We start from the raw sequence: 57110 nt of genomic DNA, 5'->3' as shown, positions 1-57110 counted from the left end.
ATCTCGGCCAGCACCCTCACCAGATGCGCGACGTCGCTGCGGGTATTGTTGATGTTGGACTGGAACAACACAGAATTGCGCGATGTCTTGTTGATCTGGATGTTGTAGTCGTTGGCCAGGATGCCCTTGAACTGCGTACCGTCGTAGCCGGCGGTGCCGCAGACCAACGTCATCCGGGTCGGGTCGAGGCAGAACTCGTCGTCGTCCAGGCTCTTCAGGACGCTCGCCCAGTTCATGCCTGTTGCGAGATAGTCGGTGAAGCCGCTCTGGCGATATTGCGCCGGCACCATCGCGTCCGCACCGAGAATCCGGAAGTATTTCGAGATCAGCGGATTGCTGTTGACCGCTTTGCGGATCGCGAACGCAATTTCGATCGCGTTGGCGACGAGACCGTAGCCCTCAAGCTCCATCTGGCGCCGCGAGACATCGAGGCTGGCGATGAGCTGCTGGTTCGGGCTGGTCGACGCGTGCGTGAACACCGCCTCCTTGAACTGCTGCTCGACGGTGTGGAATTCGACGTCCTTGACCGACAGCATCGAGCCCTGCCGGATCGCCGACATCGACTTGTGGGTCGAGTTGGTCTGGTAGACGCGCAGGCGGATCTGACGCGGATCCGGGATCAGACGAGTCTTGAGCAGCACCTCGTCCGAGGGGGTCTTGCCGAGGTCGGCCTGCTGCTTCTCGTAAGCCGCGACCGATTTCGGATCATGCATCCAGGTCTCGATCTCGTTGGCGGCGCCCATCGCGGTCCGTCGCCGCAGGAACGGAGAGAAGCGCGCGAAGCCGAACCAGGCTTCGTCCCACAGGAAGATCAAATCCGGCTTGATCGCGAGACATTCCTCCATCACCCGGCGGGTGTTGTAGATGTGGCCGTCGAAGGTGCAGTTGGTCAGGTCAAGCATCTTGACGCGGTCCAGGCGGCCGTCGGCTCTGGCATTCAGCAGGGCCTGCTTGATGGTCTTCAGCGGCACCGCGCCATACATCGAATATTCGGTCATCGGGAACGCTTCGACGTAGATGGGCTGAGCACCGGCCAGAACCATGCCGTAATGGTGCGACTTGTGGCAGTTACGATCCACGATCGCGATGTCGCCTGGCCCGAGCAGCGCCTGCACCGCCATCTTGTTGGATGTCGAGGTGCCGTTGGTCACGAAGAACACGCGATCGGCGCCGAGCGCGCGTGCCGCCTTATCTTGCGCTCTCTTGATGGTGCCCGTCGGCTCCAGCAAACTGTCGAGACCGCCGGTGGTCGCGCTGCTCTCGGCCAGGAACAGGTTCAGCCCGTAGAATTCGCCCATATCGCGGATCCAGTCCGACCTGAAGACAGATTTGCCGCGAGCGATCGGTAGCGCATGAAACGTCCCGATCGGGCGTTGCGCGTATTTCTTGAGATTGTCGAAGAACGGTGTGTCGAAGCGATCCTGGATCCCTTCGAGGATGGAGAGATGCAGCTCGAGGAGCTCTTCGATGGAGTAAAATATCCGCCGAACCACATTGGCTTCGGGGTTCCCCGCCATTGCCTCCACGTCGCGATTCGACATCAGGTAGATGTCGAGCTCGGGACGTACCCGCTTGATGACGTGCGCCAGCCGGAGCGCGGACGCGTCCGCCTCGTCATTGATGCCCGCGGCGGCGGTCATGGTGCGGAGTATCGGCGCATCGTGGCGCGAGCGCAGGCCGAACCCTTCGTTGATGACGACGGCGGCGATATTGGGGTTGAGCATCGTCGCGCAGAAGGCGTCTTCAAGACTACCGACGATCACCGGCTCATAGACGAAAGAATCGACCGGACGGCGCAACTTGCGCCATTCGGCGGCGAGCGCCGGCCAATGGTTGGACGAAAGGCCGGTGACGATCAGTGTCTCGAAATAGGGTCGATGGCCCTCATGCGATCCGAAAGTTGACGGCACAAGCTCGGGCGCATCACCGTTGCCGTCGTCCTTGGCATTCCAGTCGCCGGCAAGCTGGCGGAAAGATCTCGTCATCAACGCCTGCGTGATGCGCGTCGCGAGAGCAAGTGAACCCGCCGCATCCCCGGCCGAGGCCGCTTCCCGCAAAGCCGCCATCAACTGCAGCCCCGGATAGCCGTGAAACTCCTCTATCACGGAGAGATCCGCCAGCGCCGCATCGTACTTCGTGCGGTCACCGCCGCGCGCCCATGCCTTCGCTGCCTCCACCAGATCGCGCCAATCATCCGCCCGTCCGCCGGGCCCGGAAATGAACTGATCGATGCGCTTTTCTGCAGCCTTGGCGTCCTTGGGCATGTCTCTCTCCGGATCTTTTTGCGACGTCTCCGCCGGAGATCGTGATGCCCGCGCACCTCGGTCCATTGATCCAAGTCAAGGGTCGCGCCTCTTGAAGAGACCTGGAGTAATTTGCGGTGCGACATCGTCCAAGGCGCTGCCGCGTGACGGATCGAGGACGATGGTGAGATCGCATCAGAGACGACCGCCAATAAGTCGGGCGGATCCTATGGATTGGGATCAGATGATTGTCCGGCCATGCTTTCCCCGAGTACGCTGCCGACCGAACGAAGCCACGCCCCGCTGTCAGTCTTTTCCGCCAGTCCTTCAGCCCGCAGAAGATCGCGCAATTGCGCGTGCGCGCCAACGATGCGGAAGGTGATATTTCGGGAGGCGAGTTCGTCATAGAGATCATGCAACATGCGCGCGCCGGCCAGATCGATGTAGGGCGATGCCGACAGATCGCAGACAACCAGCTTGACGCCGACCGATAGCGGCAAGGTGCCTAACACTGTTTCCAGGATCGTTTCAGCATTGATGTAGAGCAGCGAGGCTTCGGGTCGAAACGCGATGATGCCGACCAGGGGCTCGACGCCTTCATGCCTCGCATTGTCGGAATAACGGCCGGTGCCGGGCAGCCGGCCGAGGAATGCGACATTCGGACGCGAGGCCCGCGCCAGCAGCAGCACGATCGATGCGACAGCCGCGAGCAGGACGCCTTGTAATATCCCCAGGAGCAGCACCGACACCAACGCGATTGCCGCAGCATAGAAGTCGATGCGGCTGACTTGCCACATCCGCACCAGCGCTCGGATGTCCACCAGCCTGTAGACGGCCGCAAAAACGATTGCGGCAAGTACTGCCTTGGGCAGATTCGTCAAGAGCCCCGTGAAGAACAGCAGGCATAGCGCGAGCGTCGCCGAGCAGATCACCAGGGCCAGCGGCGTGCGCGCTCCGGCATTGTCGTTGACGGCAGATTGCGACAACCCGCCGGCCACGGGATAGCCGTGGCCGAACGCGGTGACGAGGTTCGCCGCGCCGAGCCCCAAGAACTCCTGCCGGACATCGAGGGTATAGCCGTGCTTGGCAGCAAAGCTGCGGGCGGCGGAGACGCCTTCGATATAGGCCAGCAGCACGCATCCCGCAGCCAGCGGGAACAGTTCGTCCGGCTCCAATAGACCAAAGCTGGGTAATCCAAACGCCGGCAATCCCTCCGGAATTTTGCCGGTCACCGGCACGCCAAGCGACGGAAAACCAAGCAGTGTCGCCAGCATGATCGACAACGCCATGATCGTGAGCCCGACCGGCCTTCCCGGCAGCCGCCGTTCTCCCACCAGCAGGAACAAGAGCGCAATGGCTCCGATCGCCAGAACCAGCCAATTGATGCCGCCGAGCTGGCCGGCGAGCTTGATGGCGCGGTCGAAGAAATTGTGACCGCCTCCGGGGACGCCGAACAGGCTCGGCAACTGGCTCATCACGATGGTAAGTCCCGCGCCGGCCTTGAAGCCGACCAGGATACTGTCGCTCACCAGGCGGACGAGAACGCTGAGCTTGAACAACCAGGCAATCAGACAAAGCAGCGCCACTGCGCATGCGGCCAGGCTCGCGATCTCGGCGTATTTCGCCGCGTCTCCGCCGGCAAGTGCTCCGACAGTGGCCGCAATCATCAGTGAGATCGCGGAAGTCGGACCAATTGCAAGCTGGCGCGACGACCCGAGCAACGCGTAGCCGATGCCTCCGAGCATGTAGCCGTAGATGCCGATTTGGGGCGGTAGGCCCGCCAGCGTGGCATAGGCCAGCGACACCGGAATGGCGTAAGCCGCAAGCGTGATGCCGGCGATGGCGTCCGAACGCAGCCAGGCGCGGTGATACTGCGCCAGCCAGGTTGCGGGCGGAAACAGGAAGATCCAGTGCCATTTCCACCCGGAAGACATCAGAGCCTGCCCTCCTCGCTTGAGGCTTCGCAGAGCAACAGCACGACCAGCAGTGCGATCACGGGGAGACCGAGCGCCAGATTCGGGATTTGCTTGGTCGCGAAGGCGCCCACAGCCGCCCCGAGACCAAAGGAGACACATAGGGTGGCAAAAATGCCGGGGGGACGGAGCGCCCCATCGCCAGCGGCCGCAGTGAACAGGCCTTCAATTGCCTGCCGCATGTTACCCGTGATCATGACGGAGCTGTAGACCACGCCCTCCACCCTCGTGAAGACGGCGCTCTGCACGGCGGCGACGAATGAAATGCCAAGCGTTCCCGCAAGATCCGGCAAGCGATTGTGTAGGACGGCGATAGCGACCAGCAGGAGGATTTCGATCAGCGTGCTGATCGCGCTAGCGCGCTTTCCGGTTACCCGGCGCAGCCATGACGCGACGACGATACCAACCGCGAACGCAAGGATCGGTGGGACGAAGTGGAGCGCTTTCGTCCAGTCGCCGATCGAGCCATAGACCCACAGCAGCACGAGATTTGCCGTCTGGGCATTGGCCATCACGCCGTGGATGATCCACGTATAGGCGTCGAGATAGCCGCCCGCGAAGGCCAGCAGCAGCGCGATTGGCACCGTTTCGTCGCGGCGTATCGACGAAGCAACGGCGGTATCCATCGTGCTCATGTCCCCACGTCAAGTCCTGCGGCTCAACAGGGAGCGGCTTAACCCCGGCAGGGGTTGATCTGAATCAAGCATCGCCGGATTTGACGAACCAGATTTAGCGCAAATCGCTGGAGGGCCTGCACCATGAGCACGGTCAGATGGATCATCTCCGCCGCGCCGGAAATCTTTCTGCTGCTGTCGGTCGCGCTCGGCACCATTCTTGGCCGCGTCCGGATTCACGGTTTTTCGATCGGTACCACCGCGTGCACGCTCATCGTTGCCGTCCTGATCGGGCAGCTCGGCACCTTCACGTTTCCCTCCCTGTTGAGGGTCATTCTCTTCAGCCTGTTCGTGTTCACGATCGGCTACCGGTCGGGGCCCGAGTTCTTTGCCTCGCTGAGCATCCGGACCCTGGCTCAGGTCGCCCTCGCGCTCGTGCTTGGTGGCACCGGCCTCGTCATCGTTCTCATATTCGCCCATGTATTCGCGCTCGGTCCCGGCACCGCTTCCGGTCTTGCTGCGGGAGCCCTGACACAGTCGTCGGTCATCGGCACCGCGTCTGGGGCACTATCCCAGCTCGGACTGGCCAAAGAGGTGCTGCAGCAGCAGGACGCCAATATCGCCGCCGGGTACGCCGTCACCTACGTGCTCGGCTATATCCTCACGCTCCTGTACGTGCCGTTCGTCGCGCCGAAATTGATGCGGATCGATTTGAAAGCGGAAGCTGCAAAGCTCGAGGCGGAGCTGTCGGGTGGCAACCCGCCACAGACCGAAAATCTGCATTATCGAAAGTTCCAGGCGCGCGCGTACCGGGTGTCGGCAGCGGCGGGCCGGACCGTCGGCGCCGTCGAAGACCAGATCGGCAGCCGCAGCGTGATCGAGCGGATCGTGCGCCAGGGCGCTGACGTCGAACCGCATCGCGACACCGTTCTTGAAGCGAACGACGACATCGTTATCGCAGGCCGCACCGCCGCCATTGTCGCTGCAAAGCCGATTGTTGGCACAGAAATCGACGCCGACGAGATCCTGAAGGCTCTTCCAGGCAACGTGGTCGACGTCCTCGTCGACAATCGCAAGCTCCATGGCCGCTCCGTCAAGGACATGGCTGAACGCGTCGGCGACGCCGCGCGCGGCGTGTTCCTGCGCACCCTGACGCGGATGGGACGCGAGGTCCCGTTGAGTGCGGACACCCGCGTCTATGTCGGTGATGTCATGACGCTGGTCGGCAGCACCCGCAACATCGAGCGCGCCGCCTCGCAGGTTGGACAGATCCTGAGCTCCGAAGACCGCACCGACATCGCATTCCTTGCCGCAGGCATTGCCATAGGTCTGCTCGCCGGCCTCGCGAGCGTCAAGATCGGTTCAGTGCCTCTGACTCTGGGCGGCGGCGGCGGTGCCTTGATAGCGGGACTTTTCTGCGGCTGGCTGCGCTCGCGGCGGCCGACGATGGGCGCGATGCCGCCTGCAGCGCAGCAGACGCTGAGCGATCTCGGTCTTGGCGGCTTCATCGCCGCGATCGGGCTCGGGAACGGCCATGCGGCCTGGGTCGCGATCCAGTCGCACGGCATGCTGCTGGTCGGCATGGGCCTGGTCGTCACGCTGGTACCGCTGATCGTGACGACCCTGTTTGCCCATCGCGTGCTCCGCATGAACCCGGTCATCATTTGCGGCGCGCTGGCCGGCGCCATGACTGTCGACGCCGCGGTGACCGGGGCCTGCGAAGTTGCAGAAAGCCAGACGCCGGTGCTCGGCGTGGCCGTGCCTTACGCTGTTGGCAACGTCGTCCTGACCGTGCTTGGACCGATCATCGTGGCCAGCACTTTCGCCGGTTGAAGGAGGCGCGCGTGAATCTCCGCCATGCTTCAACAGCGACCTATCTGGCAGGAGCGCTGAGCATCTTGGCCTGCTTTCTTGCCCCTGTACGCGCCGACGACAATGCTCGGATCCAGGAAGAGGTCTGGGCCCTGCCGCTCCCGCTGCCGATGTTCGCCTATGTGGTGCGGCCGGTCGGCGACGGCCCCTTCCCGCTGGCGATCATGAACCATGGCGTGTCGCTCAAAGCGGTCGACCGAAGCTTTTTCCCGCTGGTGGAATTCCGCAATGCCGCGAAGTGGTTCGCCAGCCGCGGCTATTTCGTCGTAGCGCCGGTCGGAACCGGCTACGGCGCGGCCGCCATCGATATTCCCGAGCACGGTCTTTACGGGCCCTTCTTCTCCAAGGTCGGAAGCTGCACCAATCCGAACTTCCACGACGCCGGGCGTGCGGTGGCACAAGTCGATCTCTGGATCATCGACTACATGGTGGCCGAGAAGCGCGTTCTGCCGAAGGACGTGATCGTCATCGGACAGTCCGCAGGCGGCTGGGCTTCCATTGCGCTCTCGAGCGCAAACCCTCCGCAGGTCAAGGCGATCATCACCTTCGCCGCAGGACGCGGCGGCCGCGTCGATGGCAAACCCAATAACAATTGCGCACCGGACAAGCTGGTCGAAGCGACCGCCGATTTCGGCCGGACGTCGCGGGTGCCAATGCTGTGGTTCTATATCGAGAACGACACGTTCTTCGGCCCTGCCCTATCGAAGCGCATGCATGAGGCCTTCACCGCGGCCGGCGGCAGGGCCGAATATCATCTGATGCCGCCCTTCGGCGGCGAAGGACATTTCTTCATCGGCTCGCCCGACACGATCCCGATGTGGTCACCGCTCGTCGAACGATTTCTTGACGCGCAGAAATAGCCGCAGAGGCTGGCGTGGAGGTAGAACATGATTGACGCAACATCAATACCTTCGCCGGGCGGTACGCTCGTCTGGCTATCGATGTTGTTCGCGGCGGCTCTTGCCGGACCAGCTTCGGCGCAGAATGCAGTCGCGCCCAAGCCGGCTCCAGAGGCAAAGTCCGCCGAAATCGCGCCTCGCGGACAGCGCGAAGCCAAGGACATCACCTATGGCGAGTGGCGGAAGCTTTGCGTCAAGCCCGGCGGTGCGCCGACGCTGTGTCGGACCTCGATCACCGGCAAGTTTGCAACGGGCCAGATGGCGGTGCGCGTGGACCTGATCGAGCGCGACGGCGACCGCACTGCCCGGCTGCAAGTGTTTGTCCCCGTCGGGATGTATCTGCAACGGCCTGCCAAGCTGACCGTCGATCAGGGAAATTCCAGATCATTGCCCTACACCTGGTGCCTGACCAATACCTGTATCGCCGCAGACGCCGCCGATCCCAGGTTCATCGAGGACATGGAAGCCGGCAAGACTCTGGTGCTCGAGGTCACCGATTCCAACCTTCTGTCTCTGACGACATCGTTGCCGCTGGCACAGTTCGGCTCGGCTCACAACGGCGCGCCCGCACAGACTCTGGAGCAGGACATCGAGGAGTGAGCAGCGGCGGCTTCAGCCATGCTCGGCGCAGGCGCGTTCAATGGAGTCGATGAGTGCGCTTGCTGCAAAGGGCTTGGCCAGATAGGCGGCGCACCCGGACTGAATCGCGGCAGCCTGATTTGCCTGGCAGTCGTTGCCGGTAATATAGATGATCGGGACACTGGCACACTCGCTCGCGAGCCTGCCGCGGAGTGAGATACCCGACTCTCCGTTCAGATTGATATCCAGAACGATGCAGCACGCCTCTTCGATGCAGCCATAACGAAGCAGCGCAGCGGCGGAATCAAAGGCAACAGCATCAAAGCCGTGCTTTCGAAGCAGCCGCTCCAAGCTCCGGCGCATTGATAAATCATCATCCACGACGTAAATCGGCTTACGTGCAAACAATGGGCCCGTCTTTCTGATTGGAAACCTGGCACTCGCGTCGCAACGACGCTACGCGGCAAAGGTTCCTGCGCTAATCCGACGGCTAACGACGCCGGTATGTAGGCGGCCCAGGGCGAATTATGTCAATAACATTTCATATTGTCCCATCGTACAGGTCTGATCGCAGACCTGACGAAGCGCACGAAAACCGGCCTGCGTCACACCTTTGCCGAATCCAGAAGGCCGAGCCGCTCGGCAGCGGACACCAGTTCGGCAAACGATAGTACCTGCATCTTTGTCATCACTTGGTGGCGGTGCGCCTTCACCGTTCGTTCGGTCGTTCCAAGCTCGTAGGCGATCTGCTTGTTGATCTTCCCGCGCACGATGAGGTCGAAGACCTGTCGCTCGCGTCGCGATAGAGACCTCAAGCGAGAACGAAGCGGATCGAGCTTGCTCTGTTGGCTCCGCGCCACCTCCTGTTGAGCCATTGCCCGCTCAATCGCATCGATCAACTGTTCCGACGACACCGGTTTGGTCAGAAAATCCTCCGCGCCGGCCTTGATCGCACGGACCGTTGTCGCGGTATCCGCATGCCCGGTCAGAAAGACGATGGGCAGCGGCGAATGGCATTGGACGAGCGAGGCTTGCAACTCCGGCCCGCTCAGGCCCGGAAGCTGCACATCGAGCAAGATACATCCCGGATGGTCGGCCCCTGGCGGATCATCCAGCAGCTGCTGGGCAGACGCGTAGGTCACAACTTCATACCCAGCCAGTTTGAGCCGACGCTGAATCGCCATCCGAAAGGATGCGTCGTCGTCCACGACATATACGAAGCCGGACAAGTTTTTTCCCCTCGATGGGTACTTCAAATGCAGAAAGACCAGACGTGCCGTTGATGCCTAAGCAAAGCAGCCCAATTGGGATGCTGCAATCGGGAACGAAGCGTCCGTTTTCGGCATATTGCCGCACCATCTGACAGACACTCTGACGGGTTCTCAGTCAGCGCATCGAACCCCTCCTGTACCTTGGTACAATGCACCTACAGACAATGGTTGAAAACCCCAATTATCGCCTAAACAACCTTCGCGGGAAGCGGATTTTCGGCGGCTCCTTATTCCCGCGATGGAAATACCGCGTCACCATCAGTTCGGGAGTTGGCCATGTTCGTTCGCACCGCTGCCGACGCCTCCTCGCGGCTTCATTCGCTCCGCGAGCTAGGGTTAAACACCGATTCAAACCCGATCATCAGTTTAAACGAGTTTACCTATAAGAAGGGCTCCGAAGTCTACGGCGAAAAGGAGCCCGCAGAGTACGTCTATCAGGTGAAGAACGGCGCTGTGCGGAGCTACAAGCTGCTGTCGGACGGCCGCCGCCAGATCGGCGCATTTCATCTTGCGGGCGATATCTTCGGGCTGGAAAACGGCAGTGCGCACAGGTTCACGACGGAAGCGATCGTCGATACCACGGTTCGCCTGGTGAGGCGCCAAAGTCTCGAGCTGGTCGCGCAGGACGACGCCGTGGTGGCTCGCAACCTGCTGAGCATGACCACGACCAACCTTCAGCATGCGGAAGACCACATGCTGCTGCTCGGCCGCAAGACGTCGCTGGAGCGGGTCGCAGCCTTCCTGATCGAGATGGACAAGCGGCTGACAGCCGCCGGGATCATGGCGCTGCCGATGTCGCGGCGCGATATCGCCGACTATCTCGGATTAACGCTGGAAACCGTCTCCCGCGCATTATCGCGGTTGCATGAACTTGGTATCCTCGGCTTCGTCGGAAATACCCAGCGCCAGATCGTGCTGCTGGACCGGCTGAAGCTCGCTAGCCTCGATCTCCAGAACTAGACTTAGGCGCCGCAATCGCCGCGAGATGTTCAACCGTCTTGCGCAGGACCTCGAAAAGAACCGCGGTCGACCAACCAAACATCAGGATGCCGTTCATGGCGGTCATAGGTCCGGTCAGCCGCCAGCCCGCCACGGGCGTGATGTCCCCATAGCCGAGCGTGGTGTAGTTCACGAAGGTGAAATATAGCAGATCGCTTCCCGGAGGCGCCGCGCCGACCGCCGCATAGGCGAGCGCCCAAATGAGAACCTCGACGACGTGCGCGACCATCAAAATGACAGCAGTGATGACCATCACGGCCATCAGGTGCGACCGGGGCCGCGCCGTATGCTTCAATCCGGCGGTACGGGCGATGTCGATGGCCGCAACGGTCACCAGCGCGTGAATCATGATGTTGATCACGCTGATCAAGGTACCGAGCAGGAATTGAACCGCCAATACGCACTCCTGGTGCCGACATCGAAGAAGCCGTCCGATCCCGCAAGCGCCGACCACGGGACCCCGTTGACGCTTGACCGCAACCCCGATCAAGGGGAACCGATCACGACGCCCCCTTTGATGCTGTCGAGCCGCTGTTCATTAGCAGCGCCAACGTGTGTCTCGCGATCATAAGATCCACGTCGGACGGCAAGACGTAAACCGGAATGCGGCTCGCGGCAGACGATATCAACTGCGATTGCCGCGCGTTCTGCGCCACATCAAGCTTGACACCGAGCCATGCGAGCCGCTCCGCCACGCGCAAACGGATCGACGCGGAGCTTTCGCCGATCCCGGCGGTGAAGACGAACGCATCGAGCCCCTGCAACGCAGCTGCGAGCATACCAGCGTTAAGGCTGACCCAGTGAACGAAATAGTCGATCGCAAATTTCGCGTTGACGTCTTTACTTGCCTCGAGCTGACGCATATCGCAGCTGAGGCCCGAGAGGCCGTTCAGCCCGCAATCTCCCTGGAGAAGCTCCTGCACTCTGGATGCTGCCATTCCCTTCTCCGAAATGAGATAAAGCACAACTCCCGCGTCGATCTGCCCTGGTCGCGCTTCCATCGGCAGTTCGTCAATCGCGGTGAAGCCCATGGTGCTTTCGACGCTCCGCCCTCCATCGAGCGCGCACATTGATGCCCCGCTCTCGAGATGCGCGACGATCACGCGTCCCATCGCGATTTCCGGCGCAACCCTCAGCAAGGTCTTCGCGATGTATTCGTAGGAAAGGCCATGAAATCCATAGCGCGGTACGCCCTCTGCATGAAGCCCACGAGGGATCGCGTCGTGGTCGGCCACCGCAGCATGTGTTCGATGAAATGCGGTCTCGAAGCAGGCGACCTGCGGAAGCGTCGGGAAGTCAGCCAGGATCGCTCGAATGGGCGCCAGATTGTGCGGTAGATGAAGCGGCGCCAACGCCGTCAGTCCTTCCAGGCGAGCCAGCATCCCCTGATCAATCAGGACCGGCCGGTCATGCTCCGCACCGCCGTGAACGACGCGGTGCCCGACAGCGATGGGGCTGATATGAAGCTCATCCCGCAACCAGGCGCCTGCAATGTTCAGTGCGGCCGGAATATCCCGCACTGCTTCGATCGGATAGGCGCGATTGGCAAGCGGATCGCCACCGGCACTGCTCGCCTGCAGTCGCGGGCAACGTCCGATCCCGTCGATCCGCCCCTTGATCTGCTGCCGTAGGCTTCCTTCTCCTTCGACCGAATAAATACGGAATCTGAGGTGGGAAGAGCCGGCATTGATGACAAGAATGGTATCCATGGCGCTCACGTCGCACTCGTTGGAGCATGCCGAAGTCCTGCATCAATACCGGCGGCCACAGCAAGGGGACCAGGCGGGCCAGATATTTCCACCACGTTCCGACCTCGTTGTCGTATCGCTTTGCCTGAAAGGCTCAGTCGAATTGATATGCGTCAACGCTCGATCGCCAGTTTCGCCGGCACAGCACGTTCGGTACGAATCCAGGCCACCGTCAGCTCCCAGACCACAGATAGAATGATAGGTCCGATGAAGAGGCCGATGATCCCATGGAAGAGGGTTCCTCCGATCACCCCGATCAGGATCACGAGCGCCGGCGTGGTCAGGCCGCGGCCCATGACAAGCGGTTTCAGGATATTGTCGAGCACCGACACGATCACGAGAAACACCGTCAGCAGGAGCGCGATCGGAAATTCCTTGTCGGTCCAGATCCAGATGATAACCGGCAGGATGACGATGGTCCCGCCGATCTGCACGATCGACAGCAACAGCACCACGAAGGCAAGAAGGCCCGCGCTGGCGATGCCGGCGAGCTTGAAACCTATTCCCGCCAGCAAGGCTTGGATGATAGCAACGCCGATCACGCCTTGAGCCACCGCACGGATCGTGGCTCCCGCCAAGTCCAGAAAATGCTCGCTTTGGTCCGGCACGATGCGCGACAGAAAGCTGCGCCCTGCGGCCACGAGCTGAGGTCCATACGGAAACAGCACGCCGGCCACCGCCACCGACAGCAGAAACTTGACCGTTCCCACACCGGCATTGCCGGCAAACCCAAGCAAGGTGGTCGCGAATGGCTTCAAATAGGGCACGACCGCGCGCAAGAGCGACCGGAGGTTGGTCGTCGCCTGATCCCAGAGATCGAAGAGCTGAGGCCCGATGACTGGCCACTCCTTGAGCGACTGCGGCGGCGAAGGCACATGCAATTCACCGGCCGTCACCTGGGCGGCAAGATCGGTGATCCCGTCGACCGCGCCCATGCCCAGCCAGGTCGCCGGTCCGATCACCACAGCCAGGTTGACGAGCGTGAGAATCGTCGCCGCAAGCTTCGGCCGCCCACCGAGAATGTCGCTGAGGCGCCGAAAAACCGGGTTCAGCGCAGCAGCAAGCACGACACTCCAGGCCAATATGGGGATGAATGGACGGACCAGGAGGAGCGCCCAGACGAGCAGCAGCCCGAGCAATCCGAGCCGGATCAAAAGCTGGATGATCTCGTCTCCAGAGAATATCTGACGGAGTGTTTTCACGGACGCGCCTTCAGTCATGCCGCGCATGCTGAGGCGAACTAGCCCCTGCTCTCACGCCGCACGCTTGATCCAGATCAAGCGTCGAGCCTCTTCTAGGGCTGTGGTCCGGTCTAGGGCTGCGGTCCGGAGAGAGTCAGCTCACGCTCGGCCCGAAATACGTTGCCGTAGAGACTCGCTATCCATTGCCGGCCTCGAGACGTCACGTTGAGATAACGTATCGCCGGTTGGATCTGGGGAGCTACGTTACTCCAATAGAATTGTGGATATTTGTAAACGATGTCCGCTGGCGTCGCGTAGCCCAAGGTCTTGTTGAGTCCGATCTCCTCGAACTCGTAGAACAGCGCGTTGGACTTCTTCAGATAGTTGGGATCGCCGAGCTGACCGATGAGATCGGCGGCCCGCAACAGCAATCCCTCCTCTTCAATGAGGCTGTCATTCGAAGACATCGTGTAAGGAAACCGGGTATATTCGATCGCCCGAGCGACCCGATCGGCATCCACCTGCTCGACGGAATCCAACCGTTCCAGCACGAACAGTTTCGACCGATCGACATGGTATGGCGCGAGAGCCGCATCGGACGATCCTCGCGGCAGACGAACCGTGTTGCCGGTGACGTCCGCGATGAACAGATCGTCCTCATCGCCCTGAACGACGCCGCGGACGTATCCGATGTCGTGGGCAAGGCACGCCAGAATGAAATTCGCATAGTCGTTTGCCGTGGTGGGCCGGAGCAGCGCGCGGCCTGTCAGGATATCGTGCCCGGCAAGGGTCACGAGCAACGTATGCTCGATGTTGTGATAGAGAGCATCGCTGTTGCCGATGCACTCCATCGTGAGCTTGGCTGCAAATGGAAGCAATTCGGTCAGGCCGGCATGCGAGGCGCCGAACCGGTCCTTGGTTTCCGTCGTCAGAAACGCGCCCAGAGCTTGCGACACCAGTTCCGGAACTGTGATCATCAGGCCGCTCCACTATGCAAGTGTCGACGATATGCAGATCGAGCCGTTGCGATTAATGTTCGCTATATTCACAGGTTCTTCAAGCCCGCCGCGCTCTGCGACCTAAGGACGATCCATCTGGTGCCGCGCCTCGGGCAAGCGGGCCCGTGACCGGCCGGAGCCGCTCACGGCCTCCAAGCTCGCTCGTTGATTCAAATCAAGGCCAAGCCGGTAACGACCGCAAACATTTCATGTGCGCGGTCGTGCCGCCGGCGTGACGGAATTCTTCTCTCGCCGGTCAGTCGAGATTTAAACCAGTGGAGGATATGATGAGGTTCATCAAAGGAGCATTTCCAGCAATTCTTACTGTCGCGACCACCATGATTTCTGTAGCCGGAAGCGAAGCAGCGCCCTTGCCGACCAACGTCGGCGCCATGAGAGCCACGCTCGATAATGACGTGGTGAAAGTGCGCTACGGAGGCTGGGGTTATCGCGGCGGATGGGGCGGAGGCTACCGCGGAGCGGGATTGGGCTATCGTGGTTTGGGCTATCGCGGCGCCGGATATGGCTACAGAGGTTACGGATATCGAGGCTACCGTGGCTGGGGCGCCGGCGCGGTGGTTGCGGGCGCTGTCGTGGGTGGCGCGATCGCAAGCTCCGGCTACTATGGTGCATATCCCTCCTACGGCGGCGGATACTCCTCTTACGGCGGAGGATACGGCTATGAATATTGTCCGCCCAGTGCCTACAGCGCCTACGGTAGCTATGGCGGTTATGGCGGTTATGGCGGCTACTATGCGAGGCGGAGCTACTATTCCGGCTGGTAGATCTGCCCCGGATTTTCCAGAGCACGCGCTCTTGGTGCCCGGGCTCGTCTTCGCGAGTCCTAAATGCGCCAACGCGGCCGTATATTGCCAATATGTGGACTAGCCCGCGCATTGCGTCGCAAGACCGGGCGTCGTCTGGGAGTGCGTCCCGTCGCGCACGCTGCCGCACGAGAAGCAGTGCGGTCCGGCGCTCCGACCAACCGCGGCGGTCCGGTCGATCGCGCCGGCAGACGCTGACTGGCTTGCGCGATGAGACCACAAAAATGAGGGCCGACATGACTGCCGGCCCCCTGAAGACATCAGACCGGGAGAGTTCAGTACCTCGCGACGACCGGGTTGGCCCCTCCGAAGCGGTAGTTGAAGCGCACGGTGAGCATATCCACGTCCTGGGTGATCCGGTCGTTTACAAAAGCGGCAAGGCGCGGATCGGCGGCCGTGAACGAATTATTCCGATGCCCCATGAACAGATGGTCGTATTCGAGCCCCACCGACCAGTTCGGGGTGAAGCCATACTCGTATCCGACACCAATGACACCACCCCAGCGGGTTGCGCTTTGCGCCGCGAGCTCGGCGCCGGACGCAGTATCAAGCACGCTGAGACGATTGTCTGTTACCGCAGCGCCACCCTTCACGTAGAACAGTGACGCATTCCAGGCGTAGCCGATCTGGCCGGTGAAGAGGCCGATGGCGCTCGTTTTGGCGCGCGTGGAGAGCGCCGGATTGAACAGGCTGACGCGCTGGTTGCTGAGATCCGCCCAATCGCCCTGAGCCTCCAGACCAAACACCCACTGGCTGGCCTGCCAGCGATAACCGAGCTGGCCACCGATGACACCACCGGAACGATCGCGGCAGCCAGAGGCGACGGCGACTCCAGCCGCGTCAAGGAAATCGACGCAGTTGTGGTTCTGCGCCCAGCCACCATTGCCGCCGATGTAGAACCCCGTCCAATTGTAGATCGGAATGATCGGTGCCGGTGGAGGCGCCTTTACGGCCATATCGGCAGCCATGGCGGTCCCCGCCGTGCACAGCGCCACCAGACCAACGGTTGCTAGTAGAAGTCTTTTCATCATGCTCTCTCCTTGCCGGCCGCTTTTGATTGCCCGATCGGCGGCTTGTTGCACTGCAATCATCCCCCAACTTCCAGCTGAAACTCTACGGGCGACGCCACAAACTCCACGTGCCATAATGGCAACACTCAAGACATTTCGACGCGACATCGGCATGAGCACCAAGACATGCTGCCTATTTCTCCGGGTCGCGCTTGGCATCGTGGCCGGCAACCTCGTCGCCTCGGTCTTGCTCTATCCAGGACGGGATATCGCTCGAGGGAATCAGCCGTCGCGGCAAAAAGGGATTGAGCGTGCCTGCAAACACGATCAATCCCTCATTGAACTTCGCTCGCGCGAAAGCCCGCGCCTCGGCTTCGCTCTCGAATGTGCGTGTCTCCCGTGGACTTCGCCGCTTCGGCAAGGTCCCACGCTTGTGCACCTCGAATGTTACGTACCAGGTCTGCGGCATCCGCCAGCTTCCGGATCGCGATCAAGCAGACATCTGCCGGCGAACGATAATCGGTGAGGTCATGTCGGCGTCCTAATTGCGCCGCTCTTCACGGCGCTCCGTGCGCCCTGTATGCCTTTCCTGACGGCGTTCAGTCCGGCCCGCGCGCCGTTCCTGACGCCGCTCGTGGCGGGCTCCGCGCCTCTCCTGGCGTCGCTGCATGCCGATCGTCTGCGCCGGCGCTTCTGCTCCGAACAGGAACGTTCCGGAGGTCGCCAATCCGAGTACCGCGGCCCATCCGAGCAACGAAAGAGCCCGGCGACGATCGGTTCGCTCAGACCTCGACGTTTCACTCATGTCAGTTACTCCCGATCTTCAAGGACGTTTGATTGGGCAATGCCTCGACGTGCACTCGTTGATAGTATCAATGGCGGGCGCCCCACCCCGAAGATGCGACGATAGGAGACGCTCACCAAACCTGGTTGCCGAACCAGCCGTATTGCGGCGGCCGCGCGACGAGCCGGATATTTTTTTCGATGTGCCTCCTCGCACTTTTGTTTTGGCGCTGCGGCTTCACATCCGCCTTTGTCGACGGACGCGCTGGTGGTCGTTCGGCATCGGGGGCTCCTAGCTGAGCAAAGGCCTCGCGAGCGCGCCTCTGTGAGACGTCGGCGCCGGGCAGGATACCAAGCTCGACCCTGGCGATGTCGGTTGCGACAATCGTCGGCAGGCTAGTGTCGAGAACGACCCGCTCGGGTAATTTCCAATCGGAATGGATGCGGATGGTCGCGGAGCGCGCAGCTCCACCGTGGATGGCGGGCCGATCCGGCACCAGTGCGTCCACAACAAAGAGCATCGCGAGCAACGTACTGCCGACATAGAGCAGATATCGTGAGATGGGCATTGTCGGCGCCATTGCCGCCGCAGATCTTCGCCGGGCAAGCAACGGGCCACGGCGGCAGAATTGGCGAAGCAATGCAACCTGCATGGCATGGCTGCCTAAATCGAGCCGCCGCTTCTGCCGCGGCGCGCCCCTGGTGAAGCACTTGCTGAGGCATGGCGGCGCTTCGTCGGTAAGCGCACGCACGCTGCAGCAGGCGAATATTCACCGCGTCCGAACGCGGCTTCGCTTGAGCCAGATCAACGAATTGAACTATCGCAACACGGCCTCGCATAGTATCGCACGGCTTAGTCAGTGGCTGTGACCTGCCCCTTGGTACAATGACCGGAAGGGCAATTGCAGAGGTGTGGCACGCAACGCAGAATTCTCACCGGGTACATCGAGCTTCTGGCAGGGAGGGCCGATGATGAGTCAATTCGAGCTGAGTTCGCGCGCAGCACTTTGCCGGCAGCTTGCAAGCCAGGATCCGGCAAACCAAACGGTCTGGATGGCCGAGGCAAGAAGCTGGTCACGGCTGGCCGCCGAGATGCTTCCTGATGAGCACCAATTGAAAGGCGGCATCACCGCCCGGTTATTCTTCGCCTTCAACAAATTGGTCGCGGCGCAACACGAGCCTGCGAACCAAACGGCAGAAATGATGAAGAGTAGATCCAAACGCGTCATGCCGCCTCGGAGCTTGTCACCGACTGCCTGACGCATTCCAGCGAGAAGCGTTCGCACGATTGCATACATGGCTCAAGTATGAAGAGAGCCGGTGCACCACGTGACAGCATGCTTTCCGATGCGATCCGGCGGGCTGCACTCGTCGGACGTCAAAGCGTCGTCATCCAGATTCCCTTAACTCGATCTGAACTTGACCCGGTAAAATCGAAGACGAAGCAAATGCGATTTGTTGAATCCCTTGATCTAAAGCAAGCCGCCGCCCTGGTGCTGCGTTGGTGTGGTGGCGTTGAAGTTCATTTTTGGAGAACGTCCATGAAGTCGATAAGCGCAAGGAAGATTGCCGTTGCCGTCGCCGCGCTCGTATGCGGCACGACGCTGTCCATCGGCTGGACCGATCAAGGCGGAGTTTCGCTGGGGCTCGACAAGGCGCAAGCGACGACGAGGTTGTACGTCACTCCCTATTATCGCGGACACTACTACACGAATGACGGTCTGCCCTGGTACGCCGTGCGAGCCTATTACTTCGGCGGACCGTGGAGCTATGGCTATAGCGGCTGGACCGACTATGCGGCGCGCAACGGCATCGGTTGCGTCCCAGGCTCGTTGGTGAAGGGCGGCGATGGCATCATGTACGTGTGCCAATAGAGCTTGATGATGGCGCGATGGGCGGCGCCCATTAAGCCGCCTGTCGCGCTAATCTGAGCTCAGGAGATCGACGGCTGAGGGGGAGGATACCGTGACCTATGTTCTGGTCGTCATCAGCTGGCTCGGCGTCGCGAATGGCGCCGTCATATCGACACAAGAATTTTCAAGCGCAGAGCGTTGCGAAGCAGCCCGGACGGCGCTGATGGAATACGCGAAAGCGCGCAGCAGCGACGAGACACTGAGGCCGCTCTGCATACAGAAGTAAAAACGAGGCGAAAAGGGTGACGCATGTACCCGAACCCGACTGAATCGTTCTGGTGGTTCGCCTTCGGTTACCAGCTTACGATTTCGACGGTTCCTTGATCTTGATCAATGGTCCGAGCCCCAGTCCATGGAGCGTCCAAATTCACTCTCACAGGCGGAGACTATTATGAAGCTTGGTTTGGTCACAAAATTATCACTCGCAGTTGCCGTGGTCGCCCTCGGAGTGTCCGGCTCGATGGACTGGTCGGTGGACGAAGGCCTTTCGCTCTCGCTCGGCCGGGCTGAAGCACGGGTCGGGCGGCCCTTGACGCCCGTATCAGTCGCCGGCGTAGCACGGCGCACCACCAGGCGCGCGGTCGTCGGCGGCGCAGCAGTTGGTGCAGCCGCTGTCGGTACGGGATGTGTCCGCGTTCTGGTCAATGGCAGCTACGTCTGCCGCTGATAGCCGTCGCAGCCGGCTCTGAACATCGTATCCTGCCGGACGATTTTTCTGCAGCATGTACTGTTCAGGTTTCGGAGCGCGATGGACGTTGCCACATGCGAGCGGCGATGCACCGAACAAATCCTCGTCGGGCCACTGGGAGATTTTTCAGTCTCCCAGCGGCCCTTTGGCGTCCCCGTCGCTTCCCTTCAGCAACTCGTATTTGATCCGCCGCATGCGTGCCTGGGCTTCGAGCGGCTTGCAATAGGCGGTTGACGCTGCGAGCAGATCGATGGTGGCGAGAAATGCATAGCGCGACGCCGTCGGCTTGAGCGCGTCGGGCGCTTCCGGCACGTGCACGCCGAGCGCAATATCGGCGATCGAGGCCAGCCTGCTTTGCGGCTTGGTAATTGCGACGACCAAGGCGCCGTATTGCTTGGCGATACTGGCTGCCTCGATCACCGCGTTCGCTGCACCGGTGGTCGAGATGGCAACGACGACATCATCCCGTCCGAGGGTCGCGGCGATCATCCGCATCAAGCTCGGATCGGAGGCATGCGAGACGGCAACCCCAAGACGAAAGAACCGGTTCTGAACCTCCGCCGCCGCAAGAGTGGAACCGCCCCCAACCCCGAACGCGGCAAGCTTCGAACAGCGCGAGATAGCTTCGGCAGCCCTCTCGATGTCTTCCTTGCGAAGTCCTTCCTCGGCGGCGGCAATTGCACGGCGAATTTCCTGAAACACCGACCGCCAGAGCGCGGGGCGCGCCAGATCGGTCCCGACATGCGGGGGAAGCTCAACGTAAATCCGCCCGACCGCCATTGCTTGAGCCAGCCTCACCTTGAGGTCGCGGACGCCCCGACAACCGACGGAGCGGCTGAACCGGGTTACCGTCGGCTCGCTGACGCGCGCCCGACGGGCCAACTCGGAATTGCTGGCGTGAACGGCAAACTCCATATCGGCCAGCAGCACCGTGGCAACGCGTTGCTCCGAGGGGCTGAGGCTTGGAGCGCTTTGCCTGATGAGGGAGATGATGTCGCCGGCCACGACATTGTCGTCGCCCGACGGCTTCGAGATCGCTGTACCAACGGCTCTCGCCGGATGATTTCGCTTTGCACGCGCCATTGCCCGCCCTTCCCCAGGTCAGATCAACCTGCGCCCTTGGCAAGAAGCTGCCGTAAGAAACCTTCAGCATCGACCAAACGTATATCGGCATGCCCCATCAAGAACAGCATTTTCCGCTTGATAATTGCCAAATTGTGTATGTAACTTTCGAACAACCAATAGCGTGCCATCAGCGCAACAGCTGAAAGGCACATCCCCTGCACCGGGAAGCAGGCGGTTCAACAAGGCGGGAGGGCGATCATGAGATACGGTCCAAGTGTCTTGATGCGTGGCGTCATGGGGCTGGCCACTGCGTCGTTTTTGATTGCGCAGGCCAATGCCGCCACCCTGCTCCGCGAAGCCACCATCGGAGAACCGCCGCCGCTCGATGTCATGCTGACGACAGCCGACGTCGCATCGGTCATCGGCCGCCACATCTTCGAGACCCTGTATGCCCTGGACTCGACCTATACGCCGCGTCCGATGCTGGCCGAGAGCGATCGCACGGAAGACGGCGGTCGGACCATCGTCATCAAGCTCCGCGAAGGTGTCCTCTTCCACAACGGCAAGGAGATGACCGCCAAGGACGTGGTCGCCTCGATGACGCGATGGGGCAGTTTCGGTGCGCGTGGCAAGCTCCTGATGGCGGCGGCTACCTCGGTCGAGGCGACCGGAAAGTATGAAGTCACGCTGAAATTGTCCGCGCCGAACGGCGCCTGGAAGGCTCTCATTGCGGACGTCAATGGCGGCCTTGCGATCTATCCGGAAGACATAGCCGCCAAAGCGGGAAACCGGCCGATCGAGCAAAAGGACTATATCGGCACCGGACCCTACAAGTTCGTGGAGTGGCGGCCGAACCGCTATGTCGAGGTGGAGAGGTTCGAGGGCTACAAGCCAGTCAAGGAAAAGGGGGACGGCTTCGCTGGCGCCCGCGTTGCGAGCTTCGACAAGATCCGGTTCATTCCGGTGCCTGACGTCGGCACGCGCGTGAGCGGCGTGCAGGCGGGCGACTACGACTACGCGGAAATGATCTCCGGCGATCTGTACGAGTCCCTGAGCAAAGATCCATCGGTTCAGGTGCAGCGTACCAACGCGCCGATCTTCGGCCTTTTCTTCATGAACTCGAAGCAGGGAATCCTGAAGGACAATTACAAGCTCCGCCGCGCCATCCAGACCGCGCTGGACAAGTCGCAGGCATTGCGCGTCGCCTTCGGTCCCAAGGACCTGTGGAATGCCGAAGGATCGATCTTTCCCAACGGCACACCCTGGTACTCGACCGAAGGCGCCTCCAATTACAGTGCGCACGATCCGAAGAAGGCCAAGGAGCTCGCAAAGGAGGCGGACTACACGGGGACGCCGATCCGCCTGCTGGTCTCGACGAACTACCAGGCACACTATGATGAAGCCTCTGTCTTCACCCGCCAGCTGGCCGACGCCGGCATCAATGTTCAGATGATGGTCGTCGATTGGGCGACCCTTCTGAAGATGCGCGGCCAGCCGGAACAGTGGGACATCTTCGTCACCCACCATTCCTTCGCGCCCGACCCGCTGCTGCTCACGTTCCTGAATGCGAGCTATCCCGGCTGGTGGGACAGCCCCGAGATCGGCTCGCTTCGGGCAGAGTTGATCAACACGACCGATCCAGCTGCGCGCAAGTCGACATGGGACAAGATCCAGTCGCTGATCTATGAGCAGGTACCGGTGATGAAAGTAGGCGATGCCTACACCTATGACATTGCGTCTCCCAAGCTCAAGGGGCTCAATCCCAACGGTCCCGTGTTCTGGAATGTGTCGACGAAATAAGGACGGACAATGAGGCCGCGAGGACTGTCGAGCGCCGGCGCCGGCGCGCATCGTTGCCGCTGACCAGGCGCCCAATCACATGTGGTCTTACGCATTCAAGCGCGCAGGAACGACGGCGGTGACGCTGCTGGCAGCGTCCATCATCATCTTCGCGTTCATCCATATCGTGCCGGGTGACCCGATCTATGTTCTGCTCGGTGACACCGCGACGCCCGACCAGATCGACGCCTTGCGACACCAGCTCGGTCTCGACCAGCCGATCATCCTGCAATATCTCACTTGGGCCGGCCATGTGCTCGAGGGCGATCTCGGGCGGTCGATCTTCTTCCAGGCGCCCGTGCTGTCGGTGATTGCCGATGGCGCCGAGACCAGCATCTTGCTCGCCACCATGACGATGATCTGGGTTGCGGTCATCGGCGTGCCGATCGGCATGATTGCGGCGGTCCGGCACGGCACGTGGCTCGACCAGGGATTGTCCGGTGGGGCGATGCTGATGGCCTCGATACCCACGTTCTGGGTCGGGCTCTATCTGATCCTGATCTTTGCCGCCTGGCTCGGCTGGTTTCCGAGCTCCGGTTATCCGTCGATCTTCGAAGGCGGTGTCGTCAATCTCCGCTATCTCGTCCTGCCCAGCCTGGCGCTTGCGGCTCCGAATGCCGCTTTGATCCTGCGGCTGACGCGCGCCAGCATGCTCGACGTCTCCCGGGAGGACTACGTGCGCACGGCGCGTGCAAAGGGAATTAGGCCGTGGCAGGTCGTGCGTCGTCACATCTGGCGTAATGCACTGCTGGCGGTCGTCTCGGCCTTCGGCTTCACCTTCGCCGCACTGTTGTCCGAAGCGGTGGTGACCGAAACCGTCTTTGCCCTGCCCGGCATCGGCCGCCTCGTCGTTCAGTCGATCCTTCGTCGAGACTACCCTGTGATCCAGGGCGTCATCCTAGTTATTGTCGTGGTTTATCTCCTGATCAATCTGATCGTCGATCTGAGCTATCGTCTGCTCGATCCGCGGGTTGAACTTCAATGAGCAGCAACAGCGTGATTTTGTGGCTCAAGCCGTTCATCGCCCGTCCGATCGCGCTGGCCGGGCTCGGGGTCCTTCTGGCGACCGTGCTCGCCGCGATCTTCGCACCCTGGCTGTCGCCTTACGATCCGTATGCCATCGATCCCCTGATCCGCCTGACGCCCCCGAACGTGACCCACTGGTTCGGCACCGACCAATTCGGCCGGGATACCCTGTCGCGCACCATTCATTCAGCACGCATGGCACTTCTGATCGGCTCGGGCGTGGTCGTCTTCGCTCTCGCGACCGGCGTTCCGGCCGGCGTACTTTCCGCTCTGTTCCCGCGGCTGGGTCACCTGCTGATGCGCATGGTCGACGTGCTGATGGCCTTCCCGACTCTGCTTCTCGCACTTGGCCTGATTGTCATCTTGAGCCCGAGTGTGGCCACCGTCATCCTGGCCATCGGGATCGGCTACATGACGACGACGACCCGGATCGTCTACGGACTGACACTGCGCTTGCGCGCGGAAACCTATGTCGAGGCGTCGCGCAGCATGGGCGCCGGAGCGGCATGGCTCATCAGTCGGCACATCTTGCCGAACCTGGTCTCACCACTTCTCGTGCAGGCCAGCTTCGTCTTCGCGTTCGCGCAGCTCGGCGCGGCTTCACTCGATTTCCTGGGCCTCGGCGCCCCGCCGGACATTCCGAGCTGGGGCAATATGCTGGCGGAATCGCGGACCTTCATCACGCGCGCTCCGTGGCTGCTCTTCTTTCCGGGCATGATGATCGTGGCGACGGCGTTTTCTCTGAACCTGGTCGGCGATGCATTGCGCGATCGACTTGATCCGCGATTCCGTCAGGTCTTTGGTGAGAAGGGTTAGGCCGTGCTGACAGTTTGCGACCTTACGGTGTCAGTGGGGCCGGAAACCTCGCCGGTCGACATCGTCGCGGGCGTGTCCTTCGGCTTGGCCAAGGGCGAGATCCTTGGCCTCGTCGGCGAGTCCGGTTGCGGAAAGAGCATGACCTCGCTTGCGGTCATGGGATTGCTGCCGCAGCCCGGTCCCCGGGTTCGCGCCGGGCGGGTCCTGTTGGAGGGCTGCGACGTAACGCAGCTGCAGCCCTGGCAACGTGTCGAAGCGGGCCACGGCCGCATGGCAATGATCTTTCAGGAGCCGATGACCTCACTCAACCCTGTTCGTCGGATCGGCGATCAGATCGCCGAAGCCGTGCGCGTGCATGAGGGAATTTCGGGCGCGGCGGCGCTGGTCCGTGCGCGCGAACTGCTCGAACTGGTACGTATGCCCGACCCCAAAATGCAGCTGTCCGCGTATCCGCATCAGTTGTCCGGAGGCCAACGCCAGCGGGTCATGATCGCGATTGCGCTGGCCTGCAGGCCACAGGTGCTGGTCGCCGATGAACCGACCACCGCGCTCGATGTCACCATACAGGTTCAGATTCTCGGGCTCTTGCGCGAGCTCTGCAATCGGCTGGATATGGCGATATTGTTCATCACCCACGACATGGGAGTCATTGCGCAGCTCGCCGATCGCGTCGCTGTCATGTACGCCGGCCGGATCGTGGAAACCGCTTCAGTCGGTGCGCTGTTCGGCGCACCGCGTCATCATTACACCCGCGGATTGATGGATTGCATGCCGTCGCGAAACTCCGGCGCGCGCCGGCTGCCAACCATTTCTGGTCAGCCGCCGCTGCCAGGTACGGTCGCTGCCGGCTGCGTGTTTGCCTTGCGTTGCGCAGCGGTGCGCGATGAGTGCCGCGTGGCGCCCCCTCCCCGCCTGGAGGCCTCCCAAGGACACGAGGTGCTCTGCGCATTTCCGCTGGCCGGCGGGGGGCTACCATGAGCGGCAATGTCATCCTCGACGTCCGGGACATGATGGTCTCGTTCAGTGCCAGGCGAGCCGGTCGGAAATACCGGGTGCAGGCGGTGGATGGTGTATCGCTGTCGCTGGCCGAAGGCGAGGTCCTCGGGATCGTGGGCGAATCCGGCTGCGGCAAGACCACGCTAGGCCGAACCCTCGTCGGGCTGGTCCAGCCCGACAGCGGCAACATCAATTTGAAGGGAACCGAATTGATCGGAGCCGGCCGCTCCGGCCTGCGCGAGATGCGTCTGAACGTCCGGATGGTTTTCCAGGACCCCAATGCATCGCTCAACCCGCGGCGCGCAATTGGAGATTCGGTGGCGGAGGCGGCCGACATCAGCGGCATCTTCAAGAGCCGCGCCGAGCGCAGCGCGGCCATAGCCGCCACCTTGACGGCCGTCGGGTTGAACCCGTCTTTCGCCGCTCGCTACCCTTACGAACTGAGTGGCGGGCAACGGCAACGGGTCGGAATCGCGCGCGCCATTCTTCCCACGCCGTCCATCATCGTCGCCGACGAGCCGGTCTCGGCCCTCGACGTTTCCGTGCAGGCGCAAGTGCTCAACCTGATGATGGATCTGCGTGACCAATTGAGACTGTCGATGCTCTTCATCTCGCACGACCTTGGCGTGATCGGGCAGATCAGCAGCCGCGTTGCTGTCATGTATATGGGCCGGATCGTGGAGCAGGCCGGGACGCGGACGGTCCTGGATCATCCGCTCCACCCCTATACGCGCGCGTTGGTGGCGGCAATTCCGAAGCCCGATCCATCGGAACGGATCCAGGGCGCGATCGAAATGGGTGAACCGCCAAGCCTCTTCACGCGACCGCACGGCTGTGCATATGCGCCCCGCTGTCCTATGGCGAGCGATCGCTGTCTCGTCGATGTGCCACAACTTCGATCTGTCGGTGCGGACGGTCGGACGATCGCCTGCCACAACGTATAACCAGCGAGTGCCGCGCGCGGCGAAATCACGCAACGCCTACGATTGATTTCTCCTCTATTCGAGCGATCCCTTCACACGGCGGCAGTCCGCGACCGCCATGCGGCTGGCGGGTGCAAATTCGGGAAGCCTGACGCCTGTTGCACTGCGATGTTAATCGCGACGCAGCATTCAAAATGAGACTGCCCGTTAAGCCGCGCGCGGCTCCGGCACGTGCGCTGCATCGGAGTTCAGTTAGCCTCCATTTCAAGAACCGTTGGCCTTGTCCGAACGCCGCACCGCGCGGCGGGCGCGTCCAGGCGCGGTGAAAAACAGTGACAAGAACGCCCAGGGAGCAGAGCAAATGTTGAAAGGCAGTCTAGGACTGATCGCGTTGAGCAGCCTGTTACTTTCGGGCACCGCCTTCGCACAGGAGAAGATCAAGGTCGGCGTCACCGCGACGCTCGAAGGCACCTACACCGTGCTCGGCGAGGACGGCATCCGCGGCTTCCAGACGGCCCTCAACGTCCTCGGAAAGAAGGTCGGCGACAAGGAACTCGAATTTGTCATCGCCTCGACCGACGCGACGCCGGACTCCGCCGTACGAGCCGTGCGCAAGCTGATCGAGCAGGACAAGGTACAGATCCTGCTGTCGCCGCTCTCTGGCGACGAAGGCATCGCGGTCAAAAATTTTGCAAAGACCCATCCCGAACTCACTTTCATCAATGCCGCCTCCGGTGCCCAGGAAACGACCTATGTCGATCCGGCTCCGAACTTTTTCCGCTACAACATGGACGGCGCGCAGTGGCAGGTGGGCCTCGGCAAATACGCTTATGACCAAAAGAAGTATCGCAAGATCGCGACCGTCGGCGAAGACTACTCCTTCATCTATACGCAGGTGTTCGGCCTCGTGCTCGAGTTCTGCGGTGCTGGCGGACAGGTCACCAACCGGCAATGGGTGCCGCTTGGCACAAAGGACTTTGCCTCGGTTATCGCCGCACTGCCCGACGACGTCGACGCAATCTATCTCGGCCTCGGCGGCGCCGACGCCGTCAACTTCCTGAACCAATACCAGCAGGCCGGCGGCAAGGCGCATCTGATGGGCGGCTCGATCATGATCGACCAGACCATCCTGTCGTCCAAGGGAAACGCCAAGAATGCCCTGATCGGCACGCTGGCCGCGAGCGGCCAGGCCGACACCTGGGAGAACCCGAGTTGGCAGAAGTTCGTGAAGGACTATCAGGACGCCTTTCCGCCCAACAAGCGCTTCCCGAGCCCATCGCTGCTCGCCACCAACTACTACGGCTCCACCATGGCGCTCATCCTGGCGCTGCGTCAGGTCAACGGAGATCTCTCCAACAATCAGGCCAAGTACAAGGAGGCGCTTGCCAAGATCGAACTCGACGCACCCAACGGCAAGATCAAGCTGGACTCCAACCGCCAGGCGATCGGCACCAACTTCGTCACCGAGGTCGTCGACGACGGCAAGGGCGCGCTGTTCTCAAAGGTCGTGAACGTGATCCCGAACGTCAACCAAACGCTGGGCTACGATCCCGCGGTGTTCGCCAAAATCGGTTTACCGAGCCGCACAGTACCGGAATGTAAGAAATACTGACCTAGTCTCGTTCGCGAACGATGACCGGCCGGGGAGAGATTTGCCAGAAGCGCGACACGTGCGCCCTTGCATTCTCTCCTCGGTTGTTGAACGCTACCAAAAAATACCAAGAGCTTTTGGGAGGAGAGGCATGAGCCGGGCGCTCGCCGTCTTCCACGGCCGCTTTGGTCGGGCGACGGTCTATCAGTTGAACCGCCCTTTCAACATCCACGCACATCGCGAAGGTCATTTGATCTTCCATGTCGGCGGGCGTTCCGCATGCATCGATGTCAGCGACGGACGCTACGAGCTCACCGAAGATTCCGTCGTCGCGGTCAATCCGTGGGAGCCGCATAATTTCCTGCCGTCCGATCTCGACGGCGGTGCCGTTTTCTTCGTGCTCTACGTCAATGCGGAGTGGTTTGCGCCCGATGCGCCCGGCGCCGATCGCCTGCGCTTCGGCCGCACCCAGTTCACGCGGTCCGTTGCGCTGGACAAGCATATCAGGCACGCAGCCGCCCTCGTGTGCGGCGCTCCCTCGCTCAACAGCCTCGATGGCGAGCTGAGAAGCCTGATCGACATCTGTTATGACGAAAGCTGGCAACAGGCGGCGACCGCGCGCGATCCGCGCACAAACGGTTCCATCACTGATTTTCGCGTGCGCAAGTGCATCAAGATGATGTCGGAGAGTCCTGGCGCCGAGATCGAGCTCGACACCATCGCGCGCGAATCCGGCCTGTCGCGGCCGCATTTCTACCGGCTCTTCCGCACCCAGACCGGCGTCACGCCACACCTCTATCTCAACACGCTGATGATGGAGCAGGCGCTGGAGGCGCTGGTGGCGAGCGAAGCGCCGATCGCTGATATCGGCTTCGATCTCGGCTTCTCGTCGCAGAGCGGATTCACCCGCTTCTTCGCCGCCAATGTCGGCATGGCGCCGACCGATTATCGCCGCGCGGCCAAGGTTTTGCGCGCCTGACCGCACGCGAAAAGATACTCACGATCAAACACCTCCCTTACAGCCGCATTAGGATGCGCCAAACGCGATCCCGAAAAGAGGATCACGCGCAATAGGGAGCGCACGTTCATGGCAGGGCTTGCGGCCGGCAACGGTCTGCGTGCCTCTCCGCCCCGCTTGCGGGGTGAGAGATGGGGTGACGTGAAGACGGAGCGGCGATCATGACCCGCTTTGTCGAGCGCCATCCTGCCTGGGCACTGATTGTCATCATCGTGATTGCGGTGGCGCTTTGGCTGGTTTTCGCAGTGTGGCCGCAGGGCGTCGAAGATGCGTTCGGCCGCAAGCGGGTCTTCCTCAACGCCCTCTTCAACGGCATCACGCTCGGCGGTCTCTATTTCCTCGTCGCCAGCGGTTTCACGCTGATCTTCGGCCTGATGCGCAACGTCAACCTCGCGCACGGTTCGCTCTATTTGTTCGGCGGCTATGTCGGCTATGCCATCAGCGCCGCTACCGGTTCATGGGTCCTCAGCTTCATCGTCGCTTTCGTCCTGACGGCACTGGTCGGCGTCCTGCTCCAGGTCCTCGTCTTCCGCCGTATGGAAGGCCAGGACCTGCGCCAGACCATGGTGACCATCGGACTCTCGATCGTGTTCGCCGATCTGATGCTGTGGGCCTGCGGCGGCGATTTCTATCAGATCCAGACCCCGAACTGGCTGATCGGACCTGTAGAGCTGCCGCTGGTCACCGCGATCAAATCCTCAGGCGAGCCGGTCTATCTCCGCTATCCCCTGGTTCGACTCGTGATCTTCGCCGCCTCCGTCGTGATCGGCATGGCGATGTGGCTGGCGCTCAACCGCACGCGCATCGGCATGATCATCCGCGCCGGCGTCGACGATCGCGACATCTTGGCTGCGACCGGGGTACGGATCCAACTCGTTTTCGTGGTGGTGTTTGCGCTCGGCGCCGGCCTCGCCGGCGTCGCTGGCGTCGTCGGCGGAACCTTCCAGTCGCTCTCGCCAGGCGAAGATATCCGCTTCCTGCTCGCCTCCCTCGTCGTCGTGATCGTCGGTGGGATGGGCTCGATTCCTGGGGCTGCCCTGGGCGCGCTCATCATTGGCCTCGCCGAACAGCTCGGCTCGGTCTACATCCCGACCTACGCCATCGTGGTGACCTTCCTGATCATGGTTCTGGTGCTGGCAATTCGGCCGCAGGGCCTGTTGGCGAGGCGCTGACATGTCCCTCGCTCACGACGCCCGCGTCCCGGTTCGTCCCGCCACTGCGGTGCAGCGCTCCAGATTGCGCGGATGGCCGGACATCGACAATCCGGCGGCCTGGGCCGTCGCCGCCATTCTCCTGATCATGCCCCTGATCGCCAACGGCTTCTTCCTGATCGAGATCTTTGCGACCACGCTGATCCTCGGAACCATGGCGCTGAGTCTGATGTTTCTTGCCGGCTATGGCGGCATGGTCAGCCTGATGCAGCTCACCATCGCGGGTTTCTCCGCCTATATGGTCGCGGTGTTTGGCGTCAGCGGCAACGCCAATATCAGCCTGGGCTGGCCGTGGTGGCTTGCGGTCCCGATGGCGCTTGCGCTCGCGACCATCTTCGGCACGCTCGGCGGCGCGCTGGCGGTGCGCACCGAGGGCATCTACACCATCATGATCACGCTCGCGATCGGCGCGGCGTTCTATTATTTCACCAACCAGAACTGGGCGATTTTCAACGGCCATACTGGCATCAATACCGTTGCCACGCCGCATTTCTGGGGCGTCAACTGGCGCGCCGACATTCCGTTCTATTATATCGTCCTCGCGGTAGCCGCGCTGTGCTACTTCGCCGTCGACTACATCTCCCGCGCGCCATTCGGCCTCGCGCTGCAAGGCGTACGCGACAATCCCCGCCGCATGGCGGCGCTCGGCTTCAACGTCAATGCGCATCGCGTCGCGGCCTACGTCTTCGCGTCCTTCGTCGCGGCGCTCGCAGGGGTACTCCAGGTCTGGAATTACGGGCAGATTTCGCCGGGATCCGTGAGCGTCGGAGCCTGCATCGATATTCTCATCATCGCAGTCGTCGGCGGCATCACGCGCCCCATCGGACCCTTTATCGGCGCGCTGATCTTCGTGCTGCTGCGCACTTTCGCACTCGATTTCCTGGTCAAGCTGGGGCTCGACGGCAACCGCTTTCGGCTCCTGATCGGCCTCGGCTTCCTCGCCATCGTGTTCTGGTCCTCGGACGGCGTCATCGGGCTCTGGCAGAGCTGGCGCCGCCGCCAACGCTCCGGCGCGGCAAGTTCAAGCGGACGACGTGGCCGAGAATCTGGCCAAAGATCCAGTCAAGGATCCAACCATGGATAGCGTCGCACAACGCCTCTCTGTCGTGGGCGCCGGCGCGGCGCTGGAGCTGCGCGGCGTGACACGTCTGTTCGGCGCGCTGGCGGCACTCACCGACATCACCATTACCGTCCGCCCCGGCGAACGGCGCGCCGTGCTTGGCTCCAACGGCGCCGGCAAGACCACGCTGTTCAACTGCATCACCGGCGACTTCCCACCTTCTTCCGGCACCATCCGCTTCTTCGGCGAGGACGTCACGCACTTCCCGCCCTATGAGCGCATCCGCCGCGGCCTGCGCCGGACTTACCAGATCTCCGCGCTGTTTCCCGGCCTTACCGTCCAGGACAATGTCTACCTCGCCTGCCGTGGCGTCTCACGGGGGCGCTTCTCGTTTCTCCGCCCCGGTCAAAACGATGCGTTGATGCACGCAGCCGAAAATCTCGTGCGGGCCGTCCATCTCTCGGGCGTGAAGGATCAGCGCGTTGCCGAACTCGCGCATGGCCAGCAGCGCCAGCTCGAGATCGCACTTGCGCTTGCCGGCGCACCGCGATTCGTCCTGTTCGATGAACCGGCCGCGGGACTGTCGCCGACCGAGCGTGCCGAGCTGATCGAGATATTGACCTCCCTGCCCGCGCATATCGGCTACATCATCATCGAGCACGACATGGACGTGGCCCTGCGCGTCGTCGAGAGCGTCACGATGATGCACAACGGGCGGATCTTCAAGGAAGGCCGTCCGCAGGAGATCGAGTCCGATCCCGAAGTGCAGGAGCTTTACCTCGGAGGCGGCCATGAATGAGGTCCGCCGTACCGCCGCCGCGCTCGAAGTCCGCGGCCTGGACGTCTATTACGGCCATTCGCATGCGTTGCAGGGCGTGGACCTGACGCTCGAGGCCGGCGTGTTCTCGGTCGTCGGCCGCAACGGCATGGGCAAGACCACGCTGTGCAAGGCCATCATGGGGCTGGTGCCGGTCAGCGGCGGCTCGATCCGCATCCGCGGCGATGACATCACCCGGCAGCCGCCTGCCCACATAGCCCGACTCGGCGTCGGCTACGTTCCGCAGGGACGGCGGCTGTGGCGTTCACTCAGCGTCGACGAGCATCTGCGGCTTGCCGCCGGCTTGCGCCGCGGCGCCTGGACGGTCGAGCGCATCTACAAGACGTTTCCGCGGTTGGCCGAGCGCAAGGATCACGGCGGCGGCCAGCTCTCCGGCGGCGAGCAACAGATGCTCGCGATCTCGCGCGCGTTGCTCACCAACCCGCGGCTCCTGATCATGGACGAGCCCACCGAGGGGCTCGCGCCCGTCATCGTGGCCCAGGTCGAGGAGATGCTGCTACGGCTTGGCGAGGACGGCGACATGTCCGTGCTCGTGATCGAGCAGAATATCGGGGTGGCGACCGCCGTGTCGGGCAACGTCGCGATCATGGTCAACGGCCGCGTCAACCGCATCATCGATTCGGTGCGGCTTGCCGCCGATCGCGAGCTGCAGCAGCGCCTGCTCGGTGTCGGAATGCACGCCGGACTCGAGCTCGACCTCGACGTGCCGCCGGCGGATACGGAAGCGAAACCTTCTCCGCCGCAAACGCGGCCGGGCGGCGCGATCCGCATCTACATCTCCAACCCGACGCCGCCGACTCGCTGGTCGCAACCGGTGCCGATCGCCCGCATCGAGGCCGCGGCCCGCACGTTCTCGACACAGGTGATGCGTCTCGACGAGACGGCACGGCGACGGCGCGAACCGGTTGCGACGCAAACGCAGGGCCCTCCGGTCGTGCTCGTCGTCGGTACGCTCGACACCAAGGGCACGGAGCTCCACTTCATCCGCGACATCATCGCTGGGACAGGCCTGCGAACCCGATTGGTCGATGTCTCCACCAGCGGCAGACACGCGGCCAGCGACGTCTCCGCCCAGGAGATCGCCTTGAACCATGGTCGCGGCGGATCGGCGGTATTCGGACCCGACCGCGGCGCCGCCGTCACCGCGATGGCCGAGGCCTTCAGCAGCTGGCTGCGGCGCCAGAGCAATGTTGCCGGCGTGATTTCGGCGGGCGGCTCGGGCGCAGCGTCACTGGTCGCGCCCGGTATGCGGACCCTTCCTGTCGGGGTGCCGAAACTTATCATCTCGTCCGTCGCCTCCGGTGACGTCGGGCCCTATGTCGGCCCCGCGGACATCACCATGATGCATTCGGTCGCCGACGTGCAGGGCCTCAACTCGATCTCGCGCGCCGTGCTGGCCAACGGCGCCAACGCGCTCGCCGGCATGGTCAAGGCGCGCCTGGATCAGCATGCACGAAAGGATCGCGACGACAGCGGATTGCCGTCGGTCGGCATCACCATGTTCGGTGTCACCACGCCGGCGGTGCAGAAGATCGCGGCCGACTTGCGCGAGGATTTCGAGTGCCTCGTCTTCCACGCCACCGGCGTCGGCGGACGCTCAATGGAGAAGCTCGTCGATTCCGGGCAGGTCGCAGGCGTCATCGACCTCACGACCACGGAGGTCGGGGACCTCCTGATGGGTGGCGTGTTCCCGGCCACCGACGACCGCTTTGGCGCCATCATCCGCAGCCGGGTGCCTTATGTCGGCTCGGCGGGCGCGCTGGACATGGTGAATTTCGGCGCTCCTGAGACGATCCCGGAGCGCTACCGCGGCAGGAAATTCCACGTCCACAACCCGCAGGTCACACTGATGCGGACCACGGCGGAGGAGAACGAGCGCATGGGGCACTGGATCGCCGATCGACTCAACCGGATGGACGGGCCGGTGCGCTTCTTCCTGCCCGAGGGCGGCGTCTCCGCGCTCGACGCGCGAGGACAGCCATTCTGGGATCCGGATGCCGATGCGGCGCTGTTCCGCACGCTGGAGCGCAACGTGCGGCAGACCGCCAACCGTCAGCTTATCCGCGTTCCCAAGAACATCAATGACCCCGAGTTCGCCTCCACCATTGTCAGCGCGTTCCGAACATTGTTCGGCCGCATTGGGGCGCGCCGGAGACTAGCGAGGTGACCGATGGCACGGTTTGAACGCGCTGCACTGTTGAAGCGCTTCCGCGACATGGCAAGGCGCCGCGAGCCGATCGTCGGCGGCGGCGCCGGCACCGGCCTTTCGGCCAAATGCGAGGAGGCTGGCGGTGTCGACCTCATCGTCATCTACAATTCCGGCCGCTACCGCATGGCTGGCCGAGGCTCACTCGCGGGATTGATGGCTTACGGCGACGCCAACGCCATCGTGCTGGAGATGGCGGGCGAAGTGCTGCCCGTCGTCTCCAGGACGCCAGTGCTCGCCGGCGTCAATGGCACGGATCCGTTCCGCGACATGGATCTTTTCCTGGACCAATTGAAAGCGCTCGGCTTCGCCGGCGTGCAGAACTTTCCGACCGTCGGCCTTATCGACGGCGTGTTCCGCGCCAATCTCGAAGAGACCGGCATGTCCTATGCGCTCGAGATCGACATGATCGCAAAGGCGCGCGAGAAGGACCTGCTGACGACGCCCTACGTCTTTAGCGAGAAGGAAGCTGCCGCGATGGCGATCGCGGGCGCGGATATCATCGTCTGTCATCTGGGCCTGACGACCGGGGGCACCATCGGCGCGCAGACAGCGCTCAAGCTGACGGATTGCCCAGCGCACATCGACACCTGGGCCTCTGCCGCACTCGGCGTCAATCCGGACATTCTGGTGCTCGCTCATGGCGGACCGATCTCCGATCCGGACGATGCCGATTTCATCATGAGGAACACACGCAATTGCCACGGCTTCTACGGCGCCTCCTCGATGGAACGGCTTCCGGTCGAGCGGGCACTGACGGATCAGGTTCGCAAATTCAAGACTATCGGCGCGCGATAACGCCGAAAGGTCGAGGGAGAGAAACATGTCAGGGACTCTGGTCGGTGAATTGATCCTCTGGCTGATCGTCGCCGTCGTGGTGATCGTGGTCGGCGTCTACATCGTGAACTGGCTCTATCACCGCTCGTCCAAGGAGACCTCATTCGTCCGGACCGGCCTGCTCGGCGAGCGCGTCGTGATCAACGGCGGCGCCTTCGTGCTGCCGTTCATCCACGACTACACGCCGGTCAACATGAACGTGCAGCCGATGGGCATCGTTCGCTCCCGCCAGGACGCCGTAATCACCCGTGACCGCATGCGCGTCGACATCGAGGCCGATTTTTATGTCCGCGTGCAGGCGACCCGCGAAGCCGTGTCTATCGCGGCCGCCACGCTCGGCCGCCGCACCATGGAGCCCGAACAGCTCCACGCCCTCCTCGCCGGCAAATTCATCTCCGCCATTCGTTCCGTTGCCTCGGAGATGACCCTCGAGCAGATGCACGAACAGCGCGGCGAGTACGTCGCCCGCCTCAAGGCAAACGCGGCAGAGGCCCTCGCCCAGAACGGACTCGAGCTGGAGTCAGTCGCGATCACCGATCTGGACCAGACCGATCTCGAATTCTTCAACCCCTCGAACCGCTTCGACGCCGAAGGTCTGACCCGCCTGATGGAGGACATCGAGGCCAAGCGCAAGCTGCGCAACGACATCGAGCAAGATTCGATGATCAAGATCCGCTCTCGCAACCTGGAGGCCGAGCGGCAGGCTCTCGAGATCGAACGCGAAAGCGAGACGGCGCGCCTCGAACAGGAACGTGACATCGAGATGCGCCGCGCCCTGCAACGCACCGAGGTCGCGCGCGAGCGGGCCCTGCGCGAGACCGAAGCCGAGCAGGCGCAGATTTCCGCCCGTGAAACCATCGAGAAGGCCCGCATCGCCAACGATCAGGCGATCGCCGAGGCCCGCATCGCCTCGGAGCGTGAGACCCGTCAGCGGGAGATCGAGCGCACCCGCACCATCGAGGAGAAGGAGCTGCTCGCACGGGAGGAAATCGAGAAGACCCGGATCGCCAACCAGCGTTCGATCGATACCAGCCGCATCGCCTCCGAGCGCGAGGTGCGCCAGCGCGAAATCGAGCGGATGCAGACCATCGAGGAAGCTGAGATCACCGCCCGCGAGGCGATCGAGAAAGCGCGTATCCAGCAGGACCGCGTCGTGACGGACGCCCGCATCGCCAACGAAGAGGAGACCCGGCGCCGCGAGATCGACCGGACGCGCGCCGTGGACGAAGCCGAGATCGCTGCCCGCGAGACGACCGAAAAGGCCCGCATCGCCCAGACCATGATTGTCAATGTCGAGCGCATCGCATCCGATGAGCGCACCCGTGCGCTGGAGATCCAGCAGGTGCGTAACATCCAGGAAGCCGAGATTGAGGCGCAGCGTGCGGTCGAGGCGGCGCGTATCGACCGCGAGCATAGGCTCGCCGTCGAGCGCATCGCGGTCGAGCAGAATACCCGGCAGTTGGAGATCGAACGCAATCAGACGCTGGAAGTCGCAGAGGTCACGGCACGCGAGGCCACGGAAGCTGCCCGCATCACCCAACAAGAACGCGTTCGGTCGCTGGAAATCGCCCGCAACCGCGCCGTCGAGGAAGCCGACATCGCCTCACGCGAAGCCATCGAAGCCGCGCGGATCGCGCAGGAGAAGTCTGTTGCAGCCGAGCGTATTCAGGCGGAGCGTGACACACGCGCGCTCGAGATCGAGCGCACAGCCGTGCTCGAGGCGGCCGAGCTGAAGCGGCGCGACACCATCGAGCGGCAGCGCATCGGCGTCGATCTCGCGCTCGAAACCGAGCGCATCACGTCCTCCAGGAAGCGCGAAGTCCTCAACATCGAGCACAAGAAGGCGATCGAGATCGCGGATGAGGACCGGGTCATCGCGCTCTCGACCAAGAAGTCCGAGCGCATCGACGCCGACCGCCAGGTCAGGCAGGCCGAGATTGTCGCGCGCAAGGAGGTCGAGACCACGGACGTCTCGCGCGAGCATGCGCTGGAGGCGGCGCGAATCGAACGTCGCCGTTCGATCGAACAGCTCGAAGTCGCTCGCGTCCAGTCGCTGCAGGAAGCCGAAATTGCCGCGCGTGAAGAGGTCGAGCGCTCCCGCATTGCCTCCGATCGCGGCCTCGACGAGGCCCGCATCGGCCGCGAGCGCGAGCTGCGCAAGCTTGAAATCAATCGTGAGAAGGAGGTCGAGACCGTTCTGATGGAGAAGGCGATTGCCATCCACCTGAAGTCGTTGGAGGAATCCGCGGCCAAGACCTCGGCCGAGGAGGCGCGGGTGCATGCCACTGAGGCTACCGAGCGCGTCATTACCGCGCGCGAGAGCGAGATCGCGAAGCGTCGCAAGACCGTGGAGATCCTGATCGCCGAGAAGCAGGCCGAGGAGACGCGAATTGCCGCGGAAGCGGAACGGATCCGCGCCGCGGTCGAGGCCGAGGCGCAGCGTATGCTCAACGAGGCCGAGAACGTGCTGACGGACCAGGCGCGCTACTCGCTGTTCCGTAGAAAGCTGCTCGACCGCATCGAGGGCATCGTCCGTGAGAGCGTCAAGCCGATGGAGAAGATCGAGGGCATCCGCATCCTCCAGGTCGACGGCCTCAACGGCAACGGCCATGGCGGCAATGGCGGCCGGAGCGCGACCGACGAGGTGATCGACTCGGCGCTGCGCTATCGCGTCCAGGCGCCGCTGATCGACTCGCTTCTTGCGGACATCGGCGTCGAAGGCGGCAGCCTCGCCAAGATGCCAGGCCTGATCCGAGAAGCTCGCGACATGCAGGGCATCAAGGACTCCGCGCGCAAGGGCGGCGGCGGCGGCGAGAAGCCGACCGCTGCGCCCTCGCCTTCGTCCGACGGCGAGCCGACCGCCGAGCGCAGCCCTCGGAAGAAGAGCTGAGGTCGCCCCATGGCCCGGGTCTATGTCTCAACCGTCGTCAACGCACGCAACGATCGCGTCTGGGCGCGGGTACGCGACTTCAACGGTCTGCCGAACTGGCATCCCGCGATTGCGGAAAGCCGCATCGAGGGCGGCGAGCCATCCGACAAGATCGGCTGCGTCAGGGATTTTCGCCTGCGCAACGGCGATCGTATCCGGGAAAAGCTGCTCGGCCTGTCCGATTACGACATGTTCTGCACCTATTCGATCCTCGAATCCCCGATGGGGGTCGAGGACTACGTCGCGACGCTTCGGCTGACGCCGGTCACGGATGGCGACCAGACCTTCATGGAATGGACCGCCGAGTTCGACTGCGCACCCGAGCGGGAGGCGGAGCTCGTCGCGAATATCGGCGGCGGCGTGTTCCAGGGCGGCTTCGACGCCCTCAAGCGCCAGTTCGGAGGCTGAGCGCCGTGCCGCATATCGTCAAGAGCACGATCCTGGATGCGCCGACCGGCTCCGTGTGGGCCGTGCTGCGCGACTTCAACGGGCACGATCGCTGGCATCCGGCGGTCGCGACCTCCACGATCGAGCGCGCGCAGGCTTCGGACAAGATCGGTTGTGTCAGGCGCTTCAAGCTGCAGGACGGCTCGGAGCTGCGCGAGCAATTGCTGATGCTGTCGGATCTGGAGCAGACCTTCAGCTATTGCCTGCTCGATACGCCGGTCCCGATGTTCAACTACGTGGCCCACGTCCGCCTGCTGCCCGTCACGGACGGCGACCGCACCTTCTGGCACTGGGAATCCCGCTTCTCGACACGGCCGGGGGACAAGGACCGGATCACCCACATGGTCGCGGAAGACATCTACCAGGCGGGATTCGACGCGATCCGCCGGCACCTCAAGGAGGCTGTGTCAACATGACTGTGACGGTGAAGACCTTCACGAGTTCGAGCGAGGCCGCCGCTGCGCTGTCGTCCGATCGCAACGCGCGCTATCTCGGCGGCGGCACGCTGGTGATGCGTGCACTGAACGAAGGCGACATCTCGATCTCAACCGTCGTGCGCGCCAATGACCAAGCCTTGACGCGGATCGACCCCTCCGGCCCACGGATCACGCTGGGTGCTGGCGTGACTTTCGCCAGGATTCTGGCCGAGCGCGACCTCGCTTTCCTGCACGCCCCTGCCCGCTCGATCGGCGGTCCGGCAGTGCGCAACATGGGTACGGTGGGCGGCAATCTGTTCGCGCCCAACCCCTATGGCGATTTCACCGTCGCCATGCTTGCGCTCGATGCCACCGTAGCCCTGCAAGGCGGCTTTGGATCGCGCGACATTCCAATTGAGGAGTTCTTGCAGTCACGTGAAAGGCAGGCGGGTGCGCTCGTGCTGTCGGTGTCGTGCACGCGACCGACCAACGCGGAGGCTTTTCGCTACCGCAAGATCGCACGGATCAAGCCCAAAGGGGGCGCGGTCATCACGCTCGCCGCGCATCTGCCTATCAGTGGCGGACGGATCGCCGGGGCGCGAATTGCATTGGGATCGATGGCGCCGACGCAAATACGTGCGCGGGCGGCCGAACGCGCCCTGGAAGGCCGCGCGCTCGATGCCGCAACGGTAGCGGCCGCAGCCTCCGCAGCCGCGGAAGGAACATCGCCGTCCGACAACGCGCTCGGCAGCGCCTGGTACCGCCGCGAGATCGTCGGCGTCCATCTGCGTCGTCTTCTCTTGGGTCAGGAATAGATCGTATGGCCAAGACTGCCCTGCAATTTCGTCACAACGGCAGCGATGTCGCCATTTTCGTCGATGGTGGCACCAACCTGCTCGTCGCGCTTCGCGAATTGATCGGCGACATGACGCCGAAGTTCGGTTGCGGCCAGGGGGGCTGCGGCACCTGCAGTGTCCTGATCGACGGCGAGCTTCATCTCTCCTGTCTGACGCTGGCCGAGACCGTTGCCGGCCGCTCCGTCGAGACGCTGGATAGCCTGAAGCAGGGACCGAACCTCCATCCGCTGCAGCGCGCCTTCGCCGAGAATTTTGCTGCCCAGTGCGGCTATTGCACGCCGGGCATGCTGATGGCTGCCAAGGCATTGCTTGATCGCAATCCCTCCCCGAGCCGCGCCGAGATCGTCGAGGCGATCTCCGGCAACATCTGCCGCTGCACCGGCTACGAGCCGATCATCAACGCCATTCTGGCCGCCTCCGGCGGCCGGGTGAGCGCCTGAAGGACCAGATCATGCTGGAACTGCGCAAAGACATTTTCGCCGACGAGCGCGACGATAATCTCAACGAGATCGGCAAGGGCACACAGCGTCAGGACATGCTCGGCCATGTCACGGGGACGTCGAGCTATTTCAACGACCACAAGCTCCAGGGCATGCTGCACCTGAAGGTCGTCCGCTCGACCCATTCGCATGCAAAGATCCGGCGGATCGACACAGCGGACGCGGATCGCTCAGCCGGCGTGCGCCGGATCATCCGCGGCTCCGACGTGCCCCGTAATCTCAACACACTTTTGAGCCTGATCAATTTCGGCAAGGACGACGAGCCGTCGCTCGCTGTCGACAAAGTTCGCTACAAGGGTGAGCCGATCCTGGCCATCGTCGCCGACAGCGAGCGCGAGGCGTTCGAGGCGATCGCAAAGGTGCGGATCGACTACGAGCCGTTGCCGACGGTGTTCGACGTAGAAGATGCGTTGAAGGCCGGCGCGCCGGTCGTCAACGACACCTATCCGAAGAATGCCTTCATTTATCACGACACATACGACCACCAGAAACTCCGCTTCGGCGACGCCGATGCCGCACTCGCGACCGCCGATCACGTGCTCGAACAGCGCTACCAGATGTCGCCTATCGAGCACGCGCCGACCGAAACCAACGGGTCGATCGCGGCGCCCGACACCAACGGCCGCTATGTCGTCTATACCTCGACCCAGGCGTTGTTCTTCTCGGTCGACACCTGCGCCAAGATTCTCGACGTCCCCTCGAACACCTTCCATTTCATTGGCGGCACCGTCGGCGGCGGCTTTGGCGGCAAGGTGGACACGCTGACCGAACCTTTGTGCATCCTGGGTGCGATGCTGACGGGACGTCCGGTACGCTACGTGTTCGGACGCGAAGAAGAGATGCAATACGGCCCGCCGCGCGGCGCCGAGCGCATCTACATCAAGGACGGCGTGATGCGCGACGGCCGCGTCGTCGCGCGGAAAGTCCGCGCATATTTCGACAGCGGCGCATATACGCGGCTCTCCAGTTATGCAGCGGTGAAATGCGCAGCCCACCTGCCGGGACCCTACACCATCCCGAACGTCTATGGCGACGTCTACTGCGTCTTCACCAACCGTACGCCGGCAACCGCGATGCGCGGCTTCGGCGTCACCGCCATGGATTTTGCGATCGAGTGCCAGATGGACAAGCTCGCGAACCTCGTCGGCATGGATCCGATGGAGTTTCGCATCCTCAATGCCTATCGCGACGGCGACATGAAGGCGCACCGGCGCGAGGCCAAGAACACGGCGCTGATTGAGTGCGTCCAGGTAGCCGCCGAGAAAGCCAAATGGCCGATCCGCGACGAGTTCAAGCGTGCCTCCTCCCGCAAGGACGGAGGCGGCAGCCGCGCCGTCATCCCGCGGACGCCTGCCGACACCAACGCGCGGACAACCGCGCCGGCGCCGCAGCGCACGAGCTATGATCGACTGCCGACCGCCGCGTTGCGCGAACCGCCGCGCGAGCCCCCACCGCCCTCCCCGCCGCAGCCACCGCGACCGGCATCGCCCTCGCATGGGGCGGGTCGATTCTCATCCGTGTTCGGCACCAGGAGACGTTGAGATGACCCGACATCGCGGACGCGGCATCGCGTCGGTCAATTATCCCATCGGCATGAACCTCGGCGGCGATCCCAGCCAAGCCCTGGTCCATTCCAACCCAAGCGGCAAATTCACCGTAGCGCTGTCGTCGATTGATCTCGGCCAAGGCATGAAGTCGGTCACGCGGCAAATCTGCGCAGAGACGCTCGGCGTGCCCGTCGAGGACGTCTATGTCGACACAGCCGATTCCGATACCGGTCCGCATTGCATGGGCTCGTTCGCCTCGCGCGGCACCCACCGCGTCGGCAATGCCGTGATGGCGGCAGCGCGCGAGGCGCGCGGCGTGATGATGGAGGCCGCCGCAGAGGAACTCGAGGTCAACGCCGCCGATCTCGAAACCGACGGGCGTGGCAACATCCACGTCAAGGGCGCGCCGCACCGCTCGATCTCCACCAAGGACGTCGCCATCGCCGCGCAGTTCAAACAGGGCAAGACCATCTCTGGCCGTGGCATCTTCCTGGTTCCTCTGTCCAATGTCGATCCGGAAACCGGCGAGATGTCGCCGGCGACCTGCTACGCCCATGCCTGTCTGGTCGCCGAGGTCGAGGTCGACGACGAGACCGGCGAGGTCACGATGATCCGCATGGACTCCGCCTATGAGCTCGGCCGTGCGCTCAACCCGCGCCTGGTCGAGCAACAGCTCGTCGGCGGCGCCTGGATGGGCGTCAGTCACGCGCTCTACGAGACCCCTGAACCCTATTATCCAGACCCTGTCCATGGCCCTCGCGACTTCGTCGAATATATCATGCCCGGTCCTGGCGACATCTGCCCGCACGACATCGCCGTGTTGGAACGCCCCGCTCCCGATGGTCCCTTCGGCGCCAAAGGCCCCGGGGAAATGTGCGCGAATCCGGTATTGCCGGCCGTTGCGAACGCCATCTTCAACGCCGTCGGCGTTCGCATCGACGATCTGCCGATTACGCCGGAGAAAGTGCTGCGCGCGATCAAGGCCGAGGGCGGCGCGCGCCCTCAGGCGCGGCGCTGAGGTCGCGATGGCCGTCCGCAGCAACATCGTCGGCATCGACAGCCCCGAGGCACTGGAGAAGGCGCTTCGGGCCGCCTATTACCTCGCCGACGAGGGGCTGGCGACCGCGGCCTATCTCGGGCTGGCGCTGGGCAAACCATTGCTGCTCGAGGGTGCGCCGGGCGTCGGCAAGACCGAAGCCGCCAAAGCCATCGCCGCCGTCCTCGGCCGCCGCCTGATCCGCCTGCAATGCTACGAAGGCATCGACGCATCCGCAGCACTCTACGAATGGAACTATCCGCGCCAGATGCTCGCCATCCGCCAGGCCGGCGATGAGAGCATCGACATCTACGGCGAAACCTTTCTGATCGAGCGACCGATGCTGGCGACACTGCGCGCGCCTGACTCGACTGTGCTGCTGATCGACGAAATCGATCGCGCCGACCAGGAATTCGAAGCCTTCCTGCTCGAGTTTCTGTCCGACTTTCAGATCTCGATCCCGGAGCGCGGCACGGTGCGCGCTTCTGAGCGCCCGGTCGTCGTCCTCACCTCAAACCGCACGCGGGATCTTCATGAAGCGTTGCGGAGGCGGTGCGTCTATCACTGGATCGACTATCCCTCGGCGGAGCGCGAAGCCCGCATCGTGATGATGCGGGCCTCCAGCGTCGCCGAGGGGACCGCGCGGGCCGTCGTCGCCGCCGTCGAGAAGCTGCGACGCGAGCCGCTCAGCAAGGCGCCCGGGATCGCCGAGGCCGTTGACTGGGCTGAGGCCGCCACGCTGCTGCACAAGGGCGGCGCACGGTGGCCCGATGCCTTCAGGCGCTCGATTGGCGTTGCCCTGAAAGACGAGGAGGATCTGCACTTCATTTCGCCGCGCCTCGACGCCCTGCTGGCGGAGGCCTCTGCATGAGCGCCGAACCCGAACTGCCGCGCGCTGCGCGTGTTTTCATCTCGTTCGTCAGCTTGTTGCGAACGAACAGGTTTGCCGTCGCACCGGAACAGACGACCTCGTTCCTCGCCGCGATCCAGTTGCTCGGTCCCCGCAGCCTGGAAGACATTCGGCAGGCGGCCCTTGCAACACTGGCCCCTCCACCGGAGCGTCGCGCAACGTTCGACCGGCTGTTCGATCTGCACTTTCGCGGAAACGAGGCAATCGAGCGCGTCGATGACGGCGAGGACGACGAGACAGTTCGGCTCCAAGAGGAGGTCCGTGGAAACGACGAGCCACTGTTGTCGGACGAAGCCAATGAGTCCGGTCTCGCAGCTGCGCGCGCCGAAGCGCTGGTCGAGCGCCGCTTTGCGCAGCTCTCAACCACCGATGCGCTGCGCCAGATGTCCCGCGAGGCGCCCAGGCGCCTGCCGAAGCGGCGCGGCCATCGCCGCATGCGGGCTCGCAGCGGACCCTACGCGGATTTGCGCCGCACCTTACGCGACTCCGTTCGCAGCGACGGCGAAATCCTCCGGCTGGGACGTTTGAAGCGGCGGCACCGCCCACGCAAGGTGTTGCTTCTGATTGACGTCTCCGGCTCGATGAAGACGCGCACCGAAGAGAATATGAAGTTCGCGCACACGCTGGTGCAGGCGGCACCCAATGTCGAGGTCTTCACCTTCGGCACGCGGCTGACCCGCATCACCCGCCCGTTGCGTCTCAAGCGCCGCGAGCAGGCGCTCAAGGCCGCGGCCTATGCGGTCAGCGACTGGGACGGCGGCACCCGGATCGGCGAGGCGCTTCAGGCCTTTCTCGCCGTGCCCCGCTTTGGCGGATACGCGCGAGGAGCTGCCGTGATCATTATTTCCGACGGCCTGGAGCGGGGCGAACCCGACGCGCTGCGCGATGCGGTCGAGAAACTATCGCGCCGTGCGTGGCGCGTGAGCTGGCTGACGCCGCTCGCGGCCGGTCCCGGCTTTCGGCCGCAGACCGAAGCGCTGGTCGCGATCGAGCGCTTCGTCGACGACCTGGCCGATGGTGGATCGAGCGCGTCGATCGTCGCGCATGTGCTGGCGCTGGGACAGAGGAGAGTTGCGTGACGGACATCGTCGATGGGCACCATCATATCTGGCGCCAGGCTGACCTGCCCTGGCTGGTCGGTCCGATGCAGCCGCGCATCTTCGGTCCATACGAGCCGATCCGGCGCGATTACCCGATCGGGGAATATCTCCGCGACCTCGAAGGCAGCGGCGTCACCCGCTCAGTCTATGTCCAGACCAACTGGGCCAATGACCGCTTCGAGGAAGAGGCCGCCTGGGTGCAGCAGACCGCCGAGGAGCACGGCTGGCCGCATGCCATCGTAGCTTACGCCGACTTTTCAGTGGATGACGTGCGTCCACAGCTCGATCGCCTGAAGCGCTATGCCCTCGTACGCGGCGTTCGCATGCAACTGCATTGGCACGAGAACCCGCTTTATCGCTTCGCCGCGCGGCCGGATCTCTGCACCGATCCCATGATCCAGCGCAACATCGCCCGCCTTGCGGATTATGGCTGGAGCTTTGACCTTCAGGTGTTCACGCCGCAGATTCCGGACGCCGCGCGCCTTGTGGAATCTTGCCCGAAGGTGACCTTTATCCTCCAGCACGCCGGCATGCTGGAGGACCTTTCACCCCCAGGCCGCGCTGCGTGGCGCGCCGGCATGGCCCGCCTCGCCGCATGCCCGAACATCGTGTCGAAACTGTCGGGGCTCGGAACCTTCATCCACCGCAACGACCCCGCGCATATCGCGTCCGTCCTGACCGATACGATTGCGATCTTCGGCGCCGAACGCTGCCTGTTCGGCTCGAATTTTCCGATCGAGAAATTGTGGACCAACTACCGCGAGTTGATTGATGCGTTCCGTGTCGCCGCGGCGCCGCTACGCGATGATCAGCGCGAAGCCGTTTTCAGAACCACTGCCATGCGCGTCTATCGGCTCTGAGCGCCGAGGAAACAACGAGAACGGACACAGGGAGGGACGGAATGCCGCTGGAGATCAAGATTCTGGACTATGGCGATATTGAGCTGGAATCGAGCTTTTTGGTTCTCGGCCGCGATTGCGGCCGCACCCGCCGCGTCCTCACCCTCGGTTTCCTGATCCTCGGCGGCAAGGATCCGGTGGTGGTCGATACGGGTTACCGCTCCAACCAGATCATGGAAACGCTGGGCATGCGCGGCCTGCAGTATCACGAGCACATGATCGAAAACCAGCTTGCACGGCACGGCGTGCGGATGGGCGATGTGCGCTTCGTCTGCCACACCCATCTGCACATCGACCACGCCGGCAAGGACGATCTGTTTCCGATGAACACGACTGTCGTCCTCAACCGTCGGGAGCTTGAATACTCCGTGTCCGGCCTGATGCATCCGCAATATCCGGCGCCGGATATTAAGCATCTGATCGACCGTCTGCACACCAAGAGTGCCCTGCGCTTTCTCGACCTTGAGATCACAGGTCCCATCGAGCTGATGCCGGGCGTCTACTGCGACGCTGCGAATGCGCATACCGAGGGCTCGATGAACATCATCGTCGAAACCGCCGACGGCATCGCCACGATCTGCGGCGACGTCATCTATGATTTCAACGACCAGATCGTGACGCCCTTCAACGAGATCCACGACTGGGAGCCGCGCACCACCGGCAATCACGGCACCACCAAGCGCGCCGAGAAGGCCGCCATCAAGAAGCTGCTCAGCAATTCGCGATATCTGCTGCCGGTCCATGACCGTCCCGCCAAGATCGAAGGTGGCAACGTCGTCGGCCGACTCCACGACCAGGTGCCTGGGCCGGTCGTGCAGTCCCTGCCCCAGCGCAACTGGTTTCCAGCTTAGACGCCAGAGGATGGATGATGACGCACGTCACCTTACGCTCCGAATTCGAGACCCTGATTGACCCCTACGCACCAGTCGCGCAGATCGGCACCGGTTTTGACTTCACGGAGGGACCGATCTGGCATCCGGTCGATCATTATCTGCTGTTCTCGGACATGCCGGCCGACGTGCGTCGGCGCTGGGATGCGCGGCGAGGCGTCGCCGAGGTCAAGCGTCCCTCGAACAAATGCAACGGCATGACCTATGACGCCGAACTCAATTTGATCGTTTGCGAGCACGCGACGTCGTCATTGATCCGCGAGCGGCCGGATGGGCGGCGCGAGGTGCTGGCCTCGCACTTTGGGGGACAGGAGCTCAACAGTCCCAATGACGTCTGCGTGCACTCCTCGGGCGCGATCTATTTCTCGGATCCCTGGTATGGCCGCATGCCGGTCTATGGCGTCGAGCGGCCAAGGCAGCTCGGTTTCCAGGGCGTTTATCGCGTGGTGCCCGGCGCCGAGCCGAAGCTCGTCGTGGACCGCAATCTGTTCGACCAGCCGAACGGGCTGTGCTTCTCGCCCGACGAGAAACTGCTCTATGTCAACGACACCGTGCAGGCACTGATCCGCGTATTCGATGTCAACGGCGACGGCTCGCTGTCGAGTGCGCGTGTGTTCGCGAGCGGCATCCGCTCCGAGCTCGAGCCCGGCTTGCCCGACGGCATGAAGTGCGACCAGCACGGCAACATCTGGGTCACGGCACCCGGCGGCGTGTGGGTCTATTCGCCGCGCAGCGAGCTGCTCGGCAAGCTCCGCCTGCCCGAGCTTGTCGCCAACCTTACCTGGGGCGGGCCGGATTTCCGCAGGCTGTACCTGACTTCGACGCACTCGGTCTATGCCATTCCCACCAAGGTCGGACCGCGCCACGAGCCCTATATGAGCGGCAAGCGAGGCGGCGGCACAGCGGCGGCCGGCTCTGCTTCCGCTGCACCCGTCCTCGCCGACGGCGAGATGCAGCTCGACCCGCGACGCTGCGCCATGATCATCCAGGACCTCCAGAACGACGTCATCATGGACGGTGGCGCCTTTGCCGATTCCGGCGCGCCCGGGCATGCGCGCCAGCAGCATGTCGTCGAGAACGTCCGCCGCGTGGCCGAAACCGCGCGGGCGCGCGGCGTCGCCGTCATCCATGTCTGGTTCGTCGTTGAGCCCGGCGCGCCCGGCGTGACTCTGAATGCGCCACTGTTCGAGGGTCTCGTCGACAGCAAAGCGATGGTGCGCGGAAGCTGGGGCGCGGCACCGGTTTCAGGTCTCGAACCACGGCCCGGCGATTTCGTGGTCGAGAAGGTGCGAATGAGCGCCTGGGAAGGCACGAAGCTCGAAACGATCCTGAGAGCCACCGGTCGCGACATGATCATCAACACCGGCGCCTGGACCAACATGTCGGTCGAGCACACGGCGCGGACCGGTGCCGACAAGGGCTACTTCATGATCGTTCCTGAGGATTGCTGCTCGACCATGAACGCCGATTGGCACGCCGCGTCGATCAACTTCGCCATGCAGAACGTCGCCGTCGTGACCAGGGCCGATGCGGTCATCAAAGCGCTGGGATGAGCGGTGGCGAAGCTCCTGCACCTGTCCTGCTCGCCCCGCGACGACTCCTGGTCAAGCGCCGGCGCCCGCGTTTTCCTCGATGGCTTTCGCCAAGCTCGGCCCGATTGGGACGTGGACGTCATGGATCTCTGGCGCGAGCGCCTGCCGGAGTTTTCAGGCCCTATTGTCGAGGCCAAATATGCACGGATGAAGGCGCAGGCCTTTAACGACGCGCAGCGGGACAGCTTCGCGGAGGCCGAGCGGATGGCGGTGCGCTTGGCGCTTGCCGAGCGGGTGTTGATTTCCACGCCCATGTGGAATTTCGGCATTCCCTATAAGCTCAAGCAATGGTTCGACGTCATCGTCCAGCCCGGGCTCACCTTCCGGTTCGATCCGTCGCTGGGGTATGTCCCGTTGCTGAAGGACCGGCCGACCATCGTCATCATTGCCAGTGGCAGCGATTTCGCCACTGGAATGAACCGCGGGCGCATCGACATGGCAACACCTTACCTGCGCGAAATTTTGCGTTTTGTCGGGATCAACAATGTCCGTTTCACTCCAATCGGACCAACCACCGGACCGCAACAGCCGATCGAGGCGGCCCGCGAACGCGCCCACCAACGTCTGGCCGCAATGGCCGCGAGCTTCTGATGCGCTCCGCAGGCGACTCAAAGGTTACGGCAGATTGTCCCGCAGAAAAATGTCGATGCGGATGCGCTCCTGGTCGGGGCTGATGGGCTCACCCGAACAATGCGCGAGCAGGACTCGCGCCGCAGACCGTGCCTCGTGGCCGGGATCCTGGTTGATGATAGCATCGAGCGCGCCGCGGACCAGGAAACGCCGTGTGTATTGAGTCAGCTCATGGGCAATCCAGACCACCTCGCGCGCGCGTCCCGAGGCCCCGAGCGCATCGGCGATGCCACGGTTGCCGGCGCCGCAGCAGTATATGCCGCGCAGATCGGGCTGGCGCGCGAGCAGTGCCGCAGTGAGCTCCCGCGTGCGCTCGCTGTCGTCGCGGCCCTCGATCACCGGCAGCGCGAGCAGGTTCGGATACTCGCTGGACAGGATCTGGTGGAAGCCGAATTGCCGCTCGGTGTGATCGCGCAGCGACAACGATCCCGCGATCACGGCCACCGTCCCCTCGCGACCAGTGAGGAACCGTCCCATCAGCGTTGCAGCGGTGCGGCCTGCCGCCGGGTTGTCGATGCCGACATAGTGCAGCCGGCGCGAGCTCGGCGCGTCCGACACAAGGGTCACCACAGCGACCCCGCGCGTGGTGAGTTCGTCGATCGCGGCGCGCACCCTGGGATGATCGAGCGCGATGACGGCGACGCCCTGATACACCGGCGAGAGATTTTCCAGTGCGGCAGCGAGTACGTCCGGATCGAACACGTCGACATGCAGGATATCAATGAAGCCGCGCTGGCCGGCGAGCCAGTCCGCGGTGCGCTGGACCTGCTCGGTCAGGTTGGTCATGAAGCTGTTGCTACCCGTCGGCAGCACAAAGGCAAAGCGGAACGTCTGCCCGCGGGCAAGCCGCGCGGCCGCGACGTCGGCTCGATAGCCGAGTTTTGCCACCGCGGCCTCGACCCGCGCGACGGTCTTGGCGCGCACGCCCTCGCGCCGGTTGACGACGCGGTCGACGGTGGCGAGCGAAACACCCGCCGTGCGCGCGACGTCCTCGAGCGTGGCACGAAGCACCGGCTGGGTCGCACCAGCATTCATTCGCGCGCCGCCCACAGCATGCCGCGGATCATCAACGTACGGATCTCCGGTACGTCGAGCTCGTAAGCGCGGTGGCCGAGCGAGGAATAGAACACCCTGCCCGCGCCGTATCGCTTCTTCCAGACCACGGGCATCACCACGCCCTCGATCCAGGGTGCGTGCTCGCCGGTGAAGGTCGTCGTCGCCAACACCTCGTTGGCGGGGTCGACATGCATGTAGTACTGCTCGGAACGATGCTCGAAACTCTTCAGGCCCTTCATGATGGGATCATCCGGCTTCGTCAAGTCGACCTTGTAGTCGATGATGTTGCCGGGATGCGCAACCCACTGCCCGCCGCACAGGAATTGGTAGTCGACAGAATCGCGGAAAGCGTCGCCCATGCCGCCATGATGGCCGGCGAGCCCGACGCCGCTACGGACCGCAGCGCAGAGATTGAGCGCTTCCGCCTTCTCGATCTTCGACATGGTGTAGATCGGGATGATCAGTGACAGGTCGTGAATCGCGGGATCGGCGAACGCGGCGGTGGTGGTTTCGATCCGCACCTCGAAGCCTTCAGCCTTCAGCCAGCCCCGGATCATCGAAGCACAGAGATCGGGATCGTGCCCCGGCCAACCGCCCCATACAATCATTGCCTTGCGCATGGTCATTCCCTCAGTCGATCTGTCCGGTTTCACGCCCGGCCGGCAGCATCGCCGGCCGTTCGACGCAGCTCTCGATCTTGACGCGTCGCCCTTCGTCGGCAGAGGTCTGGAACGCTTCCATCACCTCCAGCACGTGGAACGCGAGCGCACCGCTGGCACGATGCGGCCGGTTGTTCAGGATCGCGGAGGCCATGTCGGCGACACCGATGGAACGGAACTCGCCGTCGACATGACCGTGGGTCAGCGGCACCGGCTCCCACTCGCCGCCGGTCTTCGCGACCTGCACCTCGCCGCCGAAGCGGTTCGGGTCCGGTACCAGCATGCTGCCCTTGTCGCCATAGATCTCGATCGGCGCATGTCGGTGCATGGGCACATCAAAGCTCATCGCGATCGAGACGACCGCCCCGCTCTCGAATTCGAGCGTGCCGGCGACATGGGTCGAAACTTCGACCGGGATCAGCGTTCCGTTCATCGGCTGACTGGTGACCAACCGCTCGGATTTCGGACGCGCCGTCGAGCCCATCACGCTCGCCACCGGGCCGAGCAGTTGCACGAGATCGGTGATGTAGTACGGGCCCATGTCAAGCATAGGCCCGCCGCCGCGCAAATAGTAGAAACCCGGCGCCGGATGCCAGCGCTCATGGCCGGGGCAGCCAAAGAACGCGCTACCGGCCACAGGCCTGCCGATCGCACCATCGTCGATCAACTTGCGCGCCGTCTGGTGCCCCCCGCCGAGGAACGTATCAGGCGCGCAGCCGACACGAAGACCCTTTTGCGCGGCGAGCTCCATCACCTTGCGGGCTTCCGTGACGTTGATGCCGAGCGGCTTCTCGGAGTGAACGTGCTTGCCGGCGTTCAGCACCGCCAGGCTGACGTCGGTGTGGGCGAGTGGCACGGTGAGATTGATGACGATCTCAACGTCGTCCCGCTTGAGCAGTTGATCAACCCGCATCGCCGGCAGCCCGAAGGCGGCGCCTTGCCGCTCTGCGATGTCGCTGCGCATATCGGCGAGCGCCTTGATTTCCATGACCGGGAAGCGCTGGGCCGCCTTCAGATAAGCGGTGCTGATATTGCCGCAGCCGATGATGCCGATACCGACTTTTCTCATTGTGATCTCCGTGAGGTGCCGTTCATCCCTTGACCGCGCCGGCAGTGAGGCCTGCGACGATGTGTTTCTGCGCGAGAAGGAAGATAATGATCGTCGGCAGGATGGTCAGTGTGATGAAGGCCAGGATCAGATGCCACTCGGACGAATACTCGCCCTGATAAACCATGATGCCGAGCGGCCAGGGATAGAGCGCGTCCGTGTTGAGCATCACCAGCGGCAACAGATAGGCGTTCCAGCTGTTGACGAAGGTGATGGTACCGACGGTCGCCAGGATCGGCCGCGACAACGGCAACGTCACATAGCGGAAGAATTTGATATAGCTGCAGCCGTCGACCAGCGCGGCTTCCAGCAGTTCGTACGGGATGTCCTTGAAGAAGCGCCGCAGCAGCAACACGCTCATCGCAAGACCGAAGGCCGCTTGCGGCAGGGCAACGCCAAAATATGTATCGAGCAATCCGAGATCGCGCACCTTGATGAAGAGCGGCAGCACCGCTGTCGCCGCCGGAAACAGCAGGCCCAGCGTCAGGTAGCTCAGCAGCATCGAGCTGCCGAAGAACCTGATATGGGCAAAGGTGAACGCCGCCATCGAGGCGACGATCAGGGTTAGGGCCACCGTGAGGGTCGAGATGATCAGCGAGTTGCGCAAGAGCTGCCAGTAACGCGCCGAGAACAGGATATCAGCATAGTTCTGCCACTCCCAGTGACGTGGCAGGCCGAACGGATTGACGCGCAATTCGCCGAGTGATTTGAAGCCACCGAACAAGGTCGCGAGCAGCGGCACCAGTACGATGATGGCAACGACGGCGAGGAACACCAGCTTGAACAGCATTGCGGGATCGAACGGCGCGCGGATGATCCTGGCGTTACTCATCGCGCATGAACCATCGCTTGTACGTGAAGGCAAAGGTCACACAGATCGCAAACAAAATGACACCGATGGCGCTGCCGTAGCCGACTCGCATGCGCGAGATGCCGTTGTTGTAGAGAAAGCTCACCATCGTGTTCGAGGAGTCCGCTGGCCCCCCGCGCGTCAGCGGCATGACGAGGTCGAACAGCTGCAGCGAGCCGACGATGGCGAAGAACACGGAGAGCCTTATCGTCGGATAGAGCAAGGGAACGACCACATGTCGCAGGGCTTGCGATCGGGTCGCGCCGTCGATGCGTGCCGCCTCGACCAGGCTCTTGTCGAGACTCTGGAGCGCTGCGATGAAAAGCATCATGTGGAAGCCAAAGTACTTCCAGACGATCACGATCAGCACCGCCAGCATCGCCGTATCGGTCGAAGCCAGCAGATGCGGAGGCTCGGCGCCGAAGCTGCGCCAGATCGAAGCCACAAGGCCGTAGTCGCCGTCATAGACGAAGCTGAAGATCAACCCGGTCGCGATCTCCGCCAGGATATAGGGCATGAAGAACAGCATGCGCAGCGCCACCGCCCCTCGAAAGCGCTCGGCGAGCATCAAGGCCAGCGTGAGCGCGAGCGGCAGCTGGATGGCGAGCGAAACAGCGATAATCAGCCCGTTGTTACGCAGCGCGAGCCAGAAGGCGCGGGTCTCCAGCACGAAGCGGTAATTGTCCAAGCCAATCCAGTTGGTGGGCCTGCCGAACCCGTTCCAATTGAAGCCCGAATACCAGGCTGCTTCGCCGATCGGCAGCACAACGAACAACGTGAACAACAGCAGCGCCGGCGGCAGGAACAGGATGAGCACCGTCAGCCTGCCGTCCCAAACCGGGCCACGGACCCTGACTTGCGGTACCATCTCGCCAGCAGCACCGATCGCCGACACGCTCGCGGTCCGCCGCGCCACCGTCAGTTGCCCTGCTTCCACGCCGCCTCGATTGCCTTGGCAGCCTCTTGCGGGCTCATGCTGCCGCCGGCGATCTCGGCCGTGACGTCGTTGACGACGCGGCCGACCGACGGACCCAGGCTCTGGTCATAGAAGTTCTGGTGGTAGTTCGAATTCGCCAGATTGGCGGCGATCAGCTTCATGAAGCTGTTGTTCAGCCCTGCGTCCGCGCCCTGCACCACCGGGATGATGAAGTTGCCGGCGGCAAGCCGCGTCTGCACCTCTTTGGAGACGAAGTATTTCAGGAAATCGACGGCTTCCTTCGGCGAGCCTTTCGTAATCAGCCAACCGGTGATGCCGCCGAGCGTATCGGTGGGCGCACCCTTGCCGCCGGTCACGACCGGGAAGTCGAACCAGCACATCTTGTCCTCGGTCAATCCGACCTTGTCGGCGGCGAGAGCGCGTTGCAGATGATAGACCGTGCTGATCGCGAGCGTCATCGCCGCCTTGCCGTCCCCGAAATAGCCGACCGCCTGCGGGTTCTTGAAACCAAGGAAGCCATTCTGGAACGGCTGGAGATCGACGAGCTGCTTGAACAGCTCGCCGGATTTCTGGAAGGTTTCCCCGGAAAAGCCGCCGTTCTCGCCGCGCAGCGCCGCATCGAACGCCGCCTTGCCGCCGATGCGCACAGCAAGATGGGTCCAGTAGAAGTGCAGTGGCCATTTATCGGCGCCGCCGACCACGATCGGGGTCACGCCGGCGGATTTCAACGCCTTCACGGCAGCAAGCAGATCGTCCCAGCTCTTGATCCCGGCAGGATCGACCTTCCCCTTGGCCATCAGCTCCTTGTTGCAGAGGAAGCCGACCTGCGAGAGCGCCGTGGGCAGACCATAAACGCGGCCGTTGCGGGTGAAGGCGGCGAGCGCCGCCGGCGTGAGACTGTCGCTGTAGCCCTTCACAGAATCGGTGATGTCGTCGAGCACGCCGGCCTCGATCTGCGTCTTCAGGACACCGCCCGCCCAGCTGTAGATGATGTTGGGCCGGTCTTTGGATTGGAGGATGGTCGGCAGCTTGGCCTTGTAGGCCTCGTTCTCGAGGAACTGCATCTCGACCTTGACGCCCGGATGCGACCCCTCAAAGGCGCGCGCAACCTCTTCCCAGATTTTGACCTGGGCCGGGTTGGCCTCGATGTGCAGCCACTTCACCGTCGTATCGGCCGCAGCGAGTTTCGCTCCGAGCAGGCATGCGACAACGGCCAGTCCCAGTTTCCCGAGCAGTCTCATCACATTCCTCCCAACGGCTTTTATTCTTTGGTGCAATCCTGCCTTCGATTTTTGAGGTACGCAACTAAAATTCTGATCTATGCACCTCACGAAGGAGGTCGTTAAGGTGAGCGCGAGAATCGGGCGGCGCGTCGCGCTGCCCCAACGCAAATCGAGGGATATCCATGGCTGCCGTTTATTCCGACCTCGCCGGCAAGGTCGTTCTCGTCACCGGGGGCGCATCCGGAATTGGCGCTGCGATCGTGCGGCGCTTCGCACAGCAGAAATCCAATGTCGTGTTCTTCGACATCAAAGTCGACGAGGGCCAATCCCTGGCACGCGAGCTGTCGGATCAAGGTCTTAGCGCGCGTTTCATGCGTGTCGATTTGACCGATATCGCCGCGTTGCGTGCCGGTGTCGCGGAGGCGCGCAACGTGCACGGCGCGATCAACATCCTCGTCAACAATGCCGCACATGACGAGCGGCACAGCACCGAGGAAATGACACCGGAATATTGGGACAACCGTGTCGCGGTCAACTTGAAGCACCAGTTCTTTGCTGCGCAGGCCGTGTTGCCGGACATGAAGGCGGCGAATGCCGGCGCGATCATCAATTTCGGTTCGGTATCGTGGATCGCCGGACAAGGCGGCATGGCCGCCTACACCGCCAGCAAATCAGGCGTCATCGGTCTCACGCGCTCCCTGGCGCGCGATTATGGCGCCTACAACATCCGCGTGAACGCGATAGCGCCGGGATGGATCATGACCGAGCGCCAGCTCGATAAATGGATGACGCCACAGGGCGAGGTCGAGCTGATGCAACGACAATGCCTGAAGCGCAAGCTTATGCCGGACGAGATCGCGAAGTTCACCATCTTCCTCGCTTCCGACGAGGCTTCCGCCTGTACAGCCCAGCACTACATCGTCGATGGAGGCTGGGTCTGAGGCGGAGCAGGCCAGATCGTGCATTGGCGCGCCGCTACTTTGCCAGGCGGAACTTCCCGCCTTCGACCTTGATCAGGAAGGCCGAGCGCTCATCATAGCCGTTGTGATCGGCCTTGCTCATGTTCGACAGCCCATTGTTGAGATAGATGTTCTGCCCTCGCTCGAGTGCGTCCCGCAGGGCCGCGCGAAATTCGATTGTGCCAGGCTTTGCCATCTTCAGCGCATCCGGCGAAGCTTTTCCGATCAGCGCGACGACATCCCAGAGGTGAGCAGCGAACATGTTGGGCTTTTGCCCGTTTGCCGCTTCATACGCGGTCACGAACTCCTCCGTCGAGCGACGAAACGGATCTCCCGTGGGGAGGTCGGCGGCAATGGTAAAGGCCTCGCCCGCGAATACGGCACCTTCGACGTTCGCGCCACCAAGCTTGATGAATTCCTCACTGGCCACGCCGTGAGTCTGAAATATCTTCCCGGCGTATCCGCGCTCGCGGAGCGCCTGCTGCGGCAAGACCGCCGGAGTTCCCGCGGACGCGATGAAGACGGCATCCGGATTGGTCGACATCACCTTCAGCGCCTGACCGGTGACGCTGGTGTCGGCTCGCGCATAGACTTCGTGTGTGGTTACGGTCAGCCCCAGCGCGGGCGCGAGGCGGCTCACCTCCTTGTAGTAGCCCTCGCCGTAGCCATCCGAAACACCGATATAGCCGAGCGTCTTCACGCCTGAATTCGCGATATGCTTGAGGATGGCGGCCGCCATGAGGTCGTCATTGGGAACGACCTTGAAAGCCCAGGCGCGCTTCTCATCCATCGGTTGAACGATGGCGGTAGCGGCAGCGAGCGACAGCAGCGGCGTCTTCGATTCGAGCGCGACATCCAGCATCGGCATGGTCACCGGCGTCAGAGAGGAGCCGACCAGCACATCGACCTTGTCCTGGATCACCAGCCGGCGTGCGTTCTGGACCCCTTTTGTCGAATCCGACTCGTCGTCCAGGACGATATAGGTCACTTTCTCTCCACCGATCTCTTTCGGAAGAGCTGCAACCGTCTTGAGCTGCGGTTGTCCCAGTGCGGATCCCGGGCCACTTGCCGAAATCACAATTCCAATTTTGATGTCCGCGTGAGCCGCATTTCCATAAAGGACGCATGCCACAAGAAGCGAGGCTCGCGCGAAACCGATCTTCATCTCCTGTTCCTCCCTGTCCGCTTTGACGATTCCGCCGGCTGCGTCGGCGCCCCGGCTCGAGCTTGCAGTGCTCCCCACGACACCGTCGCCGCTCAAGAGGCATGTCGTCCGACATACGCGTTTCCTCCTGCGGTCCCGAGCAACCGGGCGGGCCATGCTAAGCGGATCGCAGCAACGTGTCTGTCCCTAGCGTTAGGGACAAGTCATCGGTGCCCGAACCGGAATATTGGGTTGGCGGACGCACCGCCGCGTTCTCGCGACGCGTTTCGCCCGAGCTTTGCTTGGTCATTCCACCCTCTTGTCCAAGAGGGCGCAGGGAAGGCCGGGTGCCGGCTGGCACCCGCGGTCCGCTGCGCGAAAAGCACACGCAGGAAAACCG

General features: G+C 62.9%; 55 protein-coding genes (1 of these 55 running past the window's edge). 35 read left to right on the top strand and 20 right to left on the bottom strand.

The window, feature by feature from the left end:
* From ABIB90_RS37305 to ABIB90_RS37295, 3 genes are all read right to left on the bottom strand, one after another.
* A protein-coding gene (locus ABIB90_RS37305) for a decarboxylase (protein WP_354171353.1) crosses the window boundary here: on the bottom strand, positions 1 to 2264 show its 5' portion. The gene continues 490 nt to the left of window position 1, outside the view; only the first 2264 of its 2754 coding nucleotides appear in the window; the start codon lies at positions 2262 to 2264; the stop codon falls past the left edge of the window.
* A 206-nt stretch (positions 2265 to 2470) separates the two neighbouring features.
* The gene (locus ABIB90_RS37300; RefSeq protein WP_354171355.1) at positions 2471 to 4177 is read right to left on the bottom strand and encodes a SulP family inorganic anion transporter; all 1707 of its coding nucleotides are present in this window, start codon (positions 4175 to 4177) and stop codon (positions 2471 to 2473) included.
* On the bottom strand, positions 4177 to 4851 hold the full coding sequence (locus tag ABIB90_RS37295; protein WP_354171358.1) for a YoaK family protein: 675 nt from the start codon (positions 4849 to 4851) through the stop codon (positions 4177 to 4179). Before ABIB90_RS37295 ends, ABIB90_RS37300 begins: the two co-directional genes overlap by 1 nt.
* 123 nt (positions 4852 to 4974) lie before the next feature.
* Here ABIB90_RS37295 and aspT point away from each other — a divergent pair, with 123 nt between their 5' ends.
* Genes aspT through ABIB90_RS37280 form a run of 3 tightly spaced genes read left to right on the top strand, consistent with a single transcriptional unit; the run spans position 4975 to position 8201 of the window.
* Positions 4975 to 6663 (top strand): aspartate-alanine antiporter, encoded by a 1689-nt coding sequence (aspT, locus tag ABIB90_RS37290; protein ID WP_354171360.1) that lies wholly within the window; start codon positions 4975 to 4977, stop codon positions 6661 to 6663.
* Between the two features lie 44 nt (positions 6664 to 6707).
* Entirely contained in the window at positions 6708 to 7562 is an 855-nt protein-coding gene (locus ABIB90_RS37285; protein ID WP_502917063.1) for an alpha/beta hydrolase family protein, read from the top strand.
* A gap of 27 nt (positions 7563 to 7589) precedes the next feature.
* Positions 7590 to 8201, top strand: coding sequence for an invasion associated locus B family protein (locus ABIB90_RS37280; RefSeq protein WP_354171362.1), 612 nt, complete (start codon positions 7590 to 7592; stop codon positions 8199 to 8201).
* A gap of 12 nt (positions 8202 to 8213) precedes the next feature.
* Here ABIB90_RS37280 and ABIB90_RS37275 read toward each other — a convergent pair whose 3' ends face one another.
* A complete protein-coding gene (locus ABIB90_RS37275; protein ID WP_354127605.1) occupies positions 8214 to 8588 on the bottom strand; it encodes a response regulator in 375 nt (124 codons plus the stop codon).
* A gap of 197 nt (positions 8589 to 8785) precedes the next feature.
* Positions 8786 to 9409: a response regulator transcription factor gene (locus ABIB90_RS37270; protein WP_354171365.1), complete on the bottom strand. Its 624-nt coding sequence runs from the start codon at positions 9407 to 9409 to the stop codon at positions 8786 to 8788.
* Between the two features lie 318 nt (positions 9410 to 9727).
* Here ABIB90_RS37270 and ABIB90_RS37265 point away from each other — a divergent pair, with 318 nt between their 5' ends.
* Positions 9728 to 10411, top strand: coding sequence for a helix-turn-helix domain-containing protein (locus ABIB90_RS37265; RefSeq protein ID WP_007592978.1), 684 nt, complete (start codon positions 9728 to 9730; stop codon positions 10409 to 10411).
* Here ABIB90_RS37265 and ABIB90_RS37260 read toward each other — a convergent pair.
* From ABIB90_RS37260 to ABIB90_RS37245, 4 genes are all read right to left on the bottom strand, one after another.
* Positions 10389 to 10847 carry a potassium channel family protein gene (locus tag ABIB90_RS37260; RefSeq protein ID WP_354127603.1) on the bottom strand — a complete coding sequence of 153 codons (459 nt, stop codon included), beginning with the start codon at positions 10845 to 10847 and terminating at the stop codon, positions 10389 to 10391. The two genes, ABIB90_RS37265 and ABIB90_RS37260, sit on opposite strands and share 23 nt — an antisense overlap.
* Positions 10848 to 10950: 103 nt before the next feature.
* Positions 10951 to 12159: an acetate/propionate family kinase gene (locus ABIB90_RS37255; RefSeq protein ID WP_354171368.1), complete on the bottom strand. Its 1209-nt coding sequence runs from the start codon at positions 12157 to 12159 to the stop codon at positions 10951 to 10953.
* Positions 12160 to 12311: 152 nt separating this feature from the next.
* The gene (locus ABIB90_RS37250; protein WP_007592983.1) at positions 12312 to 13427 is read right to left on the bottom strand and encodes an AI-2E family transporter; all 1116 of its coding nucleotides are present in this window, start codon (positions 13425 to 13427) and stop codon (positions 12312 to 12314) included.
* An 83-nt stretch (positions 13428 to 13510) separates the two neighbouring features.
* Positions 13511 to 14356, bottom strand: a complete 846-nt coding sequence (locus tag ABIB90_RS37245) for an HD domain-containing protein (protein ID WP_219684394.1) — start codon at positions 14354 to 14356, stop codon at positions 13511 to 13513.
* Between the two features lie 308 nt (positions 14357 to 14664).
* On the opposite strand from ABIB90_RS37245, the gene ABIB90_RS37240 reads away from it, so the two are divergent.
* Positions 14665 to 15162 (top strand): hypothetical protein, encoded by a 498-nt coding sequence (locus ABIB90_RS37240; protein WP_354171371.1) that lies wholly within the window; start codon positions 14665 to 14667, stop codon positions 15160 to 15162.
* 314 nt (positions 15163 to 15476) lie between these two features.
* Here the strand turns inward: ABIB90_RS37240 and ABIB90_RS37235 are convergent, their stop codons facing one another.
* From ABIB90_RS37235 to ABIB90_RS37225, 3 genes are all read right to left on the bottom strand, one after another.
* A complete protein-coding gene (locus tag ABIB90_RS37235; RefSeq protein WP_007592988.1) occupies positions 15477 to 16232 on the bottom strand; it encodes an outer membrane protein in 756 nt (251 codons plus the stop codon).
* Positions 16233 to 16404: 172 nt separating this feature from the next.
* Positions 16405 to 16680 (bottom strand): hypothetical protein, encoded by a 276-nt coding sequence (locus ABIB90_RS37230; protein ID WP_007592990.1) that lies wholly within the window; start codon positions 16678 to 16680, stop codon positions 16405 to 16407.
* A gap of 448 nt (positions 16681 to 17128) precedes the next feature.
* The gene (locus tag ABIB90_RS37225) at positions 17129 to 17647 is read right to left on the bottom strand and encodes a hypothetical protein (RefSeq protein ID WP_007592992.1); all 519 of its coding nucleotides are present in this window, start codon (positions 17645 to 17647) and stop codon (positions 17129 to 17131) included.
* Positions 17648 to 17963: 316 nt separating this feature from the next.
* On the opposite strand from ABIB90_RS37225, the gene ABIB90_RS37220 reads away from it, so the two are divergent.
* The 4 genes from ABIB90_RS37220 to ABIB90_RS37205 all read left to right on the top strand — a co-directional run bounded on the left by ABIB90_RS37220 (position 17964) and on the right by ABIB90_RS37205 (position 19574).
* Positions 17964 to 18254, top strand: a complete 291-nt coding sequence (locus ABIB90_RS37220; protein ID WP_354171374.1) for a hypothetical protein — start codon at positions 17964 to 17966, stop codon at positions 18252 to 18254.
* A gap of 77 nt (positions 18255 to 18331) precedes the next feature.
* Complete coding sequence (locus ABIB90_RS37215) at positions 18332 to 18868, top strand: hypothetical protein (RefSeq protein WP_354171375.1); 537 nt, start codon at positions 18332 to 18334, stop codon at positions 18866 to 18868.
* Between the two features lie 91 nt (positions 18869 to 18959).
* Complete coding sequence (locus tag ABIB90_RS37210; protein WP_007592998.1) at positions 18960 to 19133, top strand: hypothetical protein; 174 nt, start codon at positions 18960 to 18962, stop codon at positions 19131 to 19133.
* A 165-nt stretch (positions 19134 to 19298) separates the two neighbouring features.
* Positions 19299 to 19574 (top strand): hypothetical protein, encoded by a 276-nt coding sequence (locus tag ABIB90_RS37205; RefSeq protein ID WP_007593000.1) that lies wholly within the window; start codon positions 19299 to 19301, stop codon positions 19572 to 19574.
* Positions 19575 to 19721: 147 nt separating this feature from the next.
* Here ABIB90_RS37205 and ABIB90_RS37200 read toward each other — a convergent pair whose 3' ends face one another.
* Positions 19722 to 20600 carry a MurR/RpiR family transcriptional regulator gene (locus ABIB90_RS37200; RefSeq protein WP_311985924.1) on the bottom strand — a complete coding sequence of 293 codons (879 nt, stop codon included), beginning with the start codon at positions 20598 to 20600 and terminating at the stop codon, positions 19722 to 19724.
* Between the two features lie 318 nt (positions 20601 to 20918).
* Between ABIB90_RS37200 and ABIB90_RS37195 the strand changes: the two genes are divergently transcribed.
* From ABIB90_RS37195 to ABIB90_RS37075, 25 genes are all read left to right on the top strand, one after another.
* Positions 20919 to 22460 carry an ABC transporter substrate-binding protein gene (locus tag ABIB90_RS37195; RefSeq protein ID WP_354171378.1) on the top strand — a complete coding sequence of 514 codons (1542 nt, stop codon included), beginning with the start codon at positions 20919 to 20921 and terminating at the stop codon, positions 22458 to 22460.
* A gap of 79 nt (positions 22461 to 22539) precedes the next feature.
* Entirely contained in the window at positions 22540 to 23484 is a 945-nt protein-coding gene (locus tag ABIB90_RS37190; RefSeq protein ID WP_007593006.1) for an ABC transporter permease, read from the top strand.
* Positions 23481 to 24341 (top strand): ABC transporter permease, encoded by an 861-nt coding sequence (locus ABIB90_RS37185; protein WP_007593008.1) that lies wholly within the window; start codon positions 23481 to 23483, stop codon positions 24339 to 24341. Before ABIB90_RS37190 ends, ABIB90_RS37185 begins: the two co-directional genes overlap by 4 nt.
* 3 nt (positions 24342 to 24344) lie before the next feature.
* Complete coding sequence (locus tag ABIB90_RS37180; protein ID WP_219684399.1) at positions 24345 to 25319, top strand: ABC transporter ATP-binding protein; 975 nt, start codon at positions 24345 to 24347, stop codon at positions 25317 to 25319.
* Entirely contained in the window at positions 25316 to 26281 is a 966-nt protein-coding gene (locus ABIB90_RS37175) for an ABC transporter ATP-binding protein (protein WP_007593009.1), read from the top strand. Before ABIB90_RS37180 ends, ABIB90_RS37175 begins: the two co-directional genes overlap by 4 nt.
* 340 nt (positions 26282 to 26621) lie before the next feature.
* Complete coding sequence (locus tag ABIB90_RS37170) at positions 26622 to 27872, top strand: ABC transporter substrate-binding protein (protein ID WP_007593010.1); 1251 nt, start codon at positions 26622 to 26624, stop codon at positions 27870 to 27872.
* A gap of 130 nt (positions 27873 to 28002) precedes the next feature.
* Positions 28003 to 28830 (top strand): AraC family transcriptional regulator, encoded by an 828-nt coding sequence (locus ABIB90_RS37165; protein WP_219684401.1) that lies wholly within the window; start codon positions 28003 to 28005, stop codon positions 28828 to 28830.
* A gap of 200 nt (positions 28831 to 29030) precedes the next feature.
* Positions 29031 to 30041 (top strand): branched-chain amino acid ABC transporter permease, encoded by a 1011-nt coding sequence (locus ABIB90_RS37160; protein ID WP_354171382.1) that lies wholly within the window; start codon positions 29031 to 29033, stop codon positions 30039 to 30041.
* A 1-nt stretch (position 30042) separates the two neighbouring features.
* Complete coding sequence (locus ABIB90_RS37155; RefSeq protein WP_354171384.1) at positions 30043 to 31164, top strand: branched-chain amino acid ABC transporter permease; 1122 nt, start codon at positions 30043 to 30045, stop codon at positions 31162 to 31164.
* Complete coding sequence (locus ABIB90_RS37150) at positions 31157 to 31939, top strand: ABC transporter ATP-binding protein (RefSeq protein ID WP_354202501.1); 783 nt, start codon at positions 31157 to 31159, stop codon at positions 31937 to 31939. The genes ABIB90_RS37155 and ABIB90_RS37150 overlap by 8 nt, the downstream gene beginning before the upstream one ends.
* Complete coding sequence (locus tag ABIB90_RS37145) at positions 31932 to 34145, top strand: ABC transporter permease (RefSeq protein WP_354171386.1); 2214 nt, start codon at positions 31932 to 31934, stop codon at positions 34143 to 34145. The genes ABIB90_RS37150 and ABIB90_RS37145 overlap by 8 nt, the downstream gene beginning before the upstream one ends.
* Positions 34146 to 34148: 3 nt before the next feature.
* On the top strand, positions 34149 to 34982 hold the full coding sequence (locus tag ABIB90_RS37140) for a phosphoenolpyruvate hydrolase family protein (RefSeq protein ID WP_354171388.1): 834 nt from the start codon (positions 34149 to 34151) through the stop codon (positions 34980 to 34982).
* Between the two features lie 25 nt (positions 34983 to 35007).
* The gene (locus ABIB90_RS37135; protein WP_219684405.1) at positions 35008 to 37911 is read left to right on the top strand and encodes a flotillin family protein; all 2904 of its coding nucleotides are present in this window, start codon (positions 35008 to 35010) and stop codon (positions 37909 to 37911) included.
* A 9-nt stretch (positions 37912 to 37920) separates the two neighbouring features.
* Complete coding sequence (locus ABIB90_RS37130) at positions 37921 to 38358, top strand: SRPBCC family protein (protein ID WP_007593021.1); 438 nt, start codon at positions 37921 to 37923, stop codon at positions 38356 to 38358.
* Positions 38359 to 38363: 5 nt separating this feature from the next.
* Entirely contained in the window at positions 38364 to 38813 is a 450-nt protein-coding gene (locus ABIB90_RS37125; RefSeq protein WP_354171391.1) for an SRPBCC family protein, read from the top strand.
* Complete coding sequence (locus tag ABIB90_RS37120) at positions 38810 to 39628, top strand: FAD binding domain-containing protein (RefSeq protein WP_354171393.1); 819 nt, start codon at positions 38810 to 38812, stop codon at positions 39626 to 39628. The genes ABIB90_RS37125 and ABIB90_RS37120 overlap by 4 nt, the downstream gene beginning before the upstream one ends.
* 5 nt (positions 39629 to 39633) lie before the next feature.
* Entirely contained in the window at positions 39634 to 40110 is a 477-nt protein-coding gene (locus ABIB90_RS37115) for a (2Fe-2S)-binding protein (RefSeq protein WP_007593025.1), read from the top strand.
* A gap of 11 nt (positions 40111 to 40121) precedes the next feature.
* Positions 40122 to 41711, top strand: a complete 1590-nt coding sequence (locus tag ABIB90_RS37110; protein WP_354171395.1) for a xanthine dehydrogenase family protein molybdopterin-binding subunit — start codon at positions 40122 to 40124, stop codon at positions 41709 to 41711.
* 1 nt (position 41712) lies between these two features.
* Positions 41713 to 42735 (top strand): xanthine dehydrogenase family protein molybdopterin-binding subunit, encoded by a 1023-nt coding sequence (locus ABIB90_RS37105; RefSeq protein ID WP_354171397.1) that lies wholly within the window; start codon positions 41713 to 41715, stop codon positions 42733 to 42735.
* A 7-nt stretch (positions 42736 to 42742) separates the two neighbouring features.
* Positions 42743 to 43624 carry an AAA family ATPase gene (locus tag ABIB90_RS37100; RefSeq protein WP_027569309.1) on the top strand — a complete coding sequence of 294 codons (882 nt, stop codon included), beginning with the start codon at positions 42743 to 42745 and terminating at the stop codon, positions 43622 to 43624.
* Complete coding sequence (locus ABIB90_RS37095; protein ID WP_354171400.1) at positions 43621 to 44742, top strand: vWA domain-containing protein; 1122 nt, start codon at positions 43621 to 43623, stop codon at positions 44740 to 44742. Before ABIB90_RS37100 ends, ABIB90_RS37095 begins: the two co-directional genes overlap by 4 nt.
* Positions 44739 to 45623, top strand: coding sequence for an amidohydrolase family protein (locus ABIB90_RS37090; protein ID WP_354171402.1), 885 nt, complete (start codon positions 44739 to 44741; stop codon positions 45621 to 45623). The genes ABIB90_RS37095 and ABIB90_RS37090 overlap by 4 nt, the downstream gene beginning before the upstream one ends.
* A 41-nt stretch (positions 45624 to 45664) precedes the next feature.
* Complete coding sequence (locus ABIB90_RS37085) at positions 45665 to 46513, top strand: MBL fold metallo-hydrolase (RefSeq protein WP_354171404.1); 849 nt, start codon at positions 45665 to 45667, stop codon at positions 46511 to 46513.
* A gap of 17 nt (positions 46514 to 46530) precedes the next feature.
* Complete coding sequence (locus ABIB90_RS37080; protein WP_354171406.1) at positions 46531 to 48105, top strand: isochorismatase family protein; 1575 nt, start codon at positions 46531 to 46533, stop codon at positions 48103 to 48105.
* 3 nt (positions 48106 to 48108) lie between these two features.
* The gene (locus ABIB90_RS37075; RefSeq protein WP_354171408.1) at positions 48109 to 48735 is read left to right on the top strand and encodes an FMN-dependent NADH-azoreductase; all 627 of its coding nucleotides are present in this window, start codon (positions 48109 to 48111) and stop codon (positions 48733 to 48735) included.
* Positions 48736 to 48759: 24 nt separating this feature from the next.
* On the opposite strand, the gene ABIB90_RS37070 is transcribed toward ABIB90_RS37075, so the two are convergent.
* Genes ABIB90_RS37070 through ABIB90_RS37045 form a run of 6 tightly spaced genes read right to left on the bottom strand, consistent with a single transcriptional unit; the run spans position 48760 to position 54625 of the window.
* Entirely contained in the window at positions 48760 to 49809 is a 1050-nt protein-coding gene (locus tag ABIB90_RS37070; protein WP_354171410.1) for a LacI family DNA-binding transcriptional regulator, read from the bottom strand.
* Entirely contained in the window at positions 49806 to 50450 is a 645-nt protein-coding gene (locus tag ABIB90_RS37065) for a ThuA domain-containing protein (protein WP_219684414.1), read from the bottom strand. The genes ABIB90_RS37070 and ABIB90_RS37065 overlap by 4 nt, the downstream gene beginning before the upstream one ends.
* A gap of 10 nt (positions 50451 to 50460) precedes the next feature.
* On the bottom strand, positions 50461 to 51558 hold the full coding sequence (locus ABIB90_RS37060; RefSeq protein WP_354171413.1) for a Gfo/Idh/MocA family protein: 1098 nt from the start codon (positions 51556 to 51558) through the stop codon (positions 50461 to 50463).
* A gap of 22 nt (positions 51559 to 51580) precedes the next feature.
* Complete coding sequence (locus ABIB90_RS37055) at positions 51581 to 52429, bottom strand: carbohydrate ABC transporter permease (RefSeq protein WP_219684416.1); 849 nt, start codon at positions 52427 to 52429, stop codon at positions 51581 to 51583.
* The gene (locus ABIB90_RS37050) at positions 52422 to 53363 is read right to left on the bottom strand and encodes a carbohydrate ABC transporter permease (protein WP_502917062.1); all 942 of its coding nucleotides are present in this window, start codon (positions 53361 to 53363) and stop codon (positions 52422 to 52424) included. Before ABIB90_RS37050 ends, ABIB90_RS37055 begins: the two co-directional genes overlap by 8 nt.
* Positions 53364 to 53365: 2 nt before the next feature.
* Positions 53366 to 54625, bottom strand: a complete 1260-nt coding sequence (locus tag ABIB90_RS37045) for an extracellular solute-binding protein (protein WP_007593046.1) — start codon at positions 54623 to 54625, stop codon at positions 53366 to 53368.
* 164 nt (positions 54626 to 54789) lie between these two features.
* Here ABIB90_RS37045 and ABIB90_RS37040 point away from each other — a divergent pair, with 164 nt between their 5' ends.
* A complete protein-coding gene (locus ABIB90_RS37040; RefSeq protein ID WP_007593048.1) occupies positions 54790 to 55548 on the top strand; it encodes an SDR family NAD(P)-dependent oxidoreductase in 759 nt (252 codons plus the stop codon).
* Between the two features lie 34 nt (positions 55549 to 55582).
* Here the strand turns inward: ABIB90_RS37040 and ABIB90_RS37035 are convergent, their stop codons facing one another.
* Complete coding sequence (locus ABIB90_RS37035; protein ID WP_007593050.1) at positions 55583 to 56731, bottom strand: ABC transporter substrate-binding protein; 1149 nt, start codon at positions 56729 to 56731, stop codon at positions 55583 to 55585.
* Positions 56732 to 57110 lie beyond the last annotated feature (379 nt).

The sequence above is a fragment of the Bradyrhizobium sp. JR4.1 genome, from assembly GCF_040548605.1.
GTDB lineage: Bacteria > Pseudomonadota > Alphaproteobacteria > Rhizobiales > Xanthobacteraceae > Bradyrhizobium > Bradyrhizobium canariense.
This window is presented reverse-complemented; position numbering and strand designations above follow the sequence as displayed.

Bases quoted from the DNA above. Each gene is read 5' to 3' on its own strand.
- ABIB90_RS37160 (WP_354171382.1), top strand. From the start codon at position 29,031: ATGACCCGCTTTGTCGAGCGCCATCCTGCCTGGGCACTGATTGTCATC.
- ABIB90_RS37120 (WP_354171393.1), top strand. From the start codon at position 38,810: ATGACTGTGACGGTGAAGACCTTCACGAGTTCGAGCGAGGCCGCCGCT.
- ABIB90_RS37185 (WP_007593008.1), top strand. From the start codon at position 23,481: ATGAGCAGCAACAGCGTGATTTTGTGGCTCAAGCCGTTCATCGCCCGT.
- ABIB90_RS37215 (WP_354171375.1), top strand. From the start codon at position 18,332: ATGCTTTCCGATGCGATCCGGCGGGCTGCACTCGTCGGACGTCAAAGC.
- ABIB90_RS37230 (WP_007592990.1), bottom strand. From the start codon at position 16,680: ATGCCGCAGACCTGGTACGTAACATTCGAGGTGCACAAGCGTGGGACC.
- ABIB90_RS37110 (WP_354171395.1), top strand. From the start codon at position 40,122: ATGCTGGAACTGCGCAAAGACATTTTCGCCGACGAGCGCGACGATAAT.
- ABIB90_RS37300 (WP_354171355.1), bottom strand. From the start codon at position 4,177: ATGTCTTCCGGGTGGAAATGGCACTGGATCTTCCTGTTTCCGCCCGCA.
- ABIB90_RS37250 (WP_007592983.1), bottom strand. From the start codon at position 13,427: ATGCGCGGCATGACTGAAGGCGCGTCCGTGAAAACACTCCGTCAGATA.
- ABIB90_RS37135 (WP_219684405.1), top strand. From the start codon at position 35,008: ATGTCAGGGACTCTGGTCGGTGAATTGATCCTCTGGCTGATCGTCGCC.
- ABIB90_RS37295 (WP_354171358.1), bottom strand. From the start codon at position 4,851: ATGAGCACGATGGATACCGCCGTTGCTTCGTCGATACGCCGCGACGAA.
- ABIB90_RS37265 (WP_007592978.1), top strand. From the start codon at position 9,728: ATGTTCGTTCGCACCGCTGCCGACGCCTCCTCGCGGCTTCATTCGCTC.
- ABIB90_RS37080 (WP_354171406.1), top strand. From the start codon at position 46,531: ATGACGCACGTCACCTTACGCTCCGAATTCGAGACCCTGATTGACCCC.
- ABIB90_RS37195 (WP_354171378.1), top strand. From the start codon at position 20,919: ATGAGATACGGTCCAAGTGTCTTGATGCGTGGCGTCATGGGGCTGGCC.
- ABIB90_RS37105 (WP_354171397.1), top strand. From the start codon at position 41,713: ATGACCCGACATCGCGGACGCGGCATCGCGTCGGTCAATTATCCCATC.
- ABIB90_RS37035 (WP_007593050.1), bottom strand. From the start codon at position 56,731: ATGAAGATCGGTTTCGCGCGAGCCTCGCTTCTTGTGGCATGCGTCCTT.
- ABIB90_RS37220 (WP_354171374.1), top strand. From the start codon at position 17,964: ATGATGAGTCAATTCGAGCTGAGTTCGCGCGCAGCACTTTGCCGGCAG.
- ABIB90_RS37255 (WP_354171368.1), bottom strand. From the start codon at position 12,159: ATGGATACCATTCTTGTCATCAATGCCGGCTCTTCCCACCTCAGATTC.
- ABIB90_RS37155 (WP_354171384.1), top strand. From the start codon at position 30,043: ATGTCCCTCGCTCACGACGCCCGCGTCCCGGTTCGTCCCGCCACTGCG.
- ABIB90_RS37175 (WP_007593009.1), top strand. From the start codon at position 25,316: ATGAGCGGCAATGTCATCCTCGACGTCCGGGACATGATGGTCTCGTTC.
- ABIB90_RS37205 (WP_007593000.1), top strand. From the start codon at position 19,299: ATGAAGCTTGGTTTGGTCACAAAATTATCACTCGCAGTTGCCGTGGTC.
- ABIB90_RS37100 (WP_027569309.1), top strand. From the start codon at position 42,743: ATGGCCGTCCGCAGCAACATCGTCGGCATCGACAGCCCCGAGGCACTG.
- ABIB90_RS37150 (WP_354202501.1), top strand. From the start codon at position 31,157: ATGGATAGCGTCGCACAACGCCTCTCTGTCGTGGGCGCCGGCGCGGCG.
- ABIB90_RS37280 (WP_354171362.1), top strand. From the start codon at position 7,590: ATGATTGACGCAACATCAATACCTTCGCCGGGCGGTACGCTCGTCTGG.
- ABIB90_RS37235 (WP_007592988.1), bottom strand. From the start codon at position 16,232: ATGATGAAAAGACTTCTACTAGCAACCGTTGGTCTGGTGGCGCTGTGC.
- ABIB90_RS37070 (WP_354171410.1), bottom strand. From the start codon at position 49,809: ATGAATGCTGGTGCGACCCAGCCGGTGCTTCGTGCCACGCTCGAGGAC.
- ABIB90_RS37095 (WP_354171400.1), top strand. From the start codon at position 43,621: ATGAGCGCCGAACCCGAACTGCCGCGCGCTGCGCGTGTTTTCATCTCG.
- ABIB90_RS37145 (WP_354171386.1), top strand. From the start codon at position 31,932: ATGAATGAGGTCCGCCGTACCGCCGCCGCGCTCGAAGTCCGCGGCCTG.
- ABIB90_RS37225 (WP_007592992.1), bottom strand. From the start codon at position 17,647: ATGCAGGTTGCATTGCTTCGCCAATTCTGCCGCCGTGGCCCGTTGCTT.
- ABIB90_RS37055 (WP_219684416.1), bottom strand. From the start codon at position 52,429: ATGAGTAACGCCAGGATCATCCGCGCGCCGTTCGATCCCGCAATGCTG.
- ABIB90_RS37245 (WP_219684394.1), bottom strand. From the start codon at position 14,356: ATGATCACAGTTCCGGAACTGGTGTCGCAAGCTCTGGGCGCGTTTCTG.
- ABIB90_RS37130 (WP_007593021.1), top strand. From the start codon at position 37,921: ATGGCCCGGGTCTATGTCTCAACCGTCGTCAACGCACGCAACGATCGC.
- ABIB90_RS37065 (WP_219684414.1), bottom strand. From the start codon at position 50,450: ATGCGCAAGGCAATGATTGTATGGGGCGGTTGGCCGGGGCACGATCCC.
- ABIB90_RS37085 (WP_354171404.1), top strand. From the start codon at position 45,665: ATGCCGCTGGAGATCAAGATTCTGGACTATGGCGATATTGAGCTGGAA.
- ABIB90_RS37040 (WP_007593048.1), top strand. From the start codon at position 54,790: ATGGCTGCCGTTTATTCCGACCTCGCCGGCAAGGTCGTTCTCGTCACC.
- ABIB90_RS37115 (WP_007593025.1), top strand. From the start codon at position 39,634: ATGGCCAAGACTGCCCTGCAATTTCGTCACAACGGCAGCGATGTCGCC.
- ABIB90_RS37170 (WP_007593010.1), top strand. From the start codon at position 26,622: ATGTTGAAAGGCAGTCTAGGACTGATCGCGTTGAGCAGCCTGTTACTT.
- ABIB90_RS37060 (WP_354171413.1), bottom strand. From the start codon at position 51,558: ATGAGAAAAGTCGGTATCGGCATCATCGGCTGCGGCAATATCAGCACC.
- ABIB90_RS37240 (WP_354171371.1), top strand. From the start codon at position 14,665: ATGAGGTTCATCAAAGGAGCATTTCCAGCAATTCTTACTGTCGCGACC.
- aspT (WP_354171360.1), top strand. From the start codon at position 4,975: ATGAGCACGGTCAGATGGATCATCTCCGCCGCGCCGGAAATCTTTCTG.
- ABIB90_RS37165 (WP_219684401.1), top strand. From the start codon at position 28,003: ATGAGCCGGGCGCTCGCCGTCTTCCACGGCCGCTTTGGTCGGGCGACG.
- ABIB90_RS37190 (WP_007593006.1), top strand. From the start codon at position 22,540: ATGTGGTCTTACGCATTCAAGCGCGCAGGAACGACGGCGGTGACGCTG.
- ABIB90_RS37045 (WP_007593046.1), bottom strand. From the start codon at position 54,625: ATGAGACTGCTCGGGAAACTGGGACTGGCCGTTGTCGCATGCCTGCTC.
- ABIB90_RS37140 (WP_354171388.1), top strand. From the start codon at position 34,149: ATGGCACGGTTTGAACGCGCTGCACTGTTGAAGCGCTTCCGCGACATG.